The organism is Nocardia macrotermitis (assembly GCF_009604405.1).
Classification (GTDB): domain Bacteria; phylum Actinomycetota; class Actinomycetes; order Mycobacteriales; family Mycobacteriaceae; genus Nocardia; species Nocardia macrotermitis.
In genome coordinates this window covers 288358-346028 of sequence record NZ_WEGK01000004.1, presented here as the reverse complement: position 1 = coordinate 346028, position 57671 = coordinate 288358, and the positions used below count along the sequence as shown (strand labels likewise).

At 67.5% G+C, this 57671-nt stretch carries 53 protein-coding genes (2 of these 53 only partly in view); 28 read left to right on the top strand and 25 right to left on the bottom strand.

All coding sequences use genetic code 11. The annotated features are described in order from the left end of the window. Window positions 1–341: the 5' portion of a cysteine hydrolase family protein gene (locus NRB20_RS11555; RefSeq protein ID WP_319944763.1), read on the bottom strand. The gene continues 304 nt to the left of window position 1, outside the view; 341 of the gene's 645 nt are visible here — the first part of the coding sequence; the start codon lies at window positions 339–341; its stop codon lies off the left edge, out of view. 166 nt (window positions 342–507) lie between these two features. On the opposite strand from NRB20_RS11555, the gene NRB20_RS11550 reads away from it, so the two are divergent. Further along, window positions 508–1749: a lipase family protein gene (locus NRB20_RS11550; RefSeq protein ID WP_153410065.1), complete on the top strand. Its 1242-nt coding sequence runs from the start codon at window positions 508–510 to the stop codon at window positions 1747–1749. Window positions 1750–1757: 8 nt separating this feature from the next. Here NRB20_RS11550 and NRB20_RS11545 read toward each other — a convergent pair whose 3' ends face one another. From NRB20_RS11545 to NRB20_RS11530, 4 genes are all read right to left on the bottom strand, one after another. After that, window positions 1758–2390, bottom strand: a complete 633-nt coding sequence (locus NRB20_RS11545; protein ID WP_153410064.1) for an ammonium transporter — start codon at window positions 2388–2390, stop codon at window positions 1758–1760. 300 nt (window positions 2391–2690) lie between these two features. Further along, window positions 2691–3428 (bottom strand): energy-coupling factor transporter transmembrane component T family protein, encoded by a 738-nt coding sequence (locus NRB20_RS11540; protein ID WP_153410063.1) that lies wholly within the window; start codon window positions 3426–3428, stop codon window positions 2691–2693. Between the two features lie 40 nt (window positions 3429–3468). After that, a complete protein-coding gene (locus tag NRB20_RS11535) occupies window positions 3469–5598 on the bottom strand; it encodes a DUF2232 domain-containing protein (RefSeq protein WP_319944762.1) in 2130 nt (709 codons plus the stop codon). A gap of 502 nt (window positions 5599–6100) precedes the next feature. Continuing rightward, complete coding sequence (locus tag NRB20_RS11530) at window positions 6101–7564, bottom strand: flavin-containing monooxygenase (protein ID WP_153410061.1); 1464 nt, start codon at window positions 7562–7564, stop codon at window positions 6101–6103. An 86-nt stretch (window positions 7565–7650) separates the two neighbouring features. Here NRB20_RS11530 and NRB20_RS11525 point away from each other — a divergent pair, with 86 nt between their 5' ends. Continuing rightward, window positions 7651–8712, top strand: coding sequence for an AraC family transcriptional regulator (locus tag NRB20_RS11525; protein WP_153410060.1), 1062 nt, complete (start codon window positions 7651–7653; stop codon window positions 8710–8712). 12 nt (window positions 8713–8724) lie between these two features. Here NRB20_RS11525 and NRB20_RS11520 read toward each other — a convergent pair whose 3' ends face one another. The 6 genes from NRB20_RS11520 to NRB20_RS11495 form a co-directional block, all read right to left on the bottom strand. After that, window positions 8725–9501, bottom strand: coding sequence for a metallophosphoesterase (locus NRB20_RS11520; protein WP_153410059.1), 777 nt, complete (start codon window positions 9499–9501; stop codon window positions 8725–8727). Window positions 9502–9653: 152 nt separating this feature from the next. Continuing rightward, the gene (locus NRB20_RS11515; RefSeq protein ID WP_153410058.1) at window positions 9654–10424 is read right to left on the bottom strand and encodes an RluA family pseudouridine synthase; all 771 of its coding nucleotides are present in this window, start codon (window positions 10422–10424) and stop codon (window positions 9654–9656) included. A 35-nt stretch (window positions 10425–10459) separates the two neighbouring features. Beyond that, a complete protein-coding gene (locus NRB20_RS11510) occupies window positions 10460–11809 on the bottom strand; it encodes a WS/DGAT/MGAT family O-acyltransferase (RefSeq protein ID WP_153410057.1) in 1350 nt (449 codons plus the stop codon). A gap of 105 nt (window positions 11810–11914) precedes the next feature. Continuing rightward, window positions 11915–13708 (bottom strand): acyl-CoA dehydrogenase, encoded by a 1794-nt coding sequence (locus NRB20_RS11505; RefSeq protein WP_153410056.1) that lies wholly within the window; start codon window positions 13706–13708, stop codon window positions 11915–11917. Between the two features lie 155 nt (window positions 13709–13863). Next, window positions 13864–14424 carry a TetR/AcrR family transcriptional regulator gene (locus NRB20_RS11500; RefSeq protein WP_319944761.1) on the bottom strand — a complete coding sequence of 187 codons (561 nt, stop codon included), beginning with the start codon at window positions 14422–14424 and terminating at the stop codon, window positions 13864–13866. A gap of 105 nt (window positions 14425–14529) precedes the next feature. Continuing rightward, window positions 14530–15765 carry a cytochrome P450 gene (locus tag NRB20_RS11495; RefSeq protein WP_153410055.1) on the bottom strand — a complete coding sequence of 412 codons (1236 nt, stop codon included), beginning with the start codon at window positions 15763–15765 and terminating at the stop codon, window positions 14530–14532. A gap of 267 nt (window positions 15766–16032) precedes the next feature. Here NRB20_RS11495 and NRB20_RS11490 point away from each other — a divergent pair, with 267 nt between their 5' ends. From NRB20_RS11490 to NRB20_RS11480, 3 genes are read left to right on the top strand one after another with little or no spacing between them, the layout of a single operon-like run. Further along, entirely contained in the window at window positions 16033–17304 is a 1272-nt protein-coding gene (locus NRB20_RS11490) for a hypothetical protein (RefSeq protein WP_227833418.1), read from the top strand. Further along, window positions 17301–18269: a glutamate ABC transporter substrate-binding protein gene (locus NRB20_RS11485; RefSeq protein WP_319944760.1), complete on the top strand. Its 969-nt coding sequence runs from the start codon at window positions 17301–17303 to the stop codon at window positions 18267–18269. Before NRB20_RS11490 ends, NRB20_RS11485 begins: the two co-directional genes overlap by 4 nt. An 8-nt stretch (window positions 18270–18277) precedes the next feature. After that, entirely contained in the window at window positions 18278–19456 is a 1179-nt protein-coding gene (locus NRB20_RS11480) for a hypothetical protein (protein WP_153410054.1), read from the top strand. Window positions 19457–19805: 349 nt separating this feature from the next. Here the strand turns inward: NRB20_RS11480 and NRB20_RS39255 are convergent, their stop codons facing one another. Then, entirely contained in the window at window positions 19806–19982 is a 177-nt protein-coding gene (locus tag NRB20_RS39255) for a hypothetical protein (protein WP_319944840.1), read from the bottom strand. Here NRB20_RS39255 and NRB20_RS11475 point away from each other — a divergent pair. From NRB20_RS11475 to NRB20_RS11455, 5 genes are all read left to right on the top strand, one after another. Continuing rightward, window positions 19981–22038, top strand: coding sequence for a tetratricopeptide repeat protein (locus NRB20_RS11475; protein WP_454786538.1), 2058 nt, complete (start codon window positions 19981–19983; stop codon window positions 22036–22038). The genes NRB20_RS39255 and NRB20_RS11475 overlap by 2 nt on opposite strands. Next, a complete protein-coding gene (locus NRB20_RS11470) occupies window positions 22035–23075 on the top strand; it encodes a PP2C family protein-serine/threonine phosphatase (protein ID WP_319944758.1) in 1041 nt (346 codons plus the stop codon). The genes NRB20_RS11475 and NRB20_RS11470 overlap by 4 nt, the downstream gene beginning before the upstream one ends. Then, entirely contained in the window at window positions 23072–24358 is a 1287-nt protein-coding gene (locus NRB20_RS11465; protein ID WP_153410052.1) for a vWA domain-containing protein, read from the top strand. Before NRB20_RS11470 ends, NRB20_RS11465 begins: the two co-directional genes overlap by 4 nt. Further along, window positions 24358–25068, top strand: coding sequence for an FHA domain-containing protein (locus tag NRB20_RS11460; protein WP_319944757.1), 711 nt, complete (start codon window positions 24358–24360; stop codon window positions 25066–25068). Before NRB20_RS11465 ends, NRB20_RS11460 begins: the two co-directional genes overlap by 1 nt. 153 nt (window positions 25069–25221) lie before the next feature. Next, window positions 25222–26658 (top strand): amino acid permease, encoded by a 1437-nt coding sequence (locus NRB20_RS11455; RefSeq protein ID WP_194289807.1) that lies wholly within the window; start codon window positions 25222–25224, stop codon window positions 26656–26658. A 140-nt stretch (window positions 26659–26798) separates the two neighbouring features. Here the strand turns inward: NRB20_RS11455 and NRB20_RS11450 are convergent, their stop codons facing one another. Both NRB20_RS11450 and NRB20_RS11445 read right to left on the bottom strand, forming a co-directional pair. After that, the gene (locus tag NRB20_RS11450; protein WP_153410051.1) at window positions 26799–27917 is read right to left on the bottom strand and encodes an amidase family protein; all 1119 of its coding nucleotides are present in this window, start codon (window positions 27915–27917) and stop codon (window positions 26799–26801) included. Then, a complete protein-coding gene (locus NRB20_RS11445; protein WP_194289806.1) occupies window positions 27914–28996 on the bottom strand; it encodes an acetamidase/formamidase family protein in 1083 nt (360 codons plus the stop codon). The genes NRB20_RS11450 and NRB20_RS11445 overlap by 4 nt, the downstream gene beginning before the upstream one ends. Before the next feature lie 322 nt (window positions 28997–29318). Here NRB20_RS11445 and NRB20_RS11440 point away from each other — a divergent pair, with 322 nt between their 5' ends. Continuing rightward, window positions 29319–30614: an amidohydrolase family protein gene (locus NRB20_RS11440; protein ID WP_153410050.1), complete on the top strand. Its 1296-nt coding sequence runs from the start codon at window positions 29319–29321 to the stop codon at window positions 30612–30614. Further along, window positions 30607–31161 (top strand): DUF1097 domain-containing protein, encoded by a 555-nt coding sequence (locus tag NRB20_RS11435; protein ID WP_153410049.1) that lies wholly within the window; start codon window positions 30607–30609, stop codon window positions 31159–31161. Before NRB20_RS11440 ends, NRB20_RS11435 begins: the two co-directional genes overlap by 8 nt. 76 nt (window positions 31162–31237) lie before the next feature. On the opposite strand, the gene NRB20_RS38895 is transcribed toward NRB20_RS11435, so the two are convergent. Continuing rightward, window positions 31238–32134, bottom strand: coding sequence for a DMT family transporter (locus NRB20_RS38895; RefSeq protein ID WP_153410048.1), 897 nt, complete (start codon window positions 32132–32134; stop codon window positions 31238–31240). Between the two features lie 637 nt (window positions 32135–32771). On the opposite strand from NRB20_RS38895, the gene NRB20_RS11425 reads away from it, so the two are divergent. Next, window positions 32772–33296 carry a C40 family peptidase gene (locus NRB20_RS11425; protein ID WP_153410298.1) on the top strand — a complete coding sequence of 175 codons (525 nt, stop codon included), beginning with the start codon at window positions 32772–32774 and terminating at the stop codon, window positions 33294–33296. 263 nt (window positions 33297–33559) lie between these two features. Here NRB20_RS11425 and NRB20_RS11420 read toward each other — a convergent pair whose 3' ends face one another. Further along, window positions 33560–34834, bottom strand: coding sequence for an amidohydrolase (locus NRB20_RS11420; RefSeq protein ID WP_319944756.1), 1275 nt, complete (start codon window positions 34832–34834; stop codon window positions 33560–33562). Then, window positions 34831–35280 (bottom strand): MerR family transcriptional regulator, encoded by a 450-nt coding sequence (locus NRB20_RS11415; RefSeq protein ID WP_153410047.1) that lies wholly within the window; start codon window positions 35278–35280, stop codon window positions 34831–34833. Before NRB20_RS11415 ends, NRB20_RS11420 begins: the two co-directional genes overlap by 4 nt. A gap of 158 nt (window positions 35281–35438) precedes the next feature. Here NRB20_RS11415 and NRB20_RS11410 point away from each other — a divergent pair, with 158 nt between their 5' ends. Beyond that, window positions 35439–35639 carry a hypothetical protein gene (locus tag NRB20_RS11410; protein ID WP_153410046.1) on the top strand — a complete coding sequence of 67 codons (201 nt, stop codon included), beginning with the start codon at window positions 35439–35441 and terminating at the stop codon, window positions 35637–35639. Window positions 35640–35657: 18 nt separating this feature from the next. Here the strand turns inward: NRB20_RS11410 and NRB20_RS11405 are convergent, their stop codons facing one another. Further along, window positions 35658–36149 carry a SixA phosphatase family protein gene (locus NRB20_RS11405; protein WP_153410045.1) on the bottom strand — a complete coding sequence of 164 codons (492 nt, stop codon included), beginning with the start codon at window positions 36147–36149 and terminating at the stop codon, window positions 35658–35660. Between the two features lie 234 nt (window positions 36150–36383). Between NRB20_RS11405 and NRB20_RS11400 the strand changes: the two genes are divergently transcribed. Beyond that, window positions 36384–38051, top strand: a complete 1668-nt coding sequence (locus NRB20_RS11400) for an FAD-dependent oxidoreductase (RefSeq protein WP_153410296.1) — start codon at window positions 36384–36386, stop codon at window positions 38049–38051. A gap of 104 nt (window positions 38052–38155) precedes the next feature. Here NRB20_RS11400 and NRB20_RS11395 read toward each other — a convergent pair whose 3' ends face one another. After that, entirely contained in the window at window positions 38156–38935 is a 780-nt protein-coding gene (locus tag NRB20_RS11395; RefSeq protein ID WP_319944755.1) for an acyl-[acyl-carrier-protein] thioesterase, read from the bottom strand. Between the two features lie 200 nt (window positions 38936–39135). On the opposite strand from NRB20_RS11395, the gene NRB20_RS11390 reads away from it, so the two are divergent. Genes NRB20_RS11390 through NRB20_RS11380 form a run of 3 tightly spaced genes read left to right on the top strand, consistent with a single transcriptional unit; the run spans window position 39136 to window position 44190 of the window. Continuing rightward, window positions 39136–41013, top strand: coding sequence for a serine/threonine-protein kinase (locus NRB20_RS11390; protein ID WP_153410043.1), 1878 nt, complete (start codon window positions 39136–39138; stop codon window positions 41011–41013). After that, window positions 41010–42938, top strand: a complete 1929-nt coding sequence (locus tag NRB20_RS11385; protein WP_319944832.1) for a serine/threonine-protein kinase — start codon at window positions 41010–41012, stop codon at window positions 42936–42938. The genes NRB20_RS11390 and NRB20_RS11385 overlap by 4 nt, the downstream gene beginning before the upstream one ends. Window position 42939: 1 nt before the next feature. Continuing rightward, complete coding sequence (locus tag NRB20_RS11380) at window positions 42940–44190, top strand: DUF7373 family lipoprotein (RefSeq protein ID WP_153410041.1); 1251 nt, start codon at window positions 42940–42942, stop codon at window positions 44188–44190. A gap of 37 nt (window positions 44191–44227) precedes the next feature. Here the strand turns inward: NRB20_RS11380 and NRB20_RS11375 are convergent, their stop codons facing one another. Next, the gene (locus NRB20_RS11375) at window positions 44228–45274 is read right to left on the bottom strand and encodes a lytic transglycosylase domain-containing protein (RefSeq protein ID WP_319944754.1); all 1047 of its coding nucleotides are present in this window, start codon (window positions 45272–45274) and stop codon (window positions 44228–44230) included. A gap of 83 nt (window positions 45275–45357) precedes the next feature. Then, a complete protein-coding gene (locus tag NRB20_RS11370; RefSeq protein ID WP_153410040.1) occupies window positions 45358–45645 on the bottom strand; it encodes a hypothetical protein in 288 nt (95 codons plus the stop codon). Between the two features lie 141 nt (window positions 45646–45786). Here NRB20_RS11370 and NRB20_RS11365 point away from each other — a divergent pair, with 141 nt between their 5' ends. Beyond that, the gene (locus NRB20_RS11365; RefSeq protein WP_153410039.1) at window positions 45787–46761 is read left to right on the top strand and encodes an NADPH:quinone oxidoreductase family protein; all 975 of its coding nucleotides are present in this window, start codon (window positions 45787–45789) and stop codon (window positions 46759–46761) included. Window positions 46762–46894: 133 nt separating this feature from the next. Here NRB20_RS11365 and NRB20_RS11360 read toward each other — a convergent pair whose 3' ends face one another. Beyond that, window positions 46895–47410 carry an Lrp/AsnC family transcriptional regulator gene (locus NRB20_RS11360; RefSeq protein WP_040818930.1) on the bottom strand — a complete coding sequence of 172 codons (516 nt, stop codon included), beginning with the start codon at window positions 47408–47410 and terminating at the stop codon, window positions 46895–46897. A 138-nt stretch (window positions 47411–47548) separates the two neighbouring features. Here NRB20_RS11360 and hppD point away from each other — a divergent pair, with 138 nt between their 5' ends. The 9 genes from hppD to NRB20_RS11315 all read left to right on the top strand — a co-directional run bounded on the left by hppD (window position 47549) and on the right by NRB20_RS11315 (window position 55615). Continuing rightward, entirely contained in the window at window positions 47549–48739 is a 1191-nt protein-coding gene (gene hppD / locus NRB20_RS11355; protein ID WP_153410038.1) for a 4-hydroxyphenylpyruvate dioxygenase, read from the top strand. A gap of 39 nt (window positions 48740–48778) precedes the next feature. Continuing rightward, on the top strand, window positions 48779–49309 hold the full coding sequence (locus NRB20_RS11350; RefSeq protein WP_153410037.1) for a DUF3558 domain-containing protein: 531 nt from the start codon (window positions 48779–48781) through the stop codon (window positions 49307–49309). An 8-nt stretch (window positions 49310–49317) separates the two neighbouring features. Beyond that, window positions 49318–49854: a DUF3558 domain-containing protein gene (locus tag NRB20_RS11345; RefSeq protein WP_153410036.1), complete on the top strand. Its 537-nt coding sequence runs from the start codon at window positions 49318–49320 to the stop codon at window positions 49852–49854. A gap of 303 nt (window positions 49855–50157) precedes the next feature. After that, window positions 50158–50532 (top strand): 30S ribosomal protein S12, encoded by a 375-nt coding sequence (gene rpsL, locus NRB20_RS11340; RefSeq protein ID WP_019049359.1) that lies wholly within the window; start codon window positions 50158–50160, stop codon window positions 50530–50532. Window position 50533: 1 nt separating this feature from the next. Then, window positions 50534–51004, top strand: a complete 471-nt coding sequence (rpsG, locus tag NRB20_RS11335) for a 30S ribosomal protein S7 (RefSeq protein WP_153410035.1) — start codon at window positions 50534–50536, stop codon at window positions 51002–51004. Between the two features lie 181 nt (window positions 51005–51185). After that, window positions 51186–53288, top strand: coding sequence for an elongation factor G (fusA, locus tag NRB20_RS11330; protein WP_319944753.1), 2103 nt, complete (start codon window positions 51186–51188; stop codon window positions 53286–53288). A gap of 135 nt (window positions 53289–53423) precedes the next feature. Next, on the top strand, window positions 53424–54614 hold the full coding sequence (gene tuf / locus NRB20_RS11325; RefSeq protein WP_319944752.1) for an elongation factor Tu: 1191 nt from the start codon (window positions 53424–53426) through the stop codon (window positions 54612–54614). A gap of 450 nt (window positions 54615–55064) precedes the next feature. Next, window positions 55065–55283, top strand: coding sequence for a DUF433 domain-containing protein (locus NRB20_RS11320; RefSeq protein ID WP_319944751.1), 219 nt, complete (start codon window positions 55065–55067; stop codon window positions 55281–55283). Continuing rightward, window positions 55280–55615: a DUF5615 family PIN-like protein gene (locus NRB20_RS11315; protein ID WP_319944750.1), complete on the top strand. Its 336-nt coding sequence runs from the start codon at window positions 55280–55282 to the stop codon at window positions 55613–55615. Before NRB20_RS11320 ends, NRB20_RS11315 begins: the two co-directional genes overlap by 4 nt. 6 nt (window positions 55616–55621) lie before the next feature. Here the strand turns inward: NRB20_RS11315 and NRB20_RS11310 are convergent, their stop codons facing one another. The 3 genes from NRB20_RS11310 to NRB20_RS11300 all read right to left on the bottom strand — a co-directional run. Beyond that, window positions 55622–55882, bottom strand: a complete 261-nt coding sequence (locus NRB20_RS11310; protein ID WP_153410031.1) for a type II toxin-antitoxin system Phd/YefM family antitoxin — start codon at window positions 55880–55882, stop codon at window positions 55622–55624. A 51-nt stretch (window positions 55883–55933) separates the two neighbouring features. Beyond that, entirely contained in the window at window positions 55934–57550 is a 1617-nt protein-coding gene (locus NRB20_RS11305) for a hypothetical protein (protein ID WP_153410030.1), read from the bottom strand. A gap of 108 nt (window positions 57551–57658) precedes the next feature. Beyond that, window positions 57659–57671, bottom strand: partial view of a type IV toxin-antitoxin system AbiEi family antitoxin domain-containing protein gene (locus NRB20_RS11300; RefSeq protein WP_153410029.1) — the end only. It continues 941 nt past the right edge of the window; the window shows 13 of its 954 coding nt (coding positions 942–954); its start codon lies beyond the right edge, outside the window; the stop codon is at window positions 57659–57661.

Here is a 57671-nt window from a genome sequence, read left to right as displayed (position 1 = left end):
CCGGGCCGCAGCTCCGGCGCCAGTTCGAAGCCGGGCGTGTCGCGCAACAGGATCGGTTGCAGGTCCTCGACCGCATCGACACCCTGCCACGTCATCGCCATGCGCAGCGCGAATGCGCCGCTCAGTCGCGGCGGCAGGAACATGTGCCGCAGGAAGATCACCGGATAGCCCCCCGCCCGCGCGGCCTCCACCACCCGCACCACCCGCGCGACGATCTGCTCGGCATCATCGAGTTGGGACAGCACGCCGACCTGCATGTCGTAGACGATCACCGCCATCCGGTGCGGATCGCAGACGTCGGCGAGCCCGTCCGGAATATCGAGTCCATTGCCCTGTCGCACCGAAACTCCCCTTTGCCAGGTATGCGGTCCCGACCCACAGTACCGGGGTGTACGGCGTGTCGTGGAAACGTTCACCGACCGGCCGTGGACATCGTTGACCTGGGGATTCGGGAGGGCTAGCGTGCACTTCCGGTGGTGCGGTGCGGGGCGACGTGGGAGGTATCGGATGGGATTCGGGTGGCTCGCGGGTGCACATGCCGCGCATCGGCGGACGGGCACGGTGCTGGCCGTGGCGGTCGCCATGGTGCTGGGGCTGCTGTCCACGCCGGTGGCCGGCGCGGTGCCCTATCCCGACCAGGATCCGTTCTATGCCGCGCCCGCGGATCTGGCCTCGCAGCCGAACGGGGCGTTGCTCGGCGTCCGGTCGATCAGCGTGTTCGGGTTGCCACTGCCGGTTTCGGCGTGGCAATTACGTTATCGCACAACCGATTCGGCGGATCATCCGATCCTGGACGTGACCACGGTGGTGGTGCCGACGACGACCTGGGACAAGGGTCCGCGACCGCTGCTGAGCTATCAGGTGCCCGAGGACAGCCTCGGGACCCGGTGCGCGCCGTCGTTCGCGTTCTCCGGCGGGCACGATCCGGGCGTGGTGAACACCCTGCTGGACGTGCCGTTCATGACCGCCGCGCTGTTGCGCGGGTGGGCGTTGGCGATCAGTGATTACGAGGGGCCGTACTCGCGGTTCCTGGACGGTCCGGGTGCGGGACGCGCGGTGCTGGACGGGATCCGGGCGGCGCTGTCCTTCGCGCCGGGTGGCGTGCAGACGGCGAGTCCCGTTGGGGCGTGGGGATATTCGGGTGGGGCGTTCGCCACGCTGTGGGCCGCGCAGCTGCGGTCGAGTTATGCGCCGCAGGTGCGGTTCGCGGGGATCAGCGCCGGTGGGGTGCCCGCCGATATCGCCGCGATCGCCCAGCGCGTCGACGGCGGTGGGCAGGCCGGGCTGGCCCTGCTGATCCTGATGGCGCTGACCCGCAATCATCCCGATTCCGGCCTGTCCGGGGCACTGAACGATCGCGGCCGGGCGCTGCTGGCCGCGAATGCCACCGCCTGCGGTTCGAATCTGGTGCCGCAGTACGTCAACGCGCGCGTCGACAGTTTCTCCAGGACGCCGGATCTGCTGGGCAGCAAGGAGTTCCGGGGCACCACCGCCGCCAACGAGCTGGGTGTGGAGGCGCCGGACTCGCCGATGTACCTGTACCACAGCAACTCCGACGACGTCATTCCTGTTGCCGGATTCAGCAGGCTGGTCGACCGGTACTGCGCGCTGGGCGCGAGGCTCACCGCGATCCATTCGATCTTCCCCACCCACAACGGCGCGGCGGCCGGGGAAGCGTTGGGCGGCATGAACTTTCTCGCCGACCGCTTCGACGGGCAGCCCGTCACCGCGGGCTGCACCGTCCGATGAGCGTGTGATCACTGATTCCACTTGGTGGTGCCGGGTGCGGCCCCGAGCGTGTTGACCAGGTCCAGGCCCGCGACGATGAGGGTCGGACCGCCGACGACGATGGTGCCGACGATGCCGCCGAGCGCGGCTCCGGCCAGGACGCTGGCCACCACGCCGGGGCCGGTGACGATGCCGGTCAGCCCGATCAGCGCGCCCAGGGCCGTGCCGATGAAACCGCCGATCGCGGTGGCGATGCCGAACTGCGTCGAAAAGGCTTCCAGCGCACGCTGATTCTCGGTCACCGAGGCCACCGGGAGCGCCCGCGCCGGGCGGGCCGCGGCCACGTTCCGCACCGCCGTCAGGTCCAATTCGTGCGCGTCGGCGCTGATCCGGTGTGGCAGTGGGTATTCCGTGCCGTGCTGGCGGATCGCCAGCGGCAGCGTGACGACGGCGTTGCCGTCGGTATCGCGGATGTCGACGGTGCGCTGATCCGCGGCCACGCGGAAGGAGCCGCCGGTCAGGGTGGTGCGGACGGTGTCACCCACCAGCTTGGTGCTGTAGTGCACCACGGGCATGGTCGGATCGGCGTGCACGACACCGGCCCCGAGGCCGAGGGCGATCGCCACCGGTACGACGGTAGCGATGAACTTGCGCAGGAGCATTCGCCTGTTCCAATCTTCATCAGGTTCGTCGAAAACATGGGCGCGCGCAGGCAGAAAGTACCGCTGATCGATCAGGGTTGCGCGCGTTTTCGTGTAGCGAGGTGGTAACTGCTGTGCGTCCGCGCAATCCTAGATATTTTTCGGGATTGCTGTCCGCGAATTATGGGTAATCCCTTGGGTTCCGGCCGGGATTGGATGATCCCGGGGTGCGAAAAAGACGCCGGGTCGGTTCTACCGGCGGGTATTCGTGCGAATCGGGATTTCCCTACCGGACGGTCCGGCGACGATCGTGCCGCGGCCTCAGACGAAGTGGTTGATCGCCACTGCCGCAACGCATATCGCGATCACGACGAGCAGCGCGACCGCATCGCGGCGGCCCGGTGCGCTGGGATACGCGGTGAGCTGTCCGGTGCCGCCGCGCGCGGTGATCGCCTCGCCGAGTTCGCCCGCGCGGCGGGTGGATACCGCCATGGCCGCGGTCAGGATGTCCATCAGCGCGTTGTCGGTGGCGCGTTGCAGCAGACCGCCGTTCGGGCGCAGTTTGCGGGCGGCGCGCAGGATGCGCATCTCGTCCAGCAGCAGCGGCAGTCCGCGCAACGTCAGCGCCACCACCACCGCCCACTCCTCCACCGGAATACGCAACAACCGCAGGGGCGCAGCGAGTTTCGCGAGTGCGGGCGCGATCTCGCCCATCGGGGTGGTCCACGCGATCAGGAACGAGGAGACGAGCAGCAGCAGCGCGAAGATCATGGTCTGCACGTAGTGCACCACCGCCGGCCAACCCGCCGGCGCGGAGGTGAACAGGCCGATGCTCATCAGCGCCCAGAACTGCCAGGGCAGTCGCGGCAGCGTGCCCGGCGGCAGATGCGCGATCGCGCCGACCACGATCAGGAAGGCCGCGATCAGGCCCAGCACCGGCCAGGAGGGCTGGAACAGCACGAGCATGCTGATCAGGAAGACCGCGACCATCTTCGTCCCGGCCCACAGCCGGTGCACCGGACTCGGCACCGGGACCTCGCGCAGCAGCACCATGGTCATCGCGCGACTCCTGCTGATTCCTGTTGTGCGGGAAGGAGTTTCATCGGTTACCTCCGGTCGTGCCGGGGCGTTTCGGGGTCAACCGGGTCAGGCTGCGCGCCGCGAGGCCGGGGACGGGGGACGGTTCGGTCGACGGCTGCACCGCGGTCTCCGGGATGACGCCGCCGCGTAGATGCACCGTGCGGTCGCAGACGCCGGTCATATCCTCCACGTCGTGCGAGATGACGATCAGGGTCAGGCCCGAATCCCGCAGGCGGGCAAGGAGTTCCACCACCTCGGCGCGGCCCTGTGGATCCAGTCCGGCCAGCGGTTCGTCCAGCACCACCACCTGCGGGCGACTGGCCACGATCGCCGCGAGTACGACCCGTTTGGCCTGACCACCGGACAGTTCCTCGATCGAGCGCGAGGCCATCGTGCGATCCAGGCCGACCGCGTCCAGCGCGCGGCCCACCGCGGCCGAACCGGTGCCGCTGCCGCCCCAGTCCTCGATCTCGGCGGCCACGGTCTGGCGCTGTAGTTGCAGCCTCGAATGCTGGAAGGCCAACGCCACCTTGCCGATTCGGCCGGACACCGGATGCGTGCCGGTGCCCTCGCGCAGTTCGCAGCGGCCGTGACTCGGTTCGATCAGACCGGCCATGATCCAGGCCAGGGTGGATTTCCCGGATCCGTTGCCGCCCACGATCAGCAGCGCCTCGGAGCGTCGGACGGTCAGGTCGATGCCGTGCAGAGCCGTTGCGGCCCAAGGTGTTCGGCGATTGTAGGTGTGCCGGACGTCACGCAGTTCGAGGATCGGCTCACCCATCGGGCGGCGGCGTTCGTCGCGGGCGGGACGCGGCCAGGCGGGCAGCCGCTCCACCTGCCGTCCGCCGGACAGATGCACCACGCGATCGGCCGCGGCGGCATCGGCCTCGTGATGGGTCACCAGGACCACCGCCATCGGATGCCGCCGGGGCAGTTCGGCCAGCAGCGCGACCAGATCGCGGCGGCCGTCGGGATCGATCATCGAGGTGGCCTCGTCGGCGATCAGCAGGGCCGGGCGGCGGGCCAGCGCGGCGGCCACGGCCAGGCGCTGCTGCTGGCCGCCGGACAGGGTCGCGGTCTCGGATTTGCCCATGCCGCCGAGGCCGACCTCGGCCAGCAGGGATTCCACCTCGACCTGCGCGGCCAGTTCCGGGGGCAGACCCCACACCACATCGTCGGCGACCTGCACGCCGAGGGTCTGGCTCTCGGGACGTTGCAGGACCAGCGCGGTGCCGCCGAGCCTGCCCAGACCCGCCGAACCGGGACGTTCGACCGCGCCCGAGGTCGGCGGGCGGCCGGCCAGCAGCCTGGTCAACGTGGATTTGCCGGAACCGTTGTGGCCGACGACGGCCACGAACTCCCCGACGTCCACGGTCAGCGAGATCGCGGTCAGCGCGTCGGTGCGGGCGTCCGGGTAGCGGAACGACGCGTCGCGCAGGGTGACCGGCAGCGGGGCGATGGGCCGGTCGTCGACCGGGGCGTCCAGTTGATCGCGGCCGGGCAGCCAGGTCAGCCGGTCCAGCACCGAACCCAGCGCGAACCAGGAGAACACCGCCGTGGCGACCAGGCCGACGAGGATGCCGCCGGCGATGTAGACCCACCACCAGCGCAGCACCTCGTCGGTGACCGTGCCCAGCGCGTGGCCCAGCGGGGCGAGCCGAGGCTGCTGTTCGGCCAGGCGCTGCACCCCCTTGGACAGGTTGCGAATGGTCTCGAACAGCAGTTTTCGCGTCGCGGTGAACACCAGCAGCATGCCGACCGAGAACAACGAGGAGATCAGACCGGCCAGGATGGACAGGCCCAGCACCGCGAGCAGGCCGCCGCCGCGACGTTTCACTATGCCGACGATGCCGCCGATGATCGCCATCGCCACCGTGGTGAACGCGGGGAACATCCCGGCGACCACGAACGTCACCAGGGTCGCGGCCGTCCCCGCGGTGAACACCGCGCGCAACCGGTGTCGATGCGCGAGCAGCCCCATCGGCACCGCCGCGATGAACATCAGCGCGGCGGCGATCGGCAGCACCGTCCCGACGGTCACCAACCCCACCGTGACACCGGCCAGAACCGCCCCCGTGGCCAGTTCGATCGGGCGCAACGGCCCCCGCCCCGGCCGGGACTGTTCACTGGCTGTGGAAAGAGCGGTCACGACCTCAAGTCTGCCAGGCCCGCCTGAGCACCGTCCGGGTGCGAGCTGTGCGCAACCCGTGGGGCGGCTGTGCGCGGATGCGGTCACGCTTGTGGATGAGTGGGGATCGTGTCGGGGTGACGGTCGAGTGATTCGGTCGCCGAAGCCGCGATCCGCTCGCACGATGAACCGGGTGCACGGCATCACAGGTGATCGCGGCTTGCGGGCATCGTCGCCGCGGTGACATGGATCGACATTTGCGATGGCTCGTGCCTGTGTGGTTGTGCATGGGAATCGGGCCGGTGCCGTTCGGTCCGATTCGAGTACGCATTCGGGTTATGTGTGATCCGGGCTTGCCGAATGGGATCGGACGAACTTCGGCACGAATCCGTGGTCATGCGGCGCGGGTGCGCGGGGTCTGCCCGCAACATCGCCTGGATTCGGTGCTGCTGCCCGCGGCCCGCGATGGTGGTGCGCGCGTGGTCGGTGCGAGCTGCCGGGTGGATGCCTTGGGGGAATCAGGTCACGGGTTGGGAGTGAGGGTGTAGTCGGTGAGTTTCAGGGTTCGGGTGCGGAGGCGGTAGGCGGTGACCGTGCCGGGCCAGTTGTTGGTGATGCGGCCCGCGGCGTTGCGGTACCAGCTGGAGCAGCTGGACCAGGGGGTGCGGCGGAGGCGGCGTTGGGTGTGGGTGTCGAAGTCGCGGGCGGCCTGCGGGGTGACCTCGAGGGTGTGGGCGGGGTGGGTGGTGAGGTGGGTCAGGGCCTGGCGGATGTAGCGGGACTGGCATTCGATCATGTAGACGATCGAGCCGATGCCGAGGTTGGTGTTGGGGCCGTACAGCAGGAACAGGTTCGGGAAGCGGGGGACCGTCATGCCGAGGTAGGCGCGGGCGCCGCCGGTCCAGGCGTCGGCGAGGTCCAGGCCGTCGCGGCCGAGAATCCGCATGGGCCAGAGGAATTCGCTGCCCTTGAAGCCGGTGCCGTAGACGATCACGTCGGCGGGATGGACGACGCCGTCGGCCGTGCGCACCCCGTCGGGGACGATCTCGGTGATCTCGGTGGTGACCACGTCGACGTTGGGTTGTACGACCGCGGGGTAGTAGTCGTTGGAGAACAGCACCCGTTTGCACAGCACCGGATAGTCGGGCGTGAGCTTGGCGCGCAGGGTCGGATCGGTGACCTCGCGTTCCAGGGTGCGGCGGCACAGATAGGTGACCAGGCGGCGCAGCAGCGGCAGATCGGCCAGGCCCAGGGCGAAGAATTCCAGGAAGCACCACACCCAGAGACGTTGTGCCCGACGCAATCCCGGCACGTGCCGGAACAGCGCGTGATGGATCGGCCGGTATTCGCGATCGGTGCGGCTCACCACCCAGGCCGCGCTGCGCTGGAAGATCGTCAGCTGCTCGACCCGCGGCTGGATCGCCGGGACGTACTGGATCGCGCTCGCGCCCGTGCCGATCGCGGCGACGCGCTTACCGGTCAGGTCGACCGAGTGATCCCACTGCGCGGAGTGGAAGGCCGGGCCCCGGAAGCTCTCGCGGCCGGGGATGGCGGGCAGTTGCGGCCGGGAGAGCTGGCCGACCGCGGAGATCAGCACGTCGGCGGTGTGGTCGGTGCCGTCGGCGGTGTACACGGTCCAGGTTCCGGTGGATTCGTCGAAGGCGGCCTCGGTGACGTCCGTGCCGAATCGGATCCGCTCCAGCAGGTCGTATTCGACGGCGAGGCCCTGGAGATAGTTCAGGATGTCGCTCGAACCCGAGTAGCGGTGCGGCCAATCGGGTTTGGGTGCGTAGGAGTACGAGTACAGCGGTGAGGGCACGTCGCAGGCCGCACCCGGATAGGTGTTCTCCCGCCACACCCCGCCCGCCCCGGCGGCCCGCTCCAGGATGGTGAAATCCTCGAAACCGTTGCGCCGCAACTCCATTGCCATGCCCAGGCCGCCGAATCCTGCGCCGATGATTATGACCGACGGTGTCCTCGTTGACATTGTGGCGCTCCTCACAGCTGCGGGTGTAGCCTCCACTCTAAAGAGCGGGGGAGTGGGTGATCGAGATATTCGGCCATAATCGGAGTATGGCAACGGAGCAACACCCCGCGGTTCGCAATTGGGATTTCCCCCGGGGCATGGCGAGTGTGGCCCTCATGGTCGGTTATGCCCGCGAATACGGAGTGGCCGCCGAGGTCATGTTGCGCGGAACCGTGCTGACCGAACGCACCCTCGCCGATCCCGACGCGCAGATCGACGCGCGGACCGAGCTGGCGGTGATCCGCAATCTGGTGCGGGCGCTCGGTACCGAACGTCCGGCGCTCGGGGTGGAGGTGGGGCGGCGATACCACATCACCACCTTCGGCATCTTCGGCTTCGCGTGCGTCAGCAGTCCGACCCTGGGCGAGACGATCGCGTTCGCGCTGCGCTACCTGGAGTTGAGCTTCACCTTCTGTCTGCCGGTAACCCATTGGGAGCCAGGGGAATTCGTCGCCGACATCCACGACGAACTGGTCCCGCCCGACGTGCGGCGCTTCCTGGTGGAGCGTGACGTACTGGCCATGCATCAGGTGATGAGCGATCTGCTGGGCCGTCCGCTGACGCTGCTGCGCGCCGAATTCGATTATCCGGAACCGGAATACGCCGACCGGCTCGCTCAGATCATCGGTGTGCGACCGCGTTTCGGGCAGCCGCAGAATCTGTTCGCCCTCGACCCGACGGTGCTCGAACAACCGCTGCCGCAGGCCAACGAATACACCTGGGCGATGTGCCTGGCCCAGTGCCGGGAACTGGTGCATCGGCGTCGCGCCCGCACCGGGATCGCCGCCGAGGTGCGCGAACGTCTGGTGCCGCGCGGCGGTGCCGACGGTTATGCCGCGCCGCTGGGTATCGATGCGGTCGCGCGTGACCTCAATATGAGCACGCGGACGTTGCGGCGTCACCTCGACGCGGTCGGCACCAGTTATCGATCCCTGCTGGACGAGGTGCGTCGCACCCTGGCCGAGGAGATGCTCACCGCCACGCCGCTGTCGGTCAGCGATGTCGCGATTCGGCTCGGGTACGCGGAGGCTTCGACGTTCATCTACGCGTTCAAGCGATGGACCGGGACGACTCCCGCGTCGTATCGCCGGGAACGGGTGCGCAAATAGGGGGCGTGGCCCTCACACCGCGGCGATGCGGCCGCCCATGGGGACCGGGCGGAGCAGGGTGGTGAAGCGGCCGTCATCGATGACGTGCAGGAGGATGGCGGGATCGGGCGCGTAGTCGATGGGGACCTCGCCGGGGGTGGTGACCTCCCAGGCTCCGCCGATGGTGGAGGCGACGCTGGGGGCGACGATCAGGGGTTTGCCGCCGAACAACGTGGTGCCCAGGGTGTGCATGTGGCCGGTGAGGACGCCGAGGATGCGGGGGTCGGCGGCGACGAGCCGCTCGAGCCGCTCGGGGTTGGACAGGCGGATGGGGTCCACGACCGTGCTGTACATCGGCATCGGGGGGTGATGCAGCGCGATCAGCACCGCGTCGTCCGGCGGGGTCGTGCGCAGCAGATCGGTGAGCCAGGCGAAGGTGTCGTCGTCGAGTTCGCCGCCGCTGGCGCCGGGGACGGTGGAGTCGAGTAGGGCGACGGTCAGCCCGTGCAGTCGCATCGCCTGGTTCAGCGGCCGGTCCGAGGCGTCCTCGTGCAGCAGTATCCGGCGCAGGGCCGCGCGGTCGTCGTGATTTCCGGGCAGCATCCACAGCGGGATCGAGATGGCGCGCAGGGTGTCGCGGGCCTGCTCGTACTCCTCGGGTTTGCCCGCGTCGGTGATATCGCCGGTGAGCAGGATCGCGTCGGGCTGCCGCGGTAGCGCGGACAGGTAGGCCAGCACCCGTTCGACTCGTTCGGCGTTCCGGTTCTTCAGGTCGAAATGGGTGTCGCTGAGCTGAGCCAACAAAATCATCGGCGGGTGCCTTCTCGTGAGATCGCGCCGTTGCGCCCGAGCGTGCCTGGACGGCACCCCATCAGGCTAGATGGCCGGTTGCCGCCGCGTCTTCATGAGACACGCCACCGAATATAGCGGAGATGCATGACAATTCGGTCTCCTCTCGGGGGTTACAACCGGGCGGGGTGGTCGAGCAGTGTGGTCGGATCGTCGGTGAGCACGGTGTCGCCCGCGGTCCAGAAGTCCGGGCCCGGGGGTGCGATCAGGTCCAGTTCGGCGGGATCGCGCCACGGTGCGTCCAGGCGCAACCGCCAGGAGTGCAGGTGGGTGCGCGGGTAGGTGTCGGATCGGTCGAACAGCGGATCACCGGCGACCGGGTGGCCGATCCAGGCCAGATGCACCCGGATCTGGTGGCGGCGTCCGGTGATCGGGCGCACCGCGAGCACCGTGTGCGCGTCGCCGCGCAGGATGACGTCGAATTCGGTGCGGGAGGGATAGTTCTTGCCCGCCAGCACATCTCGTTGCTCGACCGACCACTCCGCGCGTGCCGGACCGTCGTCGGTGCGCACGATGCTCTCGCGCGGCGCGGCGATCCGCACCCGGTTCTTGCGGCCCACGCTCAGCGGCAGCTCGATCACGCCGTGGTCGGGCAGTCCGGTGGACGCGGTGACGGCCAGATAGCGCTTGGCCGCCGTCCGCTTGTTGAACTGCCTGGTCAGCTCCCCGTGCGCGGTGAGTTCCTTGGCCAGCAGCACCAGCCCGGAGGTCACCTTGTCGATCCGGTGCACCGGATACAACTTCTCCCCGTCCTCCTCGGCGAGCCGCACGATATCGGTGTCGTGCCGCTCCCCGGTCACCGAGATCCCGGCGGGCTTGTTCAACGCCAGAATCGCCGCATCCTCCTCGAGCCGACATCGCGCCCGCAGTTCCGACCAGTGCATACCTGTAATAGTGGCGGCCGGTGCGCGCGGCCCCCTCAGCAGGTCGCGTGTTCGAGTTCGGTGAGGGCGGTGTCGAGGTGGTCGATGAGGGTGGACAGGTGGGGGACGGCGCGGCGGCAGCCGACAATGCCGACGTCGAAACTGTCGGCGGTGCTGGTGACGGTGATGTTCATGGCCTGGCCGTCGAACGGGATGGACAGCGGGTAGTTGTGTTCGAGGCGGGCTCCTTGCAGGTAGACGGGTTTGCGGGGGCCGGGGACATTGGAGATGACCAGGTTGAACGGGACCCGGGGCAGGGCCTGGAAGCCGGGCAGGAAGGTCAGCCCGAGAGGGGACATCAGCAGCGCGGACAGGGCCAGCGCCTGTAGTCGCGGCAGTTCGGTGAAGACGCGTTTGGACTCGCGCATCGAGGTGCTGATCGCGGCCAGCCGCTGTGCCGGATCCGCGATATCGGTGCCAAGATCGCACAGCAGCGCGGCGACCAGATTGCCCTCGGATTCGGTCTCGCCGGTGCGGCGCAGATTCACCGGGACCATGGCGGTGAGCGGCTTGTCCGGCAGGGCGTTGCGCTTGCACAGATATTCGCGCAGGGCCGCGGCGGACAGTGCCAGGACCACGTCGTTGACGGTGGTGCCCGTCGCCCGGCGCACGGCGTGGATCCGCTCCATCGGCCACGAGCCCACGGCGATACTGCGCGCGCCGCCGATCGGGACGTTGAACATCGTCGCGGGTGCGGACAGCGGCAGCGCCAGCTTGCCCTCGGTCAGCGCCCGCACTGCACTGCGCACCCCGCCGACCTCGGTGGCCAAGCGCGGCAACGCATGTCGCACCTGCTGCCACAGGCTCTCGGGGACATCGGGCTCGGGTTCGGTGCGGCTCACCGTCCACGGCGCGCGGATGCGGGTGGTGAACGGATCGTCGGTGAGGCTGCGCTGGAGCAGCCGCTGCGCGGAGACCCCGTCGATGAGGGCGTGATGCATCTTGACGTACAGGCCGAGCCGATCGCCCGCCATCCCCTCGATGATCCGGCCCTCCCACAGCGGGCGGTGCCGGTCCAGCAGGGTGCCGTGCAGATGTTCGACCAGGTCCAGCAGTTCGGCGGTGCCGCCGGGCTGGGGCAGCGCACACCGGCGCAGGTGGTATTCCAGGTCGATCTCGCCGTGCGCCCACACGACGCTGGAGAAGTTGCCCAGAATGCGGCGCTGCCTTCGGCGGAAACGCGGCCGCACCGGCGTGGCGGACATCAGTTCGGCGTACAGCGAGCGCACGAAATCGGTGCCCTGCTCGGCGGGCCGCTCGAAGATCTGCAGGCTGCCCACGTGCATGGGGTGTTCCCGCGATTCGGCCGTGAGGAATACGGCGTCGATCGGGTTGAGGAGTTCCATCGGATCCGCCTATACCGGTTGGGTGTAGCCCTTACGTGTACGGTGCGGCGTCATTGCCCCCGTCTGGACGAATACGACCTGATCCCGGTGGAGCTCACCACGGCGCTAGAGCGATGCCGGGTCCAGGTCCAGGGTGGTGCGATCGAGCGAGTCGAGCAGATCGAACAGCGGTGTGGTGCGCGGTAGTTCCCAACGATAGAAATAGCGTGCCGCGGCGCGTTTACCGTCGTGGAACGCGCTGGCGTGTCCGTGTGCCGCGATGGCCTGTTCCAGCCAGATCCAGGCCAGCACCACATGTCCGCACGCCTCGAGATAGGCCGCCGAATTGGCCAGCGCGAGTTGCGGATCCCCGGACTTCCACAGCAGCGCGGTGCTGGTGGCGATGCGCTGGGTGGCCAGGGCCAGATCGTCGCCGAAATGGCCGAGTTCGGCATCGCCGGTGGCGCCGGCGGTCGCGATGGTCTCGCCGATGGTGTCCAGCAGCAGGGACAGCGCGGCCCCGTTGTCGGCGGTGACCGCGCGGCCGAGCAGATCCAGGCTCTGAATGCCGTGTGTGCCTTCGTGAATCGGGTTGAGGCGGTTGTCGCGGTAGTGCTGTTCGACGTCGTAGTCGCGGGTGTAGCCCGCGCCGCCGTGCACCTGGATGGCCAGATCGTTGGCGGCCAGACACCACTGGCTGGGCCAGCTCTTGGCGATCGGGGTCAGCACGCGCAGCAGCGTCTCCGCTCGGGTGCGCGCGGAATCGGTTGTGGCACTGCGCAGATCGTCGATGAGGGTGGCGCAGAACAGTTGCAGCGCCAACGCGCCCTCGGCGTAGGATTTCTGCGCCAGCAGCATGCGCCGCACGTCGGGGTGATCCACGATGGGCACCTGCGGACCGCCCTTGGCCCCGGCCGGGCGGCCCTGCGGGCGGGTGCGGGCGTAGTCCAGCGCCTTGAGGTATCCGGTGTAACCCAGTGCGGTCGAGGCGAGCCCGATGCCGAGCCGCGCCTCGTTCATCATGTGGAACATGTAGGCCAGCCCGCGATGCGGTTCGCCGACCAGATAGCCGACCGCGCCGGGTCGCCCGCCCGGGGTGAACGCACCGTCGCCGAACACCGGCGCGGTGTTGACCGTGCCGCGCCAGCCCATCTTGTGATTGATCCCGGCGAGGACCACGTCGTTGCGTTCGGGTGCCGAATCACCCTGTGCCGGAATGAATTTGGGCACGATGAACAGTGATATGCCGCGGGTGCCCGCCGGGCCGCCCGGAATCTTGGCCAGCACCAGATGGACGATGTTCTCCGAGAGATCGTGATCGCCGCCGGAGATCCACATCTTGCGGCCGAACACCCGGTAGGTGCCGTCGTCCTGTGGTTCGGCGCGGGTGGTGATATCGGCCAGATTGGATCCGGCCTGCGGTTCGGACAGCGCCATGGTGCCGAAGTAGCGGCCCTCGATCATCGGCGCGACGAACTGTTCGATCTGCTCCGGGGAGGCGTGCGCGGCGAGCAGATTCGCATTGCCCATGGTGAGCATCGGATAGCTGGTGGTGGCCACGTTCGCGGCGTAGAACCAGGCCATGCACGCGGTGAACACGGTGTGCGGCAACTGCATGCCGCCGACCCGCTCGCTCATGGCCGCGCCGATCAGTCCGGCCTCGGCGAAGGCCCGCAGTGCGTGGCCGACCTCCGGCAGGATGTGCACCTTCTCCCCGTCGAAGGTGGGCTCCTGGAGATCGCCCGCCCGGTTGTGCGGTGCGAAGTACTTGGTCGCCAGCTCCTGCGACAGCTCGAGGACCTGATCGAAGGTCTCCCGGGAATGCTCCCGGTAGTACTCGCGCTCGGTCAGCCGCGCGGTGTCGAGCCACTCGTACAGCAGGAATTCGAGGTCCCGCGCCGACATGATGAGCGAAGTCATGGCTCCACCCTTGCCATCCGCGAGCCCGCGCGCAACCTGTTCCGGATAGCCGCACCCGGTGCATGAAGACGCACCCCCTTCAGGGCCCGCTCAGGGTGCGGATCCGGATTCGGGGTGCGCCCCCGGCCGCGCCGAAACGCGGGTTCGAGCCGGATTCAGCGATGCGCGGAGCTGAACAAGGGTGCGATGAAACGATGCAGCATCTGCGACTCCTCGGCCTCGTCCCGCCCCGGAACCGTCAGCAGCGAGACGATCGCCCGGGTCAGCCAGCGGGCCAGCAGCGTCGCGTCGCCGTCCGGCGCGGCGCCGGTGACTGATCCGGCAATGGCCTCGATGACCTGCGAAGTCTGCGCGATCTCGATGGCCAGCCCGGCATCGCCCGGACGGAACCAGGCGATCAGCAGCGGATCGGCGCGCACCGCCCGCAGACTGGCCAGCACACCCGCGACCGCGCGCTCACCCGGCTCGGAGATCCCGGCGATCTCGGTGGCGACCCGCGCCCCGATCTGCCGCGCCGCGCGATGGACGAAGGCCAGCTGCACCGCCTGCCGACTCTCGAAGTACCGGTACAGCGTGGCCCGCGAGCACCCCGCGGCCTTGGCGATATCACCCATCTGGGTCGCGCCCACCCCGCGCTCGGCGAACAACCCCGCCGCCGCGTCCAGAATCCGTTCCGCGGCGCTCAGCGATCGCGCGTCGCCCAGCCAATCACTCACAACCGTTCCCGTCGACGCCCATCTCCGTCCCCGGCAACCTATGCCACGCCGAACCGCCGCAGGCGCGTTTCCGCACGCCGCGTCGCACCGGCACCCGACCCCGGTTCACGCCGCCGGACCCCCGACCCGGAACGGCACGCTGACCGGCCACCGCACATAGTTGCCGTCGGTGTACCGCACCCCGTCGACGTCGACGGTGAACTCCGGACACCGCGCCAGCAACTCCTGCAACGCGATGGTCGCCTGCATCCGCGCCGCCGCCGCGCCGAGGCAGTGATGGCTGCCGTTGCCGAAGGTCATGATGTTCCGCGGCCCGCGCGTGACGTCGAGTTCGGCTGCGTCGGGACCGAATTCGCGTTCGTCGCGATTGGCCGAGGCGTACAGCATCAGCACCCGGCGACCCGCGGGAATGGTGACCCCATCGACTTCGACATCGCGAGTGGTGGTGCGCGCCAGGCCCTGTACCGGCGAGGTGAGCCGCAGGAATTCGTCCACCGAGCCGGGAATCAGCTCCGGATCCGCGAGCAGCCGCTGCCGCTGCCGGGGATGCTGCGCCAGCAATTGCACCGCGCCGCCGAGGTTTCCGGTGGTGGTGTCGTTACCGCCGGTGATCATGGTGAAGGCGAAACCGAGGATTTGCAGGATCTCCCCGACGTCCCCGTCCGCGCCGAGCCCCGAGGCCACCAGATGCGAGACGGTGTCCTCTCCCGGTGCGGCACGGCGCTTTTCGATCAACCCGGTGAAGTACCGCATCAACTCGCCCACCGCGGCCTGCGCCTGCATGACACCCCCGGCGCCGGTGGTCGAGGCCGCGACGATCGCCTCGCTCCAGCCGTCGAAGGCGGCCCGATCCTCCTCGGGCACACCCAGATAGTGCGCGACGACCATGGTCGGCAACGGTTTGAACAGCTCCGCAGTGATATCGCCGCCACCGGCCGCGCGCAGCCGTTCGATCCGCTCCACGACGAATTCCCGTACCGCGGGGCTGATCTCCTGCACCTGCCGCGGCGTGAACCCCTTGGCCACCCGCCGCCGGAACACCGTGTGCTCCGGCGGATCGGTGAACACGAACGGCCGGTTCTCACCCAGTCCGATAGCGCTCAGATCGGTGTAGTCGACCGTCAAACCCTGTGCGGAGGAGAAGGTTCCGGTATCGCGCACGGCCTCGTAGACGTCGCGATACCGGGACAGCACGTAGTAGTCCTGGTCCTCGTGTCCCTCGGGCACCACGTGATGCACCGGATCGTGTTCCCGCAGCGCCGCGTACATCCCCCACGGATCGCGCCAGCTGTCTCCGGACCGCAGTTCGAACCGAGCTTCGCGAGACAAAGTATCGCTCATGTCTCGACAGTAAGTCACATCGTGAGATGTGTCTATAGGTGAGGGCGACGGCCGGCCCGCCCCGCCGCATGCCGACGAGTTGCCGAGAACGCCTGTGGCGGCACGGGGATCACGATCCGCTCGCCGCCGGGTCTGGATTCCGCGACGCGTCCGGCCTGCGACGGCCGGAAAACTAATCGTTCGGCGAAGACATATCCGCTCCCGTACGATCGCGTTCGAGACCCCGGTGAGCCGGAGTCCCGAACGGCTTGCAGGAGGGGGAGGGAGTTGAGACTTCGTCTACCGGCGACCGTCCGCGCGGGTGCGGACTGGTTGAAACGTCTGGCCGCGACCACGCCCGGCGTGATCGCCTCGATCGCGGTCGCCGCGGTGGTGCTGTGCCTGACGTCCGGCCTGGTCTGCGCGAACGACCTGAGCGACAAGACCTCTCGCCGCGACAACGCGCTCACCCATTCGGAACCACAGAACAACGCGGCGCAGAACCTGTACGTCGCGCTGTCCCAGGCCGATGCGAGCGCGGCCACCGCATTCCTGTCCGGCGGTATCGAGTCGCCGCAGATCCGGTCGCAGTATCAGCAGGCGCTCGCCGACGCGGCCGCCGCGCTGGCCACCGCGACCGCCGGTGCGAACGATCCGCAGATCCGCGGCATCGTCGCGAACATCGCCGCGGATCTGCCCGCCTACACCGGGCTGGTGGAATCGGCGCGGGCCAACAACCGGCAGGGCTTCCCGATCGGTTCGGCCTATCTGCGCGAGGCGTCGGGGCTGATGCAGAATTCGTTGCTGCCCAACGCCGCTCAGCTCGCCACCCAGCGCGCGGCGGCATTGCGCGCGGATCAGGACGCGATCAGCGGACCGCCCGTGCTGGCGATCTTCCTGCTGCTCGTGGTTCTGGTGGGTGCGGTGGTGGCCTCGCGAATGCTGTTGCAGCGCACCAACCGGCTGTTCAATGTCGGCATCACCGCGGCGGCGGGTGCGGCGGCGCTGGCGCTGGTGTGGATCGCGATCGCGACGATCGTCTCGACCAGTGCGATCGATACCGGTTCGGGCGGCCCGACCACGCGGTCGGAGGATCTCGCGCAGGCCCGGATCCTCGGGCAGCAGGCCCGCACCGACGAGATGCTCGAACTGATCACGCGCGGCGACACCACCGGCACCGAGGCCGATTTCGCGAACAAGACCGGCCAGTTGCGCATCCTGTTCTCCCGGGTGGCGCGCGCGGATTCGCCGGTGCGGCGGGACTTCTCGCAGTGGGTGCAGAGTCACGGCAAACAGGTCGACTACTACAACGCCGCGAACTATCCCGCCGCGGTGGCGCAGGCGATCGGCACCGCGCCCACCGATTCGTCGGCGACCTTCACCGCCCTGGACGATTCGGTGCGCGCGGATCTGGCGCGGACCCGGGTGCAGGTGCGCGAGCAGATCGCCAGCGCCGGGGACAGCTGGATCGGCAGTGCGGCGGGCACACTGGTGTTGCTGGTGTTCGCGGCCGGTGCCGCGGTTGTCGGACTCTGGCCGCGGCTGAAGGAGTTCCAGTGAGGCGACCCCGAATGGTGCGAGCGCTGATCGTGCTGGCGGCGACCGCGCTGCTGGCGGGCTGCGGGGCCGATGCGGCCGTGCCGTCGTCGCTGCCGGTCACGCCGGTCCGGCCGCTGCCGCCCGACGCGAAGACGTTGCAGCCCAGTGCCACGCCCGCCGAGCAGTGCGGTGATCTCACCGACAGCCTGACGCCGAGTTCCGGTGCGTTCGCGGCGGATTCGACGATGGCGAAGATCAAGGCCAAGGGCCGGCTCACGGTCGGCGTCGACCAGAACACCTATCTGTTCGGATTCCGCGATCCGGCCACCGGGCAGCTCGAGGGGTTCGACATCGATCTGGCCCGCGAGATCGCGCGCGATCTGTTCGGTGATCCGAACCGGATCGAACTGCGTTCGGTCTCCACCGCCGAGCGGGTGCCCGCGTTGACCGATCATCGGGTCGACATGGTGGTGCGCACCTTCTCGGTGACCTGTGAGCGGCGTCGGGACATCGCCTTCTCCGGCGCGTATTTCACTGCGGCGCAACGTATTCTGGCGGCCAAGAACTCCGGTATCCGGTCCGCGGCCGATCTGAGCGGCAAGCGGGTGTGCGTCACGGTGGGGGCGGATTCGGCGGATCGGCTGTTCGCGCTGCGTCTGGCGCGGCAGCCGACCGTGCTGGGCGTCACGAACTGGACCGACTGCCTGGTCGCGTTGCAGCAGGGACAGGTGGACGCGGTCAGCACCGATGAGCCGATCCTGGCCGGTCTGGCCGCGCAGGACGGCAATCTCCAGGTGGTCGGCGACCCGCTGGGCTACGAGTACTACGCGGTCGGACTGCCGCACGGCGAGGACGACATGGTCCGGTTCGTCAACGGCGTCCTGGACCGCATCCGCACCGACGGCACCTGGCAGCGGCTCTACAACTCGAGTCTCGGTTCCCTCGGGCCCTCGACCGGACCCCCGGCCGCGCACTACAGCGGGTGAGGCCGCCGATGCACGCACTCACCGCCCTCGAGATCGATAACGAACTGGCCTCGCGCGGCCGGGAGATCGACGCGGTCACCGCGACGCTGCTGGAACTGGACCGGCATCCCGGGCTGGTGCTGCTGCGCGGCATCCCGCCGACCGGCGTCACCGCGCGGCAGTGGGCGCCGATCGAGCAGCTGCTGGATCTGATGTGGGAGGACTTCGGCCGGGTCCAGGCGATTCTGGATCAGGCACGGGTCGTGCGGGCACAGCGCACCAAACTCACCGAGGCCGACCGCACCGAACTCACCCGGCTGCTGCGCGAACGTCCACACGAGGCGGCGCGTACCGCGATTCCGATGGCGCAGCGCTCGCTGACCGGGCCCGGCGAACAGGTGTTGTTCGTGGGCATCGCGGATACGCTGGAACGGATGCGCACCGCGTTTCCGCAGATCGCCCGCTTCCTGGATGCCGTGGACGCGGCCAACAGCCGGGTGCTCGAGGTGTTGAAGCCGGTGCAGTCCGAGCTGAGCAAACTGGGTGGCGTTACGCCCGAACTGCGGGCCATCGCCGACGCCGTGGCCGATATGCTGGGCCGCTCGGCGACCGACCCGCTGGCCACCACCGCCGCCGAAATCGACACGCGCACCGCGGAATTGGCGCGTCGCCTGGAGCGCGAATCGCGGGATCTGGTGGAACTGCGGGTACTGACCGCCGACTGGCCCGCGGCGATCACCCAGACCCGGGACCGGCTCGCGGCGGTCGGCGCGGTCGTCGACAGGGCCGCGCTGGCCCGCGAACAGGTGCAGGAGAAGATCCACACCGCACCCCTGCCCGCCCATCGGGACGAGACCGGCCCACTGCGCGGCGAACTCGACACCCTGGCCGACGGCGTCGTCGACGCGCGCGCCGCCTTCGCACTACGTGAGTTGCGCCGCCGGATCGCCGCCGCGCAGACCCGCGCCGAACAGGCCCTCGAACTGGCCCAAGGCCTGCTGGACCGCCGCGCCGAGCTGCGCGGCCGACTGGCGGCATACCAGGTCAAGGCGGCTCGTCTCGGGGTGAGCGAGGAGTCGGATGTGTTGTCCGCCAACCGGATCGCCACGGGCCTGCTCGGCCGCGTGCCGTGCGATCTGGCGGCGGTCACCCGGGCGATCACGGATTATCAGCAGGTTGTCGCGGACGTTTCGGGGAGGCGCGGATGAGTGGTACGGGCGCTCGATGCACCGAGATCGGTTGCACGGGAACGATTGTGGAGGGGTACTGCGATACCTGCGGTACGGCACCTCGGATAGCGGCGTCGGGAGTCGCCGCGAGTGGCGCGGGTGTGTCGACCGAGGGTGCCAAGTGTGCCGAGTCTGATTGCACCGGAACAATTTCCGATGGTTTCTGCGACACGTGCGGGACCGCGCCGGTAGCGGCCGGAAGTGCCGGGAGCGCGTCGTCGGCGTCGACCGGAAATGCTTCGGCGAAAGGCTCTCAGAGGACCTCCGGCAGCGCGGTCGAGGGTTCCCGGTGTGCCGAATCCGATTGCGCCGGAACGATTTCCGAGGGCTATTGCGATACCTGCGGGGCCGCGCCCGCACCCGAGCGGCCGAGCGGATCGGCCGAGGAGGCGGGGACCGGTACCCAGCCGATCGCGACCGTCGGCACCGAGCGCACCGGAACCCGTTCGGTGCGTACGCGATCCACGTCGTCGCGATCGCGGCGGGGCACGCTCGGCGCGGGCATGGTCGACGTGCCGCGGGTGCCGCGGGTGGATCCGGCGAGTGCGGTGCTGGACGATCCGAGCGTGCCGGAGCACAAGCGGTTCTGCGCCAATTGTGAACGGCCGGTGGGACGTTCGCGCGGTGATACCCCCGGCCGGGCCGAAGGTTTCTGCCCGCACTGCGGCAGCCGGTTCTCCTTCACCCCCAAACTGGTCGCCGGTGAGCTGGTCGGCGGGCAGTACGAGGTGGCCGGGCCGATCGCACACGGCGGTCTGGGCTGGCTGTATCTGGCCACCGACCGCAACGTCAGCAATCGCTGGGTGGTGCTCAAGGGCCTGCTGAACACCGGGGATCCCGACGCGATGGCCGCGGCGGTGGCCGAGCGCCGGTTCCTGGCCCAGGTCGAGCACCCCAATATCGTCAAGATCTTCAACTTCGTCGAACATACCGGGCCGGATCGGGTTCCGGTCGGCTACATCGTGATGGAGTACGTCGGCGGCACCTCGCTCAAACAGGTGCTGCGCAGCCATCGCGAGAGCGCCGGCGCGTATCTGCCGCCCGAGCGGGCCATCGCCTACGTGCTGGAGATGCTGCCCGCGCTGGGCTACCTGCATTCGCTGGGCCTGGCCTACTGTGATTTCAAGCCGGACAACGTGATGCAGTCCGACGAGCAGCTCGAGCTGATCGATCTCGGCGCGGTGATCGCGATGGACGACCAGGACAGCCCCATCTACGGCACGGCCGGATACCAGGCCCCCGAGATCGCCGAGACCGGGCCGACCGTGGCCAGCGAGGTGTACACGGTGGGCCGCACCCTCGCGGTGCTGATGATGCCGGTACCCGAACGCAACGGCCATTTCGCCGAGATCCCGGACCCCTCCATCGAACCCGTACTCGCACAGCATGATTCGCTGTATCGATTCCTGCTGCGCGCCACCGCCGACGAACCCGAGGCACGCTTCGCCTCGATGGAGGAGATGGCCGATCAGCTGACCGGGGTGCTGCGCACGGTGCTCTCGGTGCGGGACGACGTACCGCATCCGGGCCTGTCGGTGAACTTCGGTCCGCAGCGCGGCGCGTTCGGCGCGGGCGGCGCGTCCGCGGTGCGGGTCGGCGAACCGGAGCGGCTCGATCCGCGCGAAGTCGTTGCCGCACTGCCGGTTCCGCTGGTCGACCCGACCGATACCGGCGCGGCGCTGCTGGCCACGACCGGCGGCACCAGTCCGGCCGAACTCGAACCGGCATTCGAGGCGGGGTTGCGCGCGGTGGTCACCGGTAAGGCCGAATCGGTGGAGATCCCGCTGCGGCTGATCCGCGCGGCCCTGGAGACCGGCGATGCCGCCGACGCGCAACGCCGCATCGACGAACTGGCCGAAACCATCGGCGAGGATTGGCGACTGACCTGGTATCGCGGCCTGGCCCGGCTGCTGGTCGGCGAATTCGATTCGGCCGCGGTGGAATTCGAACTCGTCTACGCCGCGCTGCCGGGCGAGGCCGCACCGCAGCTGGCGCTCGCGGCGGCCGCGGAGCAGGCCGGTGGCATGGTGGGCGTCAGTCGTGGCGTCGAATCAGCCAGGGCTGCAAGGTATTACGACATGGTCTGGCGGACGGATCGGAGCTTCGTGAGCGCGGCCTTCGGCCTGGCCCGGCTGCGCGGCGCGGGCCGGGATCGCACGGGCGCGGTCGAGGTGCTCGATCAGGTCGACCCCGCCTCGGCCCGGCACAACGACGCCGCCATTGCGGCGGTGCAGATCCTGCTGACGGACCGCAAACCGGCCGACATCACCGAGGAGCTGCTGCGCGAGGGCGGCAGCCGGATCGAAAGGCTCGTCATCGAATCGAAATATCGTGCGGCGCAGGTTCGTCTGGGTGTGCTCGACGCCGCTCTGGACTGGCTGTCCACCGGCCATGCCGCCACCGCCCCGGAACCGCTGCTCGGCCACGCGCTGGATCTCGACGGGGTGCGGTTGGGGCTGGAGGTCTGCTATCGCGACCTGGCCCGCGACGCCGGAGATCTGTGGGAGCGCATCGAACTGGTCGATCGCGCCAACCGGGTCCGGCCCAGGACGATGCTGTGAACGCGGCCGTGGGTCTGCACTGTCCGGGCTGCCGGGCCGGGATCGGCGCGGCCGATCGCTTCTGCGAGGAGTGCGGGCGCGAGCTGGCCATCACCCGCGCGGTGCTGCCGGACGTCGCGATCGATCCGGACGCGGTGTGCGCCGACTGCGGCGCGGCGGATTTCGATATCGACGGTTACTGCTCGGCCTGCGGCGGCCTGCGCGTGCCGCCGGACCGCAGTGAGGCGGATCTCGGTGCGGTGCAACTGATCACCGATCGCGGCCTGGTGCACGCCCGGAACGAGGACGCGGTCGCCGCGGCGCTGCTGGACGACGCGTCCGGGCCGATCACCGTGGTCGCGGTCTGCGACGGGGTGTCCACCTCGGAGGACCCGCAGCTGGCGGCGCGGGCCGGGGCACGCGGCGGCGTGGATGCCGCGCTGTCGGCGCTGGCCGCCGACCGCACCACCACCGATGCGGTGCGGGCCGGTCTGGAGGCCGCGTTCCAGGCGGTGCGGGATGTGTCCACCGGGCCGGGGCATTCGCCGTCGTGCACGTACGTTGCCGCGGTGCTACGCGCTTGCGGGGACGGCGAATTCGAGATCACGGTCGCGAATGTCGGTGACAGCCGGGCCTATTGGCTGTGCCCGGACGACGCGCACGGCATGCCGCCCTCGCAGCGCCTGACCGTCGACGACTCCTGGGCCCAGGCCCTGGTCGACGCCGGGGTGATGGACGAGACCGCGGCCATGCAGGATCCGCGCGCCCACGCGCTGGTGCGCTGGTTGGGCGCGGATTCCGAGCACAAGGCCGCCGATACCCGGGTGAGTTCGGTGCGGGTGCGCGGCCCCGGTGTGCTGCTGCTGTGCAGTGACGGGCTGTGGAACTACCTGTCCGACGCGGCGGGTCTGGCCGCGGTCGCCACCGCGACGGCGACGCACGCCACCGAGGCGGCCCGCGCACTGGTCGAATACGCGCTGGCAGCCGGTGGCGGCGACAACATCACCGTCGCGCTGGTACCGGTGGGGATGTCCTGGGGACGAGGAGGCGAGCAATGAGTTCACCGGCGACGGAAGGTATTTCGGTCGTCATCGACCAGAATCAGTATCTGGCCGAGGGCGCGGACACCGTGGACGCGGTGGTCACCGTGGAGACCGGCGCGCAGTTCGCGGTGGCCGCACCGCCGCGCGAACGCGTGGAGATCATCATCATCGACTGTTCGGGTTCGATGGCGGCCGGTGACCGGTTCGCCGGGGCCCGCGCGGCGACCCTGGCCGCGTTGGACGAGATGCCCGACGGCACCCTGTTCGCGATCGTGAAGGGCACCCACGTGGGTGAGGTGGTCTTCCCCGCGCTCGGGCCACTCCAGCGCGCGAGCGCCGAATCACGTACTGCCGCAAGGTATGCCCTGGACCGGCTGCGCCCGTACGGCGGCACCGCGATGGGGATGTGGCTGGGCGTGGCGCGGCAGATCGCCGGGCAGTATCCGGACGCGATGGCGCACGCGATCCTGCTCACCGACGGGAAGAACGAGCACGAGGAACCGCTGCATCTGGCCGAGGAGATCCGCCAGTCGCAGGGCGTGTTCACCTGCGACTGCCGCGGGGTGGGCACCAATTACGTGGTGTCCGAACTGCGGACTGTCGCGTTGGGGCTGCTCGGCTCGGTGGACGTGGTGAAACAGGGTTCGGAGCTGACCGCCGACTTCCAGGAGCTGACCCACGCGTCGATGCAGCGCACGATTCCCGAACTGACGCTACGGGTCTGGACGCCCGTGGGTGCGGCGGTGCGGTTCGTCAAACAGGTCGCGCCGACCATCCAGGACCTGTCCGATCGACGGCACGAGACCGCCGCGCAGGTGGGGCAGTATCCGCTGGGCGCCTGGGGCGCGGAGGACCGCGACTATCACGTGCAGGTCCGGCTCGAACCCGCCGCGCCCGGCCGCGAGAAGCTGGCCGCCCGGATCAGTGTGCTGGTCGGCGAGGAGGTGGTCGGTCAGGGGCTGGTGAAGGCGGTGTGGACCACCGACAGCGAGTTGTCGGCCCGGATCAGCCGCCGCGTCGCGCACTACACCGGTCAGGCCGAACTCGCCGAGGCGGTGCAGGAGGGGCTGACCGCCCGCAAGGAGGGTGACGACGTCACCGCGACGGCCAAGTTGCAGCGCGCGGTGGAATTGGCCGCCGAGTCCGGAAACGACGGCACCGCAAAGCTTTTGCGCAATGTGGTGGAGGTGGACGACCACACCGGCACGGTCCGGTTGCGCCGCGATGTGGACACCTTCGACGAGATGGCCCTGGACGCGCGGTCGACGAAAACCGCGCGGGTGCGGAAGGAGTCGTAGTGCTCACCTGTCCCGACGGTCACCCGTCCACCGCCACCGACTACTGCGACGTCTGCGGTGTCGCGCTGAGCAGCGGTGCGGCCGCCACGCCGCCCGCCGCCGCCCCGGTACCGTGTCCGGCCTGCGGGGTGCCGATCTCGGGGCGGTTCTGCGAGGTGTGCGGTCACGATTCGGCGCTGCCGACGCCCGGTCGCGCACCCGAGCCGAGCGCGGGGGTGCCGGATCCGACGGCGGTGCTGCCAGAATCGGTCGCTCCGACAGTCGAATTCGGCAAGATCGAGCCGAATATCGCTGCGGGACAGTCGGTGTGGGTGGCGACCGTCGGCGCGGACCACGCCTTGTACGAACGTATGCTGGCCCGCAAAGGCCCGGACGCCGAGCGGGTGGAGTTTCCGGGATTCTATCCGGAACGACGGATTCCCTTGCAGGGCAACGATTTCCTGATCGGCAAACGCAGCGTGTCACAGGGTGTGCTGCCCGACATCGATCTGGGTATCGCCCCGGTGGACATCGGTGTGTCCCGCTCGCACGCGCGCATCCACGTCGATCGCGACGTCCTGACCGTCACCGATCTGGGCTCCACCAACGGCACCAGCCTCAACGGCGTCGACGATCTGATCCCGCCCGGCACGCCGGTTCCGCTGCGCAGTGGCGACCGGATCCACGTCGGGGGCTGGACCACCATCACGGTGACCTTCGAACCGGTCTGACCGCGCGCCGCGGGGTCTGCGGCAAGCAGATCCGATCGGCTATCCGCTTGTCCGATCCGACGAAAACGCCCGAATTCATTCATGAAAGCGGACAATCTGGGTGTTACCGCTCACATTTACACTGCCCCGATCAGGTAGTTCAAGGAGCAGCACATGCCAGCAAGTCCAGTCATGCGGGAGTTATTCCGCCGCAAGCCGATAGACCAGATCGAGGAGCACGACTCCGGCGGGCTGAAACGGGTCCTGGGCCTGTGGCAGCTGACCACGATCGGGATCGGCGGCATCATCGGTGCCGGAATCTTCAGTCTCGCAGGTGAAGTCGCGAACAAGAACGCCGGACCGGCGGTATTGATCTCCTTCCTCATCGCCGGTGTCGCCAGCGCGGCGGCGGCGCTGTCCTACGCCGAATTCGCGGGTCTGATCCCGAAGGCCGGTTCGGCGTACACCTACGGGTACGCGGTGCTGGGGGAGCCGGTCGGCTGGTTCATCGGCTGGGATCTGCTGCTGGAGTACACCGCGATCGTCGCGGTGGTCGCCATCGGCATCTCCGGCTATATCGAATATCTGCTCGAGCAGTTGCATCTGCACCTGCCGGTGTGGATGCTCGGCGCGCCGGGGACGGGTGCCGGGCACAAAGTGGATCTGTTCGCCGCGGTGTTGTGCCTGCTCATCGCGTTGCTGCTGAATATGGGCATGAAGGCGGCGGCGCGTTTCGAGGCGGCCGTGGTCGCCATCAAGATCGTGGTCGTGCTGATCGTGATCGTGGTCGGCTTCTTCTACATCAAGTCCGGCAACTATCACCCGTACTTCCCGTTCGGCTTCGGCGGCGCGGTGACGGGGGCCTCGACGGTGTTCTTCGCGGTGTTCGGCTACGACGCGATGTCGACCGCCGCGGAAGAGTCGGTCGACGCGAAACGTCATCTGCCCAAGGCGATCCTGTACTCGCTGGCCATCGCGATGGTGCTGTACTTCCTGGTCTGCCTGGTGCTGACCGGTATGCAGCACTACTCCGAGATCAACCCCAAGAGCGGGCTGTCCTCGGCGTTCAAGTCGGTGGGGCTGCCGGGGCTGGGCAGCCTGATCGCGGCGGGCGCGATCATCGGCATCACGACGGTGCTGTTCACCTTCATGCTCGGCGTCACCCGGATCTGGTTCTCCATGAGCCGGGACGGGTTGCTGCCCAAGTGGTTCGCCAAAACCCATCCGACCCGGCATGTGCCGACCCGGATCACCTGGATCGCGGGCGCGGTGTCGGCGGCGATCGCCGGCTTCATGCCGATCGGTTCGGCCGCCGAGTTGACCAATATCGGAATTCTGCTGGCCTTCGTGGTGGTGTGCGCGGCGGTGATCGTATTGCGTTACCGCGCACCGGATCTGCCGCGTTCGTTCAAGACGCCGCTGATGCCGGTGGTGCCGCTGATCGGTATCGGATTCTCGATCTGGTTGATCACCTTCCTGCAACCGGTGACCTGGTTGCGGTTCGCGATCTGGTTCGTACTCGGCATGATCGTCTACTTCGGTTACAGCCGAAGGCATTCGCTGCTGGCGACCGGGGCCCGCCCGGATGCGAGCGAGACCGCGGACGCCTGATCACGCGGGCGGCCCATCGCGCGAATTCCCTTCGCCCGGTGGGCCGTTCGCATACCCGTAGGTAGTTCGACGCGCGGCAGTTCGGTGTGACGAGCGACGATGGGCCACATGCGCAGTTCGCCGCGTACGGGGTGAGGTGTTCAGCGCAGCAATTCCGCTGTGGTGAGCAAGGATTCGTCGGAACCGGGTGCGCCGATGAGCGAAAGTCCCAGGGGCAGACCCTCTATCGTGGCCACGGGCAGGCTCAGCGCGGGTGCGCCCAGGATCGGCGCGAGACAGGTGAGCCGGACCACCGCGGCCCGCCCGGCACCCGAATCCTCCAGCAGCGGTGCGGGATACGGGGTGGCGGGCAGGGCCAGCACGTGATTGTCCGAGAGGGTGCGCAGGATCCGATCCGAGGCCGAGCGCAGCACGGAGTGCGCCTCTGCGGCCATGCGCGGGGTGACCTCGGCGGCGAGCGTCAGACGCGCGGAGACGTTGCGGCCGAAGATCGGCCGTTCCCGGCGCACCCATTCGCCGTGCTGCTCCCAGACCTGCGCGGCCTGGGCGGTGCTGAACGCCGCGCGCACCCGATCCCAGCCCCCGGCCTCGAACAGCGGCGCGGTGGTGAGCTCGAAACCGGCTCCGACCAGGCGGGTCAGCGTACTGCGCAGCACCTGGCGCACCGGCTCGGCGACCGGGATGTCGGCGGGCCACCACACCGTGCGGGGTCGCGCGTCGGCCCCGGTGCCGTCGAGCATCAGCCGGGCCCCGGCGCGCAGGGTGGCCAGATCGCGGGCCAGCAGTGCGGGGACATCGAAAGACGGTGCGAGCGGGACCATTCCGTCGTGCGGGGCGCGAGAATGCGTGGGCCGCAACCCGTAGATGCCGGTGTAGGAGGCCGGGACGCGAATCGATCCGGCGGTATCGGTGCCCAGGCCCAGATCGGCCAGTCCGGCGGCGATCACCGCGGCGGTCCCGCTGGAGGATCCACCCGGCATCCGTTCCGGCGCAACGGGATTCACCGGAGTTCCGTAGTGCGCGTTGGTGCCGCTCAAGCTGTAGGCCAGCTCGTCGGTGTGGGTCTTGCCCACGACGGTGAACTCCGCCCGCAGCGCCCGCACCACCGCCGCGTCCTGCTGCGGAATCGAATGCGTGGCCAGCCAGCGCGGATTACCCGCACCCGTCGGCATCCCCGCGACATCGATGACGTCCTTGACCGCCAGCCGCGTGCCCACGGGCGCGTCCACCACGGGCAGCCAGGATACGAAGCCGTTCACAGCCCCTCCAGATCGCTCTTGCGGATGCAGCAGTGCACACCCTTGACGATGTCGACCACCTGGGAGATCCGCATATCCGCGGTCGCAGACAGGTAGGCCAGTGCGATCGGAGCCGGAATCCGGTGTCGCACACCGAGATACGCGATGGCGTTGCGGGTCGCCTGGGCGACCGCGGCGTCCAGATCGCGATCCAGGCCGATCAGGAGATGATCATCGCGGGTCTCGGCGAACGGCGTCGCGAGCACCTCGGCGAGGCGGCGCATCTCCGGATCGCTGTGCAACCGGAACCGCAGCGTGGCCCGCAGCGGCGCCTCGAACGCGGTCAGTGCCACCTCGCCGTCACCCATCGCGAAATGCGGATCACCGGCGTAGAACAGCGCGCCGGGCACCTGGACCGGCAGATACAGCCGCGCACCGACCCCGAGCATGCGGATGTCCAGATTCCCACCGTGCGGGCCCGGCGGCACCGAATGCACCGGTTCCTCGGTCGCGGCGGCCACGCCCATGATGCCCAGGAACGGGTTGAGCGGGAAGCGCAGCGCGCGGCCGTCGCCGACCCCGATGACGCCGCGTTCGGCCGCGTCGACGGTGGCGACGGTGCAGGTCGGCGGCACCGGTTCGCCGTCCGGATGGCCCGGCGGCGCGATCGGATACTCACCCGGCAGCGCACCCTTGCCGTGCCGGTTGCTGATCACGCCGTAGTCGGTGCGGCGGCGCAGCTCGAGCACCTCGACCTCGAGCACGTCACCGGGCAGCGCACCGTTGATCGCGATCGGCCCGGTGAGCACGTGCGGTCCCTGGGTGCTCGGATCGTGATTGCCCGAGGCCGCGACAAGCGCTGTGTCGGAAAGGATTCCGCTGATTCCGGCGGCGGCGAAGAAGGCCGCCGGATCGCGGCCCTGATCCTCCAGGATGCCCTCGTGACTGATCGTGTCCAGGCATACCGCCGCGCCCGAATCAACGGTCAGCACCGGTTCGCTCGCCGCGTTGGGCAGCAGGCCCCAGGAGATCCGGTCCGGATCGGCCGGGAGGTACACCTCGCCCGAGAGCGGACCGGAGTGGGGCTGAAGCAGATTCATCGACCATCCTTCGAGTGCGACGGGAATGGTTCCGAATACAACCATCGTGCGGGGCGTGCCGCCAAGGAAATCCCGAAACCTGTGGGAAATGCCACGCGGGCCCGGAATAGCGGAAAATAGCCGTTAGCTGATGAATAGCCATCATGTGGAAGTGCTTCGCAGGTGCCGCCTTCTGTCCAGGTAACCGCTGCATACATCGATTTCGGGCAAACGATCGGCATGACTTGCGAGGATTTGGTAACGCCCCCGAAAAAATTCCCGAGCGCAGCGGAAACACGGGATTTCTATACAGATTGTGCCCCTGCTCCTCCTGGAGGTACTCATGGCGGATCTGGTTCTCCGCAACGCCCGGATATCCGACGACCACGGCCCGGTGGATATTGCCGTCACGGCCGGATACATCACCGAAATCGGTGCGGCACTGCCGATTCCGGGCAGCGACGAGATCGACTGTGACGGCCGGGTGGTCATCCCGGGTCTGGTCGAGGCGCACGTACACGTGGACAAGGCGCTGCTCGATCGCGAACGCCCCAATCCCGACGGCACGCTGGCCGGGGCGATCGCGGTCACCGGCGAACTCAAGCGCGGCTTCACCGCCGACTCGGTCCGGGCCCGCGCGCGGCAGGTGCTAGATCAGGCAATCCTCAACGGCACCACGATGATTCGCGCGCATCCGGATGTGGACCCGATCGTCGGACTGCTCGGCGTGCGGGTGCTGCTGGAATTGCGCGAGGAATACCGGGACCGCCTCGATCTACAGATCGTCGCCTTCCCGCAGGAGGGCATTCTCAAATCGCCGGGCACCCTGGAACTGCTGCGCGAGGCGTTGAGCCTGGGCGCGGATGTGATCGGCGGCTGCTCGTACAACGAGGCCGATCTGGCCGACTGTCACCGGCACATCGATCTGGTCTTCGAACTGGCCGCCGAATTCGACGTCCCGATCGATATCCACGCCGATTTCGCCGACGACGCCGCCGACCCGCGATTCGCCCTCGCGGACCGGATCGCCGAGGTCACCGCACGCACCGGGATGGCTGGCCGGGTCACCCTCGGGCATATGACCTCGCTGGGCGGGCGGCCCGTCGCCGAACGCCGGGCCACCATGCGCCGCCTCGCCGAATCGGGCGTGGCGGTGGTGCCGTTGCCCGCGACGGATATGCATCTGGGCGGCCGGGCCGATCCGGTGGCCGTGCGACGTGGCGTCGCGCCGGTGCGCGAGCTGTGGGAGGCCGGGGTGCAGGCCGCGGTGTCCTCCAACAATGTGCGAAATGCGTTCACCCCCTACGGAAATGCCGACCTGCTCGATATCGGGCTGTTCCTCGCGCAGACCGGTCACCTGTCCGGCGAACAGGATCTCGCGCGGGTGCTGACCATGCTCACCGAGGCTCCGGCGCGGATCGTCGGGATCGCCGACCGCTACGGGCTGCGGCCGGGGGCCGCGGCCGATCTGGTGGTGTTGTCCACCCGCCGGGTCGCCGACGTGCTGCTGGATCGGCCGGACCGCTGCTACGTCCTCAAGCGCGGCCGGGTGGTGGCCCGGACGACACGTCATCGAGAACTCTTGCACCCCAACACTTCCCACTCTCCCGCCGAAACCGGAGTCCTGTCCCATGCGTGAGCTCGTACCCCACGAAATAGTCGCTTCCATTCTGGCCGGGCTGACCGCCTTCATCGGCGGCACCGCGCTGAACCTGCCGCCCTGGGCCATCTTCATCAGCTGGGCCGGGACCTTCCTGGCGGGCGGGCCGTCGATGGCGGTCGCCCGCAAACTGTGGGCCGCGATGCCCGCCGGATCCACCTTCGCCATGCTGATCGTGCTGGTGGATCAGCACATCGGCAGCGCCTTCGGTTCGTCCCGGCTGGCGCAGGATGCCGTGCTGGCCCTGATCATCCTGGTGGTCAACACCGCCCTGATGTACACGGGCCGGACCGCGTTCTTCTCGCTGATTCCGGGCATGTTCCTCGGATTCGCCTCGTATTTCGCCACCTTCTTCGGCGGATTCGGCTTCCATCCGGGCAATCTGCTGGCGGTCTGGGTGTCGGTGGTCGCGATGAACGCGCTCGGACCGGTCTTTGCGTATCTCTCACGCCGACTTGCCTTTCCGCGTCCGGTGGCCGCGTCGGGCGCGGCGCCGGCCCCCACCGCGATACCGGATGCGGCCTGAGCCGTACCGATCGCGAATGAGCTACCCGGCCGCAGTCATGAGGGGACTGCGGCCGGGTTTCCCGTGAGTCGCGCGGTTACCTGCGGTTGCTCACCCCCAACGCGACGATCGACAATGCGGCACCACACCATCCGGCCGCCGAAAGATGTTCGCCGAGAACGATTATCGACAGCAGGGCCGCGGTGAGCGGTTCCAGCAGTGCGGCGATGGCGGCGAAAATCGGTGCGGCGGTGCGTAGTCCGCGGAAGTACGCGGTGTAGGCGACGGCCGTGGGCACGCTACCCAGATAGGCCGCCGTCGCCAGGGTCGCCGGTCGCAGCGGCAGGGACATGCCACTGGTCAGGGCGATCGGTGTGAGCAGCAGGCCGCCGGTGAGCATGCCGAACGCGGTGGTGCGCAAGGGATCCAGCCCCTCGATCGTGCGCGTGGTGAGCAGGGTGAGGGCGGCGAATCCGAGGGCGGCCAGCAGGGCGAAGCCGATCCCCGCCGCGAGTCGCCAGCCGGTCGTCACGCCGTCCGGCGACCAGGTGAGCAGGATCAGGCCGGTGACGGCCGTGCCGATCGCGGCGAGCGTCGGGGTATCGGGTCGGCGGCGGGTGCGCAGCACGGTGCCGAGGGCGACGAACACGGGTAGCGTCCCGATCGTGGCCATCGTCGCGATACTCACCGAAATATATTGCACCGCAAGGAAATAACTGCCCTGGAAGAATCCCAGCAGGCCGCCGGTGAGCAGTATCCGCCCGATCGCGGCCCGGGTGCGCGGCAAGCCGCGCAATCCGCCGGAGACGGCCAGCAGGGCGATCGCGAGACCGCCGCCGATGAGCAACCGGTAGGCGGCCACGGACAGCGCCGACAGATGTGCCTCGCGGGCGAGGATGGAACCGGATAAACCCCCTGTGCCCCAGAGGATTCCGGCCGTGATGAGGGTCAGTGCGGAACGGTCGTGCGGGCGCGCGACGACGTCGACGGACATGGTTTTCGGTACTCCTGCGTCGAAGAGAAAGGAAGGACGACGACGCGAGGCAGTTGCCGACGGTGTTCGCGGATGTGTGTACCGGAAGACGGGTACCCGAACTCAACCGAGCGGCTGACGCCACCCGGCCCGTGAAACCACCTCGCTCAGGAGGCGGGCGGCGGAGTGACGGTGAAGATTCGGTGCATGCCGACGATGCTACCGCCTGCCGTTCGCCCCGGCCGAGGCGGGATCGATGCGGGAATCGCGGCCGAGATGATCCGGTGATCTACCGCTGTGCGGCGGCAATACATCTCGCGGACATTGTCGTGTTATCCCATGTTTTTCGATAAGTTATCTTCTTGTTATCGTAATTGGGCGCGGTTGTCTTTGTAATCCCGCTTTTCCTGGCGAATGATATCGCCTCGGATCCGCTCCACCGGACACATCGCTGTGCTGTTTTTCGAATCTATTCCGAGGAGTCCGACGAGGTCAGCCACGTCAACGAGACATGGTGTCGCACGGCCCCGTTCGGCCCCGGCGACAGGATCGAAAGGACCGCATCATGAGTGCAGGAAACGACGAGGTCCGATATATCAGGCGAGGTTTGCGGCGGCTGTTCTGGTTCGCCCTGGCGGTGGCCGCGGCCACCCTCGGCATGGTGGGGGCCACGCTGCTGACCACCGGCCAGACCTTCGCGCAAACCCCGAGCACCCCCGATATCGGCGTCCCCGGCGTATCGAATCCGGCCGGAATTCCCCCGCAAATCCAGCAATTCCTCGCCACCCCGCCCTTCCGCGGCCTGCTGCCCGCACCGCAGGCGCAACCGGCCCCGCGCGAGACCACCGGCGAACGCGCCGTCGAGGCCGCCCGGACCAAACTCGGCTCCGCCTATCGATACGGTTCCGCGGGCCCCGACGCCTTCGACTGCTCCGGCCTGGTGCAGTGGTCCTACCGACAGGCCGGAATCACCTTGCCGCGCACCAGCTATGGACAACTCGACTCCGGAAGGCCCGTGCCGCTGAACCAATTACAGCCCGGCGATCTGGTGTCCTTCTACGGCGGCGGACATTCGGCCCTCTACGAGGGCAACGGACGTGTCATCCACGCCTCGACCACGGGCTCCGGGGTGGTCGAATCCGCCCTATCGCAGATGCCCGCCACCGCCGCCCGCCGATTCTGAGCGGCGTGCTGCCACCGCCGGTTCGATGAACCGCCGCTACAAATGCTGCCGTCGACCGGTTCGCTGCTCGAGCCCGGTCGGCGTCACTCAACCCCGGCCGAGTTCACTGTCGGCCGCTACGACCATGACGTTGATCGCCGTGGCCCGGTTTCCTCCGGGGCTGGCGCGGATGGATTCGGTCCGGGGTCGACGCTCGGTCGTGTGACTGCCCGGTCGACAGCGGGGGCGCACCTGATCCGCAGCGCTGGCCGGGCCGTCGGCACTCAGCCCCGGGCGAGTTCGCTGTTGGCCGCCACAACCATGGCGTTGATCGCCGGTGGCAAGGTTTCCTCCGGGTCCGGTGCGAAGCGAGGCGAGTGGTTGGACTCGGTTCCGGCGGGCAGCGCCATTTCCCGGGCCAGCCCCAGCCAGTCCTCGGCGGTGTACCGGGCCGCGGAGAATCCGCCGACGTACCAGAACACCGACGCGCAGTTCGCCGCGGTGGCGAACGCGCCGAAATCCTCACTGCCGGTGATGGGTCCGGGCAGCGGGAAGGCCGGGAAGCCGTTGGCGGCGAACGTCGCCAGCAGCCGGTCGGTATCGGCGGCGGTGTTCACCGTCATCGGGAAGCTGTCGTACACCTCGATCGTCGGATCCTTGTGTGCCCCAGCGGATTCGGCCTCGGCGGCGGTCATCCGGCGTACGCCCTCCAGCATGGTCTCGCGCGAGCCGGAGGTGAATGTCCGCAGACTCAACAGCATTTCGGCGGTTTCGGCGATCACGTTCGGGCGGTCGCCCACGTGCAACGCGCCGGGCGTGAGCACCGGCGGCGACGGCAGCGAGGAGTGCTGGGCGGCCAGCCCCTGCAACCGCAGCACCAGCGATGCGGCCATGGTCAGCGGGTTCACCGCGGCATGCGGCATGGACGCGTGCCCGCCCGACCCGGTCAGCTCGATCCGGATGGAATCCGAGGCGGCCATCAGCGCCCCGCCGCGGCTGAGCACCAGCCCGGCCGGGACCGGGCCGACGTGCTGGCCCAGCACGATCCGCGGCGTCGGGAAACGCTCGAGCAGACCGTCGTCGAGCATGCCGCGCGCGCCGAATCCGGTCTCCTCGGCGGGCTGGAAGACCGCCACGACGGTGCCCGGCAGCTCCGTGTGCGCGGCCAGCCGCGCACACGCGCCCAGCAGCGCCGTGACGTGGACGTCGTGCCCGCACGCGTGCATGACACCCGGTGTGCGCGAGGCATAGTCCAGTCCGGTCTCCTCCTGCACCGGCAGCGCGTCCATATCCGCGCGCAACCAGATCACCGGGCCCGGCCCGCCGCCGAGCACCCCGACCACACCGGTCCCGCCGACGCCCTCGGTGACCTCCCAGCCCGGCATCGCCCGCAGTTCGTCCGCGACCAGCCGGGCCGTGGCGACCTCGGCCCCGGAGAGTTCCGGATGGGCGTGCAGATGCCGGTAGATCTCCAGCCAGTGCTCGTCGGCGGCGGGCATCGCCGCGACGGCGGCCAGACCGGCGCGCACCGCGCCCTCGATATCGGCGGAGGCGGTCACTGGGCGACGCTCACGGCGCGCCAGTCGGCGGCGTCGGCATTGCCCTCGTACAGCGCGATCTTGCAGTCCAGTACCGCGAGGGTCTGCCGTAGCTCCGCGATCTGGGCCACGACGTCGGCGCGGGTGTGCCGGAACATCTCCAGCCGCTCCGGATAGGTCGCCTCCCCGGCCCGCACCAACTCGGCGTACCGGATCATGTCCGCGACCGTCATCCCGGTCCGCCGCAATTTGCCGATCAGCGCCAGCCAGTCCAGATCCCGCTCGCTGAACCGCCGTTTCCCGGCATGATCGCGCCCCACCGAATCCAGCAGCCCGATCCGCTCGTACCACCGCAAGGTGTCCCGGGTGAGCCCCGACAACTCCGACACCGCCCCGATCGAATAGCGCGCTCGCCCGTACTCGGGATCATCCCTGTCGGTGATCCGATCCCACGTGGTCGTGCCCATGCCGATCGCCTCCACTCCGCTCGCGAACTCGCGCCCATTCTGCCGGAGTTCGCGACGGTGTGACCGGATCCAGCGGTCGGTAGCGCTCCCGCACCCCTTCCACCAGGGACGCGGGAAAAGGACCGGACGATCGGGACGAGTCGGCCTACCCTGAATTCATGGCCAAAGAGATCGATCGGATCCGCGCGCGATCGGCGCTCGAGACGATCAAGGAAAGTCCGCTCATCGCCGCGATCGCACTGCTGCCGGTGCTCGCGGTCCTGGGGGTCGTGTGGTGGCTGACCAACTGGTTCGTGGCCCTGGTGCTGCTGATCGTGTTCGGTGTGGTCGTCGTGGTGCGCGGCCGGATCATCAGCTAGCCGCGTCGTCCGCGGGCACTACCGCGGGACGTGGAAGCGCACCAGATCACCGGTGCCGGTATCCAGTTCGGCCCAGGTCCGGTCGAATTCCAGGACCGCCAGCGCCGAGGTGGGAAATTTACGGCTGAGTTCCGCGGCCGGTTCGGAGTCGCGGTTGGCGGCCAGTTCCCAAGCCGTCCACGGCATTCCGGGGGCGTGCCCGACCACCAGCAGGGTCCGCACATCGGGCTCGGTGAGCTGGATCAGCTCGATCAGCGTGCGCGGGGACGCCTCGTAGATCGAGGATTCGAACTGCACGGGCGCAGTTACGGCCGTCGCGGCGAGGGTCTCCCGGGTGCGCACCGCGGTGGAGCAACACACCGCGTCGATCGCGGGCTGGGTCGCGCGCAACCAGTCCCCGGCCAACGCTGCCTCACGCTGTCCGCGCGCCGCGAGCGGCCGATCGTGATCGACGACACGTTCTGGATAATCGGATTTGCCGTGTCGCATCAGAATCAGGGTCCGCACCATAGCCGATACCGTAGGCCGACCGGGCCGAACCGGGGTTCGGGCATGCCGTACGAGGCGGTTTTCGGGTTGCCGAAACCCTGCTCGGACGCATCCTGATGAGAGAGACGTCTCACTCTCGAGGCACACTGAAGGTGGCGTCACATCCATTGCTGAGAGGCATCGGGTGTGATGCCCGTCCCGCTCCGAGCCCGGTGCGGGTACGGCCCCATGAATGTTTTCGAGGATCTGCGAGATATGGCCTATGTGATCACGCAGCGCTGTTGCGACGATGCCAGCTGCGTACCCGAGTGCCCGGTCGATTGCATTCGTCCGACTCCGGAGCAACCCGAGTTCGCGACGACCGAGCAGCTGTACATCGACCCCGACACCTGTATCGACTGCGGTGCCTGTGTGGATGCCTGCCCGGTGGAGGCCATCTTCTCCGAGGACGATCTGAGCGCGTCCCTGGCGCGCTTCGCAGAGATCAACGCCGCGTACTTCCAGCGTCACCCGCTCGAATCCAACTTCGATCCGCTGGTGACCCCGGCGCGTCCGCCGAAGGACCTGGGCACGTTGCGGGTCGCGATCGTCGGGGCCGGGCCCGCGGCCTGCTACGCCGCCGAGGAGCTGCTGCGCCGCGCCGACGTCGAGGTGGAGATGTTCGACCGCCTGCCCACCCCGTGGGGGCTGGTGCGCGCCGGTGTGGCCCCCGACCACCCGGGCACCAAGGGCGTGTCGACCATGTTCGAGAGCGCCTTCCGCCGCGACACGCTGCAATACCACCTGAATGTCGAGGTCGGTAAGCACATCTCGCACGAGGAGCTGGTGAGCCACCACCACGCGGTGATCTACGCGGTCGGCGCGTCCACCGATCGCCGCCTGGACGTGCCCGGTGAGGATCTGCCCGGCAGCCATTCCGCGACCGAGTTCGTGGCCTGGTACAACGGCCATCCGGATTACGCCGAGCGCGGCTTCGACCTGTCGGGTGAGCGCGCGGTCATCGTCGGCAACGGCAACGTCGCACTGGACGTCGCCCGCGTGCTGACCCTGGACCCGGACGTGCTGGCCAAGACCGATATCGCCGATCACGCCCTGGATGCCCTGCGGCAGAGCAACATCCGCGAGGTCGTGGTGCTGGGTCGGCGTGGTCCGCTGCAGGCCGCGTACACCTCCTCGGAGTTCATGGCGCTGGGGCATCTGAAGGGGATCGACGTCGTCATCGATCCGGCCGAGCTGGAGCTGGATCCGGAAAGCCAGGCGCTGCTGGACGATCCGGACATCGAGCCCTCGCAGCGGCTGAAATACGAACTGGCACAGGAATACGCGGCCAAGACGCCGAACCCGGCCAACAAGCGCATCGTCTTCCGCTACCTGACCTCGCCCACCGAGATCACCGGCGACGACCACGCCGAGGCGGTCGAGATCGTGCACAACGAGCTGGTCGTCGAGGACGGCCGGGTGGTGGCGCGGGCCTCGGATCGCACCGAAACGCTCTCCGCCGCACTGGTGTTGCGGTCGATCGGCTACCGCGGTCAGCCGGTGGGCGAGCTGCCGTTCGACGAGCGCAGCGGCACCATCCCGAACGAGCACGGCCGGGTCGTCGCGGACGGTTCGCATCTGCCGGGCATCTACGTCTCGGGCTGGATCAAGCGCGGTCCGCGCGGCATCATCGGCTCCAACCGGGTCGACGCCACCGAGACCGTCGAGCAGCTGCTCGCCGATTTCACCTCGGGCAAACTCCAAGCGCCGCAGGCGGATCGGGCTGCCCTGAAGACCCTGCTGGCCCAGCGTCAGCCGGATCTGGTGGACCGCGAGGGCTGGAAGTCGATCGACACCGCCGAGCGCACTGCGGGCAAGTCCGGCGGTCGTCCCCGCGTCAAACTCACCACCCGCGAGGATCTGCTCAAGGCCGCCCGGGGGTAAACCCCTTCGGGGACAAGCGAATCGGATACGCCGGAGGATTCACACCGAATCCTCCGGCGTATCCGTTTTCTACTTCGGTGTATTCGGTTGTCGCGGAAAGGATTTCAACCTAATTCCGGCAACGGGCCGATCCGCACGGTCGTGGTGGTGGTGCCGCCGACCATGAACCACAACCGCAACGCGGCCTCCCCGGTGCGGTCGCCGGTTTCGATGCGACTGCGCACGCTGACGTGCTGACGCGCCAGCACCGGCTCGATGTACTCGATGACCGCCCGATGCGGGCCCGCGACGAGCTTGGGGATATCGATCAGATAGTGCTCCACCGCCTGCCAGTACACGCTGGTGCTGATGTGGTTGTAGAGGTCGATATCGGTGGCGCGCAACGGGAACGGCAGATCGGTGTCGGATTCCGCGGGGGCCAGATCGGTCAGCCACTGCCGCCAGCGCAGCCGGGTCTCGCTGGTGGTGCGGGCCAGATGGGCCAGCCCCTGATCGCTGATCCGGGTCGGCATATTGGTCGATTCGTTGAGGTTGATCCAGAAACCCTCGGTCTCGATCAGACCGCCGTTGTCGCTGGTGATCCGCACCCGCATATTCGCCCAGCGGGTCGACATCGCCGAACACCACCGCCGCAACTCCACCCGATCCGGCCACAGAATCGGTCGCACCACGTCGATCACGGTCCGCCGCACGATCCACACCGGATCGGTCCGATGGAAGAACCCGCTCTCCAATTCCTCCCAGGCCACGTCCTGGAGATAACGGGCCACGGCATCGAGCCGCACCCGGTTGTACGGATCCACATCACCGGTCCGGACAGGCCACGACGTCGTGAAGCCGATGCCCTCCCGCGGAAGCGGGGCGAGTGGCTGTTGGAGTGACACTTGGTGCTCCTCGCGCTGCACGTTGTGCCGCGTTCTCGTGCGGTGCTTCTTCCGAATGACTTTACGGTGCGGGCGGTGCGCCGTTACGCGGAGATCGGCGTAGTCACACCCGGCATCGGTCCGGTTGCGGCGAGAGGGGGCGCGCCGCGACGGTTCGCTCGGTACCATGCCGAACAGGTACGGGAGGGGAGGCGACCGCGATGAAGCCGTTGGGGACGAACGATCCATGCAGCGCGGGACGGCATCGGCTGCTCGCGGTGATCGGTCAGGGCGCGATGGGCCGGGTGCTGCTCGGGCGCGCGCCGGACGGGCGGCTGGTCGCGGTCAAGATGGTGCATCGGCAGCTCGCGCGGAGTCCGGAGTTCCGGGCCCGTTTCCGGATGGAAGTGCAAGCGTCGCAACGGGTTACCGGCGCCTACACCGCCGCGGTGATGGATGCCGATCCCGATGCCCCCGAACCGTGGCTCGCCTCCATGTACGTCCCCGGCCCGTCGCTGCGCGAGGCCGTGGAAGAGCTCGGGCCGCTGCCGCTGGGCGGTCTGCGTCTGCTCACCGCCGGGCTGGCCGCGGCCCTGCTGGAGATCCACCGCGCGGGCATGATCCACCGCGACCTCAAACCCGCCAACGTCCTGCTCGGCGCCGACGGCCCCCGCGTCATCGATTTCGGCATCGCCCGGGCCCTGGAAACCCAGACCCAGCTCACCTCCACCGGCTCACTCATCGGCTCCCCGGCCTTCATGTCCCCCGAACAGGCCGAGGGCCACGACCTGACCACGGCCAGCGACGTGTTCTCCGTCGGCGGCATGCTGGTCCTGGCCGCCACCGGCCGCCACCCGTTTCCCGGGGAGTCGACCCCGCAGACCCTCTACAACGTCGTACACACCCGCGCCGACACCAGCGGCGTCCCACCGGAATTGCGCCCGGTGGTCGACGCCTGCCTGGACAAGAACCCGGCCCACCGCCCGACCGCGGCCCAGCTCCTCGACGTCGCCGGGCGCATCACCGCGCAGCCGGTCTGGCCGGTCGGTGTGCGGCAGCGGATCGCGGACAGTTGGGGCGAGGCGCAGCAGTGGGCGGCGCTCCCGGACACGGTGCTCGACAGCCCACCGCGACGTCGCGTCTCCCGGCGGCTGCTCGCGGGCCTGGCCGGAGTGCTCGCCGTGGTCGCCGCGGCCGGAGTCGGTGTGTACGTCCTCGAACGTCCGCAACCGAGCCCACCGGTACATCTGGCCATCACGACCGATCAAATGCGCCTGGTCGACACCTGCAAACTGCTGGGCGCGGACGTCATCGGGTCGGTCGGGTCCACGGGCGCGACGAAACCGTTCGACTCGGGGACCTGCGAAACGACGGTCCTGAGCGGCGGCGGTACCGCGAATGTGAGCCTGGAGGTCGGCGACGACCCGGTCCCCGCGAATCAGAAGAACACCGGCGATACCGCGGGCGGATTTCCGGTGCTGGATACCACCGGGGAGGGGTCGGTCTTGGGGGCACAGGCATGCAGTCGGGTGATCTTTCCGGCGGTGAGCCCGAAAGTGCCGATCGGAGTGAGTGTTTCGGGGGGCGAGAAGCAATGTGACCTGGCGACGTCGATTCTGAAGCTCGTGGTGAACCGGTTGGCGACGGCGCCGCCCATGGCAGACCTGCCGACCAACTCGATTGTTCGAATGGACCCGTGCGCATCGGTCGACGCGAAAACGATCAGTACCGCGCTGGGCGCTACCGCCGCACCCAGCGCGGCCGGTGTGCACGACTGTGAATGGACATCGCCCGATTACCAGCTTTCGGTGAGTTTGTCGGTGACCGATCAGCCCGCGAACATGGATGGAACCTATCCTCCGGATCGGGTGGAGGCCGGTTCGCTCGGGCCGTTGCAGGTCGTCCGACACACCGACACCGCGAGTCAGCCCTATTCCGCTCAATTCTCGAGCTACTACGTCGCCAACCCAGCAGCCTCGAATCAAGCCGAGATAGTGCTGGTCATCATCGACGCGAAGCCGAAGATCACCGCTGCGCAGGCATATCAGCGGATGGATCCCGTACTCGAAGCCGTTGTGACGCAACAGAGGAAGCAATGATGGACGAGCGATGGAACCCCGGTCGCGCGGACCGGATCGGACGGTATCGCCTGCTTCGCCGTCTCGGTGAGGGTGGCATGGGGGAGGTGCTGCTGGCGGTCGGTCCGGACGGGCGGCTGGTGGCCGTCAAACGGGTGCACGCGCATCTGATCGAGCAGGAGGATTTCCTGCCGCGGTTCCGGCGGGAGGTACAGGCTTCGGCACGGGTGTCCGGTGCGTTCACCGCGGCGGTTGTCGATTACGATGTGGAGTCCGAAAATCCCTGGCTTGCTTCGGTATTCGTCCCAGGAGTGCCGCTGGATCGAGCGGTGGAAAAGTACGGTCCGTTATCGGTCGATGCCATTCACGCGTTGGCTCTCGGCTTGGCGACTGCTCTGCAAGCGATTCACGCGACCGGGTTGGTGCATCGAGATCTCAAGCCCGCCAATATCATTCTCGCCGCCGACGGACCGAAGGTGATCGACTTCGGCATCGCGCGGGTGGCGGCGGAACGCTCGGATCTCACCCATACCGGGTCGATCATCGGTTCACCCGCCTTCATGTCGCCGGAACAGGCCGAATCCCAGCCGCTGACCCCGGCGAGCGACGTATTCTCCTTCGGCTCGGTCATCGCGATGGCTGCCAGCGGTAAGAGCCCGTTCGCCGGTTCATCGATGCCGCATACGCTCTACAAGATCGTCAACACCGAGCCGGATCTGTCCATGCTGCCCCCCAACGTGCGGCAACTGGTGGAACCTTGTCTGTACAAGGACCCGGCCCAGCGGCCGACGCCCGGTCAGATCATCGATTTCCTCGGCCCCTCGACCGCGTCGAGTACTCCCTGGCCGCCCGCGATTCTCCAGGCCATGCGGGAGCAGGATCAGGAATTGCGGATGCTGGTGGCGGATCCGCAGTCGACTGTGGTCGTCGACCCGAATCCGACCGCTTCTACGATGCTCGGCGGCGATTTCGACGAGGTGATCGCGCATATGTCGCGCAAACCGCCGCGACAGTTGCCTGGGCGCTGGATCATCGCCGCGTTGGTCGCGGTCGTGGCGCTGGTGGCCGGGTTGGTCACGGCGGTGGTCGGCGGTGCATTCAGTGGCGAAGATGCTGCCGCACCGGCGAATCCGCTCGAGCAGTTCAACCTGACCCGGCTGCGGCTGATCGATGTCTGCAAGGTGTTGGACGATCCGCTTCCGTCGCTCGGTGCGTGGAAACAGGATTTCCAGGCTTTGGGCTCCCACCAATGCTCCGGTGATTACGAGAAATATGTGGTATCGCTCGAGATCGCGAATATCTCGAGCGTGGAGAAATATCAGCAGGACGGTAAGAGCGTGCAGGGGGTACCGGTCGCCGAGTCGACGTTGAAAGAGACTTACGGTTGTTCACGAGCTCTCGTGGCGAAGAAAATGGATCCGCAGTTCGGACTCGTCGTAAAAATCGCGGCCCGCAAGAGTGACGACACCGAGGCGACGAAGAACGAATGCGAGCTGGCCGAACAGGCGTTGCCGAAGATAGTCGATCGGTTGCACAGGCCGCCTCAGATCGCCAATAGTCGGCATACGATCGTCCGACTGGATCCCTGTTCCGTGGTTCCTCCAGTGGCGATCAGACTGGATGTCGGGCCGCCGGTGTCCGGCGTGCTGTCCGGTCTGCATGATTGTGTGTGGGTCGGTCAGAACACACTGGATGTCTCGCTCTCGCATGAAGTCATGCCGACCGGGGATCCCATCGATCTCGGAGAATTCAAGGTGTGGCCATCGGCTCAGGACAGTAATACGCAATGCACCCGGAAGTTCGTCTGGGGAAATGTCGACAATGATTTGAGCTCGGATGTCATGGAGGTGCAAATTACGAGGGAGTCCGGCGGCACCGAGCAGATGCTGTGCAATGCGGCCGAAGCGGTTGTGAACATGGTCGCCGAACAACTCCCGCAGCCGTGACGTGCCTGACGATCTGGAGCAATGCAGTATGAAAAGACGTGTTCTGCCCACGGTTGCAGGGTGCTTCGTCGCCGTGTGCGCGCTGGTCGTCTCGGGATGTGGAACATCGGATTCGGCGAAACCCGATGTGAATCAGTGGGATACCGGTACCTATGTCACAACCCCGGCCGAATCCACGCCACAGTTACAGGATTCGGACCGCGCGCTGCTGGAGGCGTACCGCCTCGCGGACAAGGTCCTAAATCCCTACGAGGTGGATTCGAAATACGGTTTGGGTGCGATGGCCGGTCCGCTCCCGGATGCCGCGTCGGCCGCGAAATATCTGGTGCCACCTTCCGAGGCGGTGCTCACGAAACATCGGTTCGTCCAGGGGTTCTACTCGTCCGCGGCAGATAATTCGATACCCCTCGAGAACGGCCGCGGCGAGGTTCGGCAACGGGAGGGAGTATTCGTTACGGTACTTCGATTCCCCTCTGTGGATGAAGCGAAATCGGCTGCTACGGAACTCGATTCGGTCGACTTCGGCTGGAATCCGAGTAATGTCGCGGTCAGGATTCCCGGCTATCCCGATAGCTCCGCACACTGGCGGCCCACCGTGCCGACCCTTGGCAGCAGCACGCCGCACGGTATCTACGTCATCACGGTGCTGGCCGAGACGCGAAAGACCGATCTGTCGGCCCTGACCTCTATGACTCGAAAATATTTGGACGCCGAGATCCCGGTGCTCGACCAATTTGCACCGACACCGACGGACAAGTGGAACACGCTGCGGCAGGACCCGGACCATCTGCTGCCCGGCGTTCTGCACGGCCGCAAAGGTATCCAACCTCCCACTGTCGCAGGGGATCTGGTTCTCACCAGGCGCGGATACCTGAACTACACAACACGAGACGAAATGACCTACTACGTTACAGATCAGGCAGGTCGGCAGGATTCGATGCGGGACGCCGGGGTCGATCTGGTGCTTCGGAGTCCGTTGTCCACGGTGTTTCGGGCGCAGAGTGATACGAAGGCCGCCTCGCTTGTCACCGCGTACGCGAAAATTGACTCGAAAGGCTATCGGCGAGACGTGGATCCGCCGCTGGATATAACCGACGCGGTGTGTTATGAGCAGATGACGACTCCGTCGGACGGCAGATTCCGTTGTCTGGCCGCCTATCATCGATTCGCCATTCTCGTGACCGGTGATCAGCTGTACGATTTACAACAGCGCGTCACGGCCCAGTACGTGCTGCTGGTCAATTCGCAATAATGTCGTGAAGCGTGGAGCGTGGCGGCTCACGCTCTCGTCAGTAGCCGTGGTATACACCGGTCTGGTCGTAAGACACAACGCCCGGATGATTCAGTGTGCCGTACCTGTCGATCGAATAGCGGGCCCCGGCCACGATATTATCGACGGGATTCCAGATATCGGTGTGGCCGGGCGCGGCCCACCGGTTGAAGGTGCTGTCGATCGTTTGCATCAGCCCCTTCGAGGGATGGCCCTGTTGGGCGTTTATGTCGTCACCGTTGATAGCGTGCGGATTGCCGCTGGATTCGTTCTGGATGATGACTTCGAGTGCGTGCTCGTCGATCTGGCTGGGTGAGTAGCCCATGCTGATCAGAATCTGCTTGGCCTGAGCGATCCACTCTTTTTCATCACCGGATGGTGTGACCGATGGTGGGGTGTTCGACGAGGTCGAGTAGGCGATATTGCTGCCACTGTTGTGCGACGACGAGTTGTTGTTACCGTGCGAGTAATTCTGCGTCTGATGCTGCGTCGTCGAATTCTGGTTTACCGACGCGGGATTGACGTTCGCCGGAGCGGCGGAGGTGACGCAGTATGTGGGGTCGCCGAGTTTCGTATGCACCTCGTCGACAGATGTTTTCGCGCGCGTGATCTCCTGAACGAGGGTATTCGCCACGCTCTCAGCATGTTGGAGAGCGCCGGTCAGGTCCCTTTCCCGGGCGGCCGCTTCTGCGCGAATCGCGATGAAGAGCGGATCCAGCGTTTTGGGGTCGACCAGATTCTTGCCGTCCGAGCTTTTCGAATGATCGCGAAACCATTGGATCCGGGCTTCGGGGGAGACCGTGCCCTCCGGGCTGACCGTGAAGGCGGGCGAACCACCGGGCGGGGGCGTGGTCGCGATATTGCGCATGCTGATGACCTGGTCCTTGGCACTGCCGAGTTCCTTCACCCGCAGGTTGAACGCCGTTTCCAGGCCCATCAGGGCCTCACCGACCTTCGAGGCGCACGCCTTCTCGAGTTCCATCCGAGTCTTCGCCGCCGCGGCGGCGGTGCCGTCCCACTGGAGGTTCTCGATCTTGGTGGTGCTGGTCACGACGTTGGTGTCCACATCGGTGTACAGCTTGTGGATCGCGGTGGCGGCGGTACCGAGTTTGTCCGGATTCCACTTCTCCACATCGGTGATCGTCAGTGTCATACCTGCGCCTCGATCTTCTTCAGGTCGTCGGCGAACTGCTGATCGGTCATCTGCAATGCGTTGTTGACCTTTTCGACGCTGTCCGCGACCGTGGTCAGCCGTTTGCCGATGCGAGCGAGGGCGTTGTCCACCGAGGTCTTGGTCTGGTTGCAGATGTCGCTCCAGCCCGTGCCGGGTAGTGCGTCGGACGCGTCGCCGATACCGGACTGGAGTTTGGTGATCGCCCCGGCCTCGTCGCGTAGATCTCCCACAAAGGATTTCAGCGCCCCGACGTCGACGTTCATCGTGGTTTCCGGTGCCAAGACATTCCCCCTTGCTCCCTGAGTTCAGCGGGCACCAGCGTAGCAAGACATGCTCCCGTGGACACCCGCCCGCGAAGACCGGTTAACTTGTTCGGACAGGTGTCGGACGACAGGAGTCGATTCATGCGTGCAGCCCAGGTGAGCAAGCTCGAGGGGCCGGAAGCCATCGAGGTCGTCGATATTCCGGAGCCGCAGGCGTTTGCCGGTGGTGTGGTTATCGATGTGCACGCGGCGGGTGTGGCCTTCCCGGACGTGCTGATGACCCGGGGGCTGTACCAGCTCAAACCGCAGATGCCGTATGTGGTGGGTGGCGAGGTCGCCGGTGTGGTGCGGTCCGCGCCGGAGGATGCGCACGTGAAAGCGGGGGATCGGGTGATCGCGTTGACGATGCTCGGTAACGCGCTGGCCGAGGTCGCGGTGACGCCCACGCAGATGGTGTTCCGGCTGCCGGACAACATCTCCTTCGAGGCGGGCGCCGGCATCGTGTTCAACGATCTGACCGTGCACTTCTGCCTGCGCAATCGCGGTCGGCTGGCGGCGGGCGAGTCGGTGCTGGTGCACGGCGCGGCCGGTGGCGTGGGCACCTCGACGTTGCGGATGGCCGCGGCGCTGGGCGCGGGCCGGGTGATCGCGGTGGTGAGCACGCCGGAGAAGGCCGAGGTGGCGCGGGCCAACGGGGCCACCGATGTGGTGCTCACCGACGGCTGGCTGGCCGCGGTGAAGGAGTTGACCGGCGGTCGCGGGGTCGACATCGTGCTGGATCCGGTCGGCGGCGACCGCTTCACCGACAGTGTGCGTTCGCTGGCCGCGGGCGGTCGGCTGCTGGTGGTCGGGTTCACCGCGGGTGAGATCCCCACGGTGAAGGTGAATCGCCTGCTGCTCAAGAACGTCGAGGTGGTCGGTGCGGCCTGGGGCGAGTGGGTCACCACGCACCCGGGCTACCTGCAGGAACAGTGGGCCGAGGTGGAACCGCTGCTGGCGTCCGGAAAGATCGCCGCGCCGCTGCCGGTGCTGTACCCGCTGGACCGGGCCGCGGATGCCGTTGCGTCCCTGGACAATCGGACCGCCACGGGCAAGGTCGTCGTCACGATCCGCTGATTCCGGCCGACACGAAGTGACCGGTCCGGACATGCTCGCCGGTCGCGGATGCCGAGCGGTCGTGCGCGGATCTCTCGCCGGTCCCGAAGTCGTTCGGGCGCACCGTGAGACGAGTGGAGCCGCGCCCGACCGCTCAGCTGTGCCGGTACGCCGGGGCCTTGCTGGTTCCGGTGGGTGTGAGGGTGCGCAGCAGCGGCAGCGTCCGGCTGGGCACGACCGTGGACAGCACGATCACACTGTGTGATCGCACCACCGCCGCGCTGCGGTCGATACTCAGCAGCACCGATTGCAGTCCGGCGTGGGAATCCGCGCCGATGCGGCACAGCACGTCCTGTGAACCGGTGGTCGCGTACGCCTCGAGCACGCCCGCGATGGCCTCGAGATCCGCGGCGACGGCATCCAGCGCACCCTGGGCGATCTCCAGGGTGACGAAGGCCTGGACGTCGAAACCCGCTGCGGTGACATCGATGTGGGGATCGTAGGAGGCGATCACCCCCGCCTCCTCCATCCGCGCGATCCGCGACTGGACCGTCGCGCGCGCGACCCGGGTGCGGCGCGACAACTCCAGGATTCCGGCCTTCTGATATTCATGCATGGCGGTCAGGATCGCCAGGTCCAGCTCGTCCAACCTGGTCTCGGTGCGGCCCATCGGTACTCTCCCACGTCGATCCGGTGTTCTAGACAAATTGTCCAGCACGAACGCCGTTTCGGTGGCGCAATTCGCCATCATGTCCATCGAATTTCAATGATATTGCCCAGCAGCCCGTGCAGGCGATTACCTGGTGGCATGACTACCGAAACCGCCCCGGTGGGCACCCGCGAGGAACCGTCGGACACCCAGCTGATCGGCCTGGTCGAACACGACGCCGCCCGGGACCCGTTCCCGGTGACCGGCTGGGACGCGCTGGTCTGGGTGGTCGGCAACGCCACCCAGTTCGCGCACTACCTGCAATCGGCGTTCGGGATGCGGCTCGAGGCGTACTGCGGTCCGGAGACCGGCGTGCGCGATCACAAGGGATTCGTATTACGCAGTGGCAGTGCGCGTTTCGTGGTGACCGGCGCGGTGGATCCGGACAGTCCGCTGCTCGCGCACCAGGCCCGGCACGGCGACGGCGTCGTCGATATCGCCCTCGAGGCGCCCGATGTGGACCGCTGCGTCGCATGGGCGCGTTCGCAGGGCGCGCGGGTGCTGGTCGAACCCCACGACGACGCTGACGAATTCGGCACGGTCCGCTCGGCCACCCTGGCCGCCTACGGCGAAACCCGGCACACCCTGGTCGACCGCTCCCGCTACTCGGGCCCGTACCTGCCCGGCTATGTGGCCCGCGAATCCACCTTCGTGCCCCGCCCCGACGCCCCGCGCCGACTGTTCCAGGCGGTGGATCACGTGGTCGGCAATGTCGAACTGGGACAGATGGATCGGTGGGTCGACTACTACCGCCGCGTCATGGGCTTCACGAACATGGCGGAATTCGTCGGTGACGACATCGCCACCAACTATTCGGCGCTGATGAGCAAGGTCGTCGCCAACGGCAACCACCGGGTGAAGTTCCCGCTGAACGAACCGGCGTTGGGCCGCAAGCGATCCCAGATCGACGAATACCTGGAGTTCTATCGCGGACCGGGCGTCCAGCACATCGCCCTGGCCACCGCCGACATCCTCGGCACCGTCGACATCCTGCGCCGCGAGGGCGTGGAATTCCTCGACACCCCCGACGCCTACTACGCCGATCCCGAACTGCGCGCCCGGATCGGACACGTCCGCGTCCCCGTCGAGGAACTGCACGCGCGCGGCATCCTGGTGGACCGCGACGAGGACGGCTATCTGCTCCAGATCTTCTGCCGTCCCCTCACCGACCGCCCCACCGTCTTCTTCGAACTCATCGAACGCCACGGCTCCCTCGGTTTCGGCAAAGGCAACTTCAAAGCCCTGTTCGAGGCCATCGAACGGGAGCAGGAAGCCCGCGGCAACCTCTGACCCGGCGGCCGGACGCGATCAACAACTACACTTCGGCGCATGCGGAGGATGACGTCGGCAATCGTCACGGGGACTGCGATCGCAGCGCTGTTGACGGCCTGCGGATCGGGGGGCGACTCCAACGACAACCCGTCGGTGCGGCCGCCGATGAAGGTGGCCGCGCTCGGGCCGTTCGTCGGCGAGTGCGGCGGCGTCACCGATGACGAGGTGCGCGACATCGGCGGCCTGGGGCAGATCTCGGCGACGTACAAGAATTCGGTCGGCTGCAACTGGCAGGCGTCCGGAATAGGCGGCGCGAGTGTCACTTTCGCGTCGTATCGGGGCAGTCCGCTGGGTCGTGAGCGGGCGTGGGTGACCGCGCAGGGCCGCAATCCCGAAACCATCGACGTCGGCGGGCACAGCGGTTTCCAGGACGCGACGGCCAACGGCGACATCTGCGACCTGGCCGTGCAACTCGGTGACGACTTCTTCGAATGGTCCACCTCCAGCGGCCTTTTCAGCTCGGGTAACGCCGATCCGTGCGCGAAGAACCGCAAGCTCGCCGAGCTGACCGTGCAGCGATTGAAATGAGGAGCTCGATGAAGGCTCGGTCCGTTCTCGTCGCCGCGCTCGCGCTGGTCGTCGGCGTGTCGGTCGGTGGTTGCGGCAAGACCGTCCCCGGTACCGCCCAGCCCGCCGGCAGCGGCACCGGCGTCAACACGAAGTTCGACAAGCTGCTGCGCGAATGCGATGTGGTGAAGAACGACGACATCGTGAAGACGACCGGCGCGCAGGCGGCGACGGGTTCGTTCAACGGCGCGGTCTGCATGTGGAGTCTGGAGGGCACCCCCAGCGGCGACGGCATGGTCACGTTGAACTGGTACGAGATGGGATCGCTGACCAACGAGAAGGCGACGAACGACAAACTCGGCTACAGCTCCAGCAATGTGAACGTGCAGGGCCGCCGCTCCCTGCAGATCCGCCGCCCCAACGACACGGATTCGTGCGGGGTGATGACCCCCGCCGCGGACACCGGCGTGGTCGGCTGGTGGGTCAACTATCACCCGGGCGGGCACGGGGATCCGTGCGTGGCGGCGCAGAAGCTCGTCGAGCTGACGGTGAACCTGTCGCGGTGACCCCGACCTGCGTCGGAGTGTCCCGGACGGGACCCGTTTTTGCCCCTCGCCGCGCCGACGAGTATCGTGGATCGCTGTGCCCGGAGCGTGCGGGCAAGTTTGTGTGCAGGACGTAAGCCAGCGAAAGCGGCCGAACGTTCAGACATGCCCGAAAAACGGGCCCTGATCTGCGCGCGACACGCCCGACCTCGGGACGCGAGTGACGCGATCCGGGCGAGCGGGTGAAGGCTCGACAACAGACACGTGAAAAGAACAGACACATGAAGTTCCAGACACCTGGTAACTAACGAGGAAAGCCGGTCTATGCCAACCATCAACCAGCTGGTCCGCAAGGGTCGTCGCGACAAGGTCTCCAAGACCAAGACCGCGGCCCTCAAGGGGAGCCCGCAGCGTCGTGGCGTGTGCACCCGCGTGTACACCACGACCCCGAAGAAGCCGAACTCCGCGCTGCGCAAGGTCGCGCGTGTTCGCCTGACCAGCGCGGTCGAGGTCACGGCGTACATCCCCGGTGAGGGCCACAACCTGCAGGAGCACTCGATGGTGCTCGTCCGCGGCGGTCGTGTGAAGGACCTTCCCGGTGTGCGCTACAAGATCATCCGTGGCTCGCTCGACACCCAGGGTGTGAAGAACCGCAAGCAGGCTCGCAGCCGCTACGGCGCCAAGAAGGAGAAGAGCTGATATGCCACGCAAGGGCCCCGCACCCAAGCGTCCGCTGATCAACGACCCGGTCTACGGGTCCCCGCTGGTCACCCAGCTGGTCAACAAGATCCTGCTGGACGGCAAGAAGTCCACCGCCGAGCGCATCGTCTACGGCGCGATGGAGCAGGCACGCGAGAAGACCGGCACCGATCCGGTCGTCACCCTCAAGCGTGCGCTGGACAACGTCAAGCCCGCCCTCGAGGTCAAGCCCCGTCGTGTCGGTGGCGCCACCTACCAGGTGCCGGTCGAGGTCCGTCCGGGCCGCGCCAACACCCTCGCGATGCGCTGGCTGGTCAGCTACTCCCGCGCCCGTCGTGAGAAGACCATGATCGAGCGCCTGGCCAACGAACTCCTCGACGCCAGCAACGGCCTCGGCGCTTCGGTGAAGCGTCGCGAGGACACCCACAAGATGGCCGAGTCCAACCGGGCCTTCGCGCACTACCGCTGGTGACCCACCGCCCGGCCCCCGCAAGGTGCCGGGAGGGTTGGTCGCAGCCGGGCGCGGCACTCAACGGCCGCGTCCGGCGTTGTACAGACAGAACCCCCGACAGAGTCGAATCTCCCGGCTCACCGCCGGGTTGTTCCCGAATCCCAACTAGCTGATCGCTACAAGCAGAGCGGGGAAGATTTCCGTGGCACAGGACGTGCTCACCGACCTCAACAAGGTCCGCAACATCGGCATCATGGCGCACATCGATGCCGGTAAGACCACGACAACCGAACGTATCCTCTTCTACACCGGTATCACCTACAAGATCGGTGAGGTCCACGACGGCGCGGCCACGATGGACTGGATGGCGCAGGAACAGGAGCGCGGCATCACGATCACGTCGGCCGCGACGACCTGCTTCTGGAACGACAACCAGATCAACATCATCGATACGCCCGGACACGTCGACTTCACGGTCGAGGTGGAGCGCTCGCTGCGCGTGCTGGACGGCGCAGTTGCGGTCTTCGACGGCAAAGAGGGCGTTGAGCCGCAGTCCGAGCAGGTGTGGCGGCAGGCCGACAAGTACGACGTCCCGCGCATCTGCTTCGTCAACAAGATGGACAAGCTGGGCGCGGACTTCTACTTCACCGTGCAGACGATCAAGGATCGCCTGGGCGCGCGGCCGCTGGTCATCCAGCTGCCGATCGGTGCGGAGAACGACTTCGAGGGCATCGTCGACCTGGTCGAGATGAACGCGAAGATCTGGAAGGGCGAGACCAAGCTCGGTGAGTCCTACGAGACCATCGAGATCCCGGCCGATCTGGCCGAGCGCGCCGAGCAGTACCGCCAGGAGCTGCTCGAGACCGTCGCCGAGTCCGACGAGGCGCTGCTGGAGAAGTTCTTCGGCGGCGAGGAGCTCTCGGTCGAGGAGATCAAGGGCGCCATCCGCAAGATGACCGTCAACTCCGAGCTCTACCCGGTGCTGTGCGGTTCGGCGTTCAAGAACAAGGGCGTGCAGCCCATGCTCGACGCCGTCATCGACTACCTGCCCAGCCCGCTGGACGACGGCGGCACCGACGGCATCGTCCCCGGCAAGGAGGACGAGGTCCTGCACCGCGAGGCGAGCGTCGACGAGCCGTTCGCGGCGCTGGCGTTCAAGGTCGCCACGCACCCGTTCTTCGGCAAGCTGACCTACGTGCGCGTCTACTCGGGCAAGGTCGCCTCCGGCGCCCAGGTCATCAACTCGACCAAGGGCAAGAAGGAGCGTCTGGGCAAGCTGTTCCAGATGCACTCCAACAAGGAGCAGCCGATCGATGAGGCCCAGGCGGGCCACATCTACGCGGTCATCGGCCTGAAGGACACCACCACCGGTGACACCCTGTGCGATCCGCAGAACCAGATCGTGCTCGAGTCGATGACGTTCCCGGACCCGGTCATCAAGGTCGCCATCGAGCCCAAGACCAAGGCCGACCAGGAGAAGCTGGGCACCGCGATCCAGAAGTTCGCGGAAGAGGACCCCACCTTCAACGTGGAGCTGGACCAGGAGACCGGCCAGACCGTCATCGGCGGTATGGGCGAGCTCCAGCTCGACATCTACGTCGACCGGATGAAGCGCGAGTTCAAGGTCGAGGCCAATATCGGTAAGCCGCAGGTGGCCTACCGTGAGACCATCACCAAGCCGGTCGAGAAGCACGAGTACACCCACAAGAAGCAGACGGGTGGCTCGGGTCAGTTCGCCCGCGTGATCATCGCCCTCGAGCCGTTCGTCGGCGAGGACGGCGCGTCCTACGAGTTCGCGAACAAGGTCACCGGTGGCCGCGTGCCCAGGGAGTACATCCCCTCGGTGGACGCCGGCATCCAGGACGCCATGCAGTACGGTGTCCTCGCCGGTTACCCGCTGGTCAACGTGAAGGCGAGCCTGCTCGACGGCGCGTACCACGAGGTCGACTCCTCGGAAATGGCGTTCAAGATCGCCGGTGCGCAGGCGTTCAAGGAAGCCGCTCGCAAGGCCGGTCCGGTGATCCTCGAGCCGCTGATGGCCGTCGAGGTCACCACGCCCGAGGAGTACATGGGCGATGTGATCGGCGACCTCAACTCCCGCCGTGGTCAGATCCAGGCCATGGAGGAACGCAGTGGTGCCCGTGTCGTCAAGGCGCTGGTTCCGCTCTCGGAGATGTTCGGCTACATCGGTGACCTGCGGTCCAAGACCCAGGGCCGGGCGAACTTCTCGATGGTGTTCAACTCGTACGCGGAGGTTCCGGCCAACGTGTCCAAGGAGATCATCGCCAAGGCGACCGGCGAATAGTCCGATCGGGGGCAGGTGGCACACTTGTCCCCATCAGCCGGGAGTCCGTAGTACCCCCAATTCTCCGCACCAGCGGGGATTGATCCCAAGCACTGCTGCAACTGCAAGCACCAACAAGTCCAGGAGGACCCAAAAGTGGCGAAGGCGAAGTTCGAGCGGACGAAGCCGCACGTCAACATCGGCACCATCGGTCACGTCGACCACGGCAAGACCACGCTGACGGCGGCTATCACCAAGGTTCTGCACGACAAGTACCCGGACCTGAACGAGAGCTTTGCGTTCGATCAGATCGACAAGGCTCCCGAGGAGAAGGCTCGTGGTATCACGATCAACATCTCCCACGTCGAGTACCAGACCGAGAAGCGGCACTACGCGCACGTCGACGCGCCGGGTCACGCCGACTACATCAAGAACATGATCACCGGCGCCGCGCAGATGGACGGCGCGATCCTGGTCGTGGCCGCCACCGACGGCCCGATGCCGCAGACCCGTGAGCACGTGCTGCTCGCCCGTCAGGTCGGCGTGCCCTACATCCTGGTCGCGCTGAACAAGTCGGACATGGTCGACGACGAGGAAATCCTCGAGCTCGTCGAGATGGAGGTCCGCGAGCTGCTGGCCTCGCAGGAGTTCGACGAGGACGCGCCGGTCGTTCGCGTCTCGGGCCTGAAGGCGCTCGAGGGTGACGCGAAGTGGGCCGAGTCGGTGCTCGAGCTGATGGCCGCGGTCGACGAGTCGATCCCGGACCCGGTTCGTGAGACCGACAAGCCGTTCCTGATGCCGATCGAGGACGTGTTCACCATCACCGGTCGTGGCACCGTCGTCACCGGTCGTATCGAGCGCGGCGTGATCAACGTGAACGAGGAAGTCGAGATCGTCGGCATCCGCCCGACCACCACCAAGACCACGGTCACCGGTGTCGAGATGTTCCGCAAGCTGCTGGACCAGGGCCAGGCGGGCGACAACGTCGGTCTGCTGGTTCGTGGTATCAAGCGCGAGGACGTGGAGCGCGGCCAGGTCGTCGTGAAGCCGGGCACCACCACCCCGCACACCGAGTTCGAGGGCCAGGCGTACATCCTGTCGAAGGACGAGGGCGGCCGCCACACCCCGTTCTTCAACAACTACCGCCCGCAGTTCTACTTCCGCACCACGGACGTGACCGGCGTCGTGACCCTCCCCGAGGGCACCGAGATGGTCATGCCCGGCGACAACACCGAGATGAGCGTCAAGCTGATCCAGCCGGTCGCCATGGAAGAGGGCCTGCGTTTCGCGATCCGCGAGGGTGGCCGCACCGTCGGCGCCGGCCGCGTCACCAAGGTCATCAAGTAAGACCTTCTCCCGGTAGCACCGCTCACTAGAGCAACACGACAAGGGCCGTTCCCCTCCGGGGGAGCGGCCCTTCGTCATGTTCGGGTCGCACACGGCTTCGGCCCGGTTATCCGATTGACCGAGCAGCGGAATTTCCGCACTGTGTGGGTATGGCTCATGAGCGCGAATTCGCGGTGATTCGGGAATGTGACACTGCGTGGTTCTGGTCCACAGGGCATCAGATTGCCGAACACGAAGCCGACGAAGACCTGGCCGCAGGTCGGTACAGGATCTTCGATGACGCGGAATCCTTTCTGGCCGACTTGGCCGCCCTCGCCGCGTCCGGCCCGGGTCCGGTGTGGCCTGGTCGATGAGTATCATGGCGAAGCCTGGCCCGGGGCTGACTCGAGTCACCGGTGGCCGAGCGCATGACGGCGATTTCGGCTGGCGAGTGGCCGGTATGCTTGCCTGGTGACCAGGATTACGTTCGATCCGAATCAGCTCGGAGGCAGACCTTGCATTCGTGGTATGCGGATCAGGGTGCGGGACGTGCTCGAGCTCTTGGCTGCCGGTGAGACCGAGGATTCGATTCTCGAGGACTACCCGTACCTCGAGCGGGATGACATTCGCGCCTGCCTGTCCTTCGCGGCCGCGGAATCGGATCATCCCATTCTGCGCACTGCCTCGTGAGGTTCCTGATCGACGCTCAGCTGCCTCCGGCGCTGGCGCGAGCGATAACAAGCGAGGGGTACGACGCCGTCCATGTGCGTGATATCGATCTGACCTCTGCGTCGGATCACGCTGTATGGGCCGAGGCATCGCTTCGTGGTGCCGTAATCATCACGAAGGACGAAGATTTCGTGATGATCGCTCGTATACGAGATGAGACGTCAGCACCTGCCGTGGTCTGGATCCGAATTCGGAACTGCTCGAAGAAGGCGCTGCTCGAAGCAGTCGTTCCGATCCTGCCGACCGTTGTCACGATGGTCGAAGCTGGTGAGAAGGTTATCGAAGTGCGTTGAAACCCCTCAACGGCGTTGCTCGTCGATCAGTTCGGTCACCGAGCCATGGCCCTGGATCGGTTCGGGTTCGGGTGCGGGCTCCTTGGGCCTGCGCGCCGGTTGAACGCGCCCTTCGGCACGTAGCTGTTCCAGCCGAGTCGGTCGCTCGACCGGGACTATCCGAGCGATTGGCGTTCCATGATCGGTAACGGTGAGGATATGACCGGTTCTGACCTCTGCCAGGTGGTGGCTCAGGCCATCTCGAAGTTCGCGTATTTCGACGTCCATCGCCACCCCTTCGTTGTGGCTGATTGTAACCACATTGGGTGTGGCGGTGGGTCAGGCGGAGTCGGAGGCGGCGAGGAGGGCTTCGGCGAATTGGCGCATCTGGTCTGCGCCGCCGAACCAGGTGGAGACGAGGTCTACGGCGGCGGTGCGGGTGCGGCGGGCGGCTCGGATGAATTCTTCGAGGGTTACGTCGCCTGCTTCGGCCTTGTCGGCGATGTGCTCGAGGGTGTGGCTGGCCAGGAGGAGGTGCATGATCAGGTTGACGTCGATGTTCTTGGTGACGTCGTCCTGGGGTGGGGTGCGGGTGGTGCGGCGCAGCGGGGTTGTGGTGGATGTTGTTGTGGTGCTGGGGGTTTCGGTGTCGGACCTAGCTGCCGCGGCGGCCTCGGCTTCGGCTTCGGCGGCGCGTTCGGCGGCCTTGCGGCTCATCCTGCTGCGTGGCGGGGCAGGCGGTGGGGTGGGGGCCTCGATCGTGTCGGTGGGGTCGGGGGCGGTGAGGCCGGATGTTGTGCGGGCGCGTTGCGGGCGGTCGGCGGATGTGCCGGAGGGCGTGGAGTCGGGGGCGAGTGTCGTTGTCGCGGAGGTCGTTTCCGGAGCGGTGCGTTCGAGGAGCGGGGTCGGGGCGCTGCCTTCGGGGAGCGCGGCAGGGGCGGTGCGTTCAGGAAGTGCGGCCGGGGTATTGCGTTCGGGGAGCGCGGCCGGGGTATTGCGTTCGGGGTGTGGGGGTGTGGGGGTGCGCTCGGGGAGTGGTGTGGGGGTGGTAGCCGGATTGTTTGTGCGGGTGTCGAATTCGGCGGACAGCGGGTCGGTGGTTGTCGCGGATTCGCGTTCGGCGGTGGCGAGTAGGGAATTGCCTGTGAAGTGGCCGGAATCGGTTGTGGTGTAGGACGATCCGTTGGTCAGGCTGCCGGTGCCGCCGGATTTGCGGCGGGTCGGCAGCGGCGAATCGAATTGTGCGTCCAGCAGATTCGCGATGGGCTGGCTGTAGGCGTAGTCGGACTCGTCGGCATCGGTGAATCGGTGCGGCAGGCCGGGGGTTCGCCGCGGTAGGCCGGGCGATTCCGCGGGAGGTTCGGCATCGATGCGAAAGGCCGAGTCCAGCGGCGGATTCGCGGGTTTCGGTGCGGGCGTCGCGCTGAATTCGGTTGTCGGAGACGGCGTATCGGCGGCGGAATCGATCGGCGATATTCCGGGCGGGGGAGTCGTGCGGAACGGGTCGGGCTCGGCGGGTGCGTCGAATGCGGAGAATGTCGAACCGGTGTTCCCGGAAAGGGATTGGAAGCTGCCCGAGCCCGGATAATTTTCGGGTTGCCGCCCGGTAGCCAGCGAATCGGCTATCGAGGTGCCGAAATCGGGCCGGATCGCCACCGGATCGGCTGCGGACAGCGGTGCCTCCGACAGGCTGTACGCCCGATCGGCGGCCCCGCCCGGCGGCTCGGGTGCGGGCGCGACCGAAGGCGTTGCGCCGGTGGCCCATTCCGGCGCGGGATCGGCCGGTGTCCACCCGACGGCGACCTCCGGACGACCCAGACTGCCTCGGCCCGGATCGAATCCGGTGAGTGCGTGCTGCGATCCCGTCGCCGGTTCGGTGCGCGGATGGGTGAGGCGATACCCGTCCGGGCGCGAACGATTGGGTTCTCCGAAACTGGCGAAATCGGGGTCGGTCATAACGCCATTCTTACCTTCACATCCGTGGTATGCGACCCCGCGGGTAGCCGGATTATCCACAGGCACACTCGATTCGCGCGGTAGCTGGGAAGATACGGGCAGGTGAATTCATCGGAGCCGG

Excerpts from the sequence above, each read along its gene's own strand:
- NRB20_RS11550 (WP_153410065.1), top strand. The coding sequence starts at position 508 with ATGGGATTCGGGTGGCTCGCGGGTGCACATGCCGCGCATCGGCGGACG.
- NRB20_RS11545 (WP_153410064.1), bottom strand. The coding sequence starts at position 2,390 with ATGCTCCTGCGCAAGTTCATCGCTACCGTCGTACCGGTGGCGATCGCC.
- NRB20_RS11540 (WP_153410063.1), bottom strand. The coding sequence starts at position 3,428 with ATGACCATGGTGCTGCTGCGCGAGGTCCCGGTGCCGAGTCCGGTGCAC.
- NRB20_RS11530 (WP_153410061.1), bottom strand. The coding sequence starts at position 7,564 with ATGTCAACGAGGACACCGTCGGTCATAATCATCGGCGCAGGATTCGGC.
- NRB20_RS11525 (WP_153410060.1), top strand. The coding sequence starts at position 7,651 with ATGGCAACGGAGCAACACCCCGCGGTTCGCAATTGGGATTTCCCCCGG.
- NRB20_RS11520 (WP_153410059.1), bottom strand. The coding sequence starts at position 9,501 with ATGATTTTGTTGGCTCAGCTCAGCGACACCCATTTCGACCTGAAGAAC.
- NRB20_RS11515 (WP_153410058.1), bottom strand. The coding sequence starts at position 10,424 with ATGCACTGGTCGGAACTGCGGGCGCGATGTCGGCTCGAGGAGGATGCG.
- NRB20_RS11510 (WP_153410057.1), bottom strand. The coding sequence starts at position 11,809 with ATGGAACTCCTCAACCCGATCGACGCCGTATTCCTCACGGCCGAATCG.
- NRB20_RS11505 (WP_153410056.1), bottom strand. The coding sequence starts at position 13,708 with ATGACTTCGCTCATCATGTCGGCGCGGGACCTCGAATTCCTGCTGTAC.
- NRB20_RS11495 (WP_153410055.1), bottom strand. The coding sequence starts at position 15,765 with ATGAGCGATACTTTGTCTCGCGAAGCTCGGTTCGAACTGCGGTCCGGA.
- NRB20_RS11480 (WP_153410054.1), top strand. The coding sequence starts at position 18,278 with ATGCACGCACTCACCGCCCTCGAGATCGATAACGAACTGGCCTCGCGC.
- NRB20_RS11475 (WP_454786538.1), top strand. The coding sequence starts at position 19,981 with ATGGTCGACGTGCCGCGGGTGCCGCGGGTGGATCCGGCGAGTGCGGTG.
- NRB20_RS39255 (WP_319944840.1), bottom strand. The coding sequence starts at position 19,982 with ATGCCCGCGCCGAGCGTGCCCCGCCGCGATCGCGACGACGTGGATCGC.
- NRB20_RS11465 (WP_153410052.1), top strand. The coding sequence starts at position 23,072 with ATGAGTTCACCGGCGACGGAAGGTATTTCGGTCGTCATCGACCAGAAT.
- NRB20_RS11455 (WP_194289807.1), top strand. The coding sequence starts at position 25,222 with ATGCCAGCAAGTCCAGTCATGCGGGAGTTATTCCGCCGCAAGCCGATA.
- NRB20_RS11445 (WP_194289806.1), bottom strand. The coding sequence starts at position 28,996 with ATGAATCTGCTTCAGCCCCACTCCGGTCCGCTCTCGGGCGAGGTGTAC.
- NRB20_RS11440 (WP_153410050.1), top strand. The coding sequence starts at position 29,319 with ATGGCGGATCTGGTTCTCCGCAACGCCCGGATATCCGACGACCACGGC.
- NRB20_RS11435 (WP_153410049.1), top strand. The coding sequence starts at position 30,607 with ATGCGTGAGCTCGTACCCCACGAAATAGTCGCTTCCATTCTGGCCGGG.
- NRB20_RS38895 (WP_153410048.1), bottom strand. The coding sequence starts at position 32,134 with ATGTCCGTCGACGTCGTCGCGCGCCCGCACGACCGTTCCGCACTGACC.
- NRB20_RS11425 (WP_153410298.1), top strand. The coding sequence starts at position 32,772 with ATGGTGGGGGCCACGCTGCTGACCACCGGCCAGACCTTCGCGCAAACC.
- NRB20_RS11415 (WP_153410047.1), bottom strand. The coding sequence starts at position 35,280 with ATGGGCACGACCACGTGGGATCGGATCACCGACAGGGATGATCCCGAG.
- NRB20_RS11410 (WP_153410046.1), top strand. The coding sequence starts at position 35,439 with ATGGCCAAAGAGATCGATCGGATCCGCGCGCGATCGGCGCTCGAGACG.
- NRB20_RS11405 (WP_153410045.1), bottom strand. The coding sequence starts at position 36,149 with ATGGTGCGGACCCTGATTCTGATGCGACACGGCAAATCCGATTATCCA.
- NRB20_RS11400 (WP_153410296.1), top strand. The coding sequence starts at position 36,384 with ATGGCCTATGTGATCACGCAGCGCTGTTGCGACGATGCCAGCTGCGTA.
- NRB20_RS11390 (WP_153410043.1), top strand. The coding sequence starts at position 39,136 with ATGAAGCCGTTGGGGACGAACGATCCATGCAGCGCGGGACGGCATCGG.
- NRB20_RS11385 (WP_319944832.1), top strand. The coding sequence starts at position 41,010 with ATGATGGACGAGCGATGGAACCCCGGTCGCGCGGACCGGATCGGACGG.
- NRB20_RS11370 (WP_153410040.1), bottom strand. The coding sequence starts at position 45,645 with ATGAACGTCGACGTCGGGGCGCTGAAATCCTTTGTGGGAGATCTACGC.
- NRB20_RS11365 (WP_153410039.1), top strand. The coding sequence starts at position 45,787 with ATGCGTGCAGCCCAGGTGAGCAAGCTCGAGGGGCCGGAAGCCATCGAG.
- NRB20_RS11360 (WP_040818930.1), bottom strand. The coding sequence starts at position 47,410 with ATGGGCCGCACCGAGACCAGGTTGGACGAGCTGGACCTGGCGATCCTG.
- hppD (WP_153410038.1), top strand. The coding sequence starts at position 47,549 with ATGACTACCGAAACCGCCCCGGTGGGCACCCGCGAGGAACCGTCGGAC.
- NRB20_RS11350 (WP_153410037.1), top strand. The coding sequence starts at position 48,779 with ATGCGGAGGATGACGTCGGCAATCGTCACGGGGACTGCGATCGCAGCG.
- NRB20_RS11345 (WP_153410036.1), top strand. The coding sequence starts at position 49,318 with ATGAAGGCTCGGTCCGTTCTCGTCGCCGCGCTCGCGCTGGTCGTCGGC.
- rpsL (WP_019049359.1), top strand. The coding sequence starts at position 50,158 with ATGCCAACCATCAACCAGCTGGTCCGCAAGGGTCGTCGCGACAAGGTC.
- rpsG (WP_153410035.1), top strand. The coding sequence starts at position 50,534 with ATGCCACGCAAGGGCCCCGCACCCAAGCGTCCGCTGATCAACGACCCG.
- NRB20_RS11310 (WP_153410031.1), bottom strand. The coding sequence starts at position 55,882 with ATGGACGTCGAAATACGCGAACTTCGAGATGGCCTGAGCCACCACCTG.
- NRB20_RS11305 (WP_153410030.1), bottom strand. The coding sequence starts at position 57,550 with ATGACCGACCCCGATTTCGCCAGTTTCGGAGAACCCAATCGTTCGCGC.